Annotated in this window: 60 protein-coding genes (1 of these 60 cut by a window edge); 40 read left to right on the top strand and 20 right to left on the bottom strand. The window is 71.1% G+C overall.

The genetic code is table 11. The features are described 5' to 3' along the window. The 3 genes from ACZ6TB_RS24610 to ACZ6TB_RS24600 all read right to left on the bottom strand — a co-directional run. Positions 1–100 carry the beginning of an alpha/beta hydrolase gene (locus ACZ6TB_RS24610; RefSeq protein ID WP_465557370.1) on the bottom strand. It extends 1,496 nt beyond the left edge of the window, so the window shows 100 of its 1,596 coding nt (coding positions 1–100); it begins with the start codon at positions 98–100; its stop codon lies beyond the left edge, outside the window. A gap of 183 nt (positions 101–283) precedes the next feature. Next, positions 284–1,195 (bottom strand): rhomboid family intramembrane serine protease, encoded by a 912-nt coding sequence (locus tag ACZ6TB_RS24605; RefSeq protein ID WP_465557368.1) that lies wholly within the window; start codon positions 1,193–1,195, stop codon positions 284–286. 15 nt (positions 1,196–1,210) lie between these two features. After that, a complete protein-coding gene (locus tag ACZ6TB_RS24600; RefSeq protein ID WP_465557366.1) occupies positions 1,211–1,744 on the bottom strand; it encodes a peptidylprolyl isomerase in 534 nt (177 codons plus the stop codon). 176 nt (positions 1,745–1,920) lie between these two features. Here ACZ6TB_RS24600 and ACZ6TB_RS24595 point away from each other — a divergent pair, with 176 nt between their 5' ends. Beyond that, complete coding sequence (locus ACZ6TB_RS24595; RefSeq protein ID WP_465557364.1) at positions 1,921–2,508, top strand: hypothetical protein; 588 nt, start codon at positions 1,921–1,923, stop codon at positions 2,506–2,508. Positions 2,509–2,562: 54 nt separating this feature from the next. On the opposite strand, the gene eccB is transcribed toward ACZ6TB_RS24595, so the two are convergent. From eccB to ACZ6TB_RS24580, 3 genes are all read right to left on the bottom strand, one after another. Beyond that, complete coding sequence (eccB, locus tag ACZ6TB_RS24590; RefSeq protein ID WP_465557362.1) at positions 2,563–3,957, bottom strand: type VII secretion protein EccB; 1,395 nt, start codon at positions 3,955–3,957, stop codon at positions 2,563–2,565. Between the two features lie 44 nt (positions 3,958–4,001). Continuing rightward, positions 4,002–5,123, bottom strand: a complete 1,122-nt coding sequence (locus tag ACZ6TB_RS24585; protein WP_465557360.1) for a magnesium and cobalt transport protein CorA — start codon at positions 5,121–5,123, stop codon at positions 4,002–4,004. 113 nt (positions 5,124–5,236) lie between these two features. Next, entirely contained in the window at positions 5,237–6,331 is a 1,095-nt protein-coding gene (locus tag ACZ6TB_RS24580) for an aminotransferase-like domain-containing protein (protein WP_465557358.1), read from the bottom strand. A gap of 112 nt (positions 6,332–6,443) precedes the next feature. On the opposite strand from ACZ6TB_RS24580, the gene ACZ6TB_RS24575 reads away from it, so the two are divergent. The 3 genes from ACZ6TB_RS24575 to ACZ6TB_RS24565 are packed head-to-tail and all read left to right on the top strand — an operon-like array spanning position 6,444 to position 8,957. Next, positions 6,444–7,175 (top strand): phosphocholine cytidylyltransferase family protein, encoded by a 732-nt coding sequence (locus ACZ6TB_RS24575; protein WP_465557356.1) that lies wholly within the window; start codon positions 6,444–6,446, stop codon positions 7,173–7,175. Then, positions 7,163–8,224 carry an iron-containing alcohol dehydrogenase family protein gene (locus ACZ6TB_RS24570; protein WP_465557354.1) on the top strand — a complete coding sequence of 354 codons (1,062 nt, stop codon included), beginning with the start codon at positions 7,163–7,165 and terminating at the stop codon, positions 8,222–8,224. The genes ACZ6TB_RS24575 and ACZ6TB_RS24570 overlap by 13 nt, the downstream gene beginning before the upstream one ends. After that, positions 8,199–8,957 (top strand): CDP-alcohol phosphatidyltransferase family protein, encoded by a 759-nt coding sequence (locus tag ACZ6TB_RS24565; RefSeq protein ID WP_465557352.1) that lies wholly within the window; start codon positions 8,199–8,201, stop codon positions 8,955–8,957. Before ACZ6TB_RS24570 ends, ACZ6TB_RS24565 begins: the two co-directional genes overlap by 26 nt. A gap of 88 nt (positions 8,958–9,045) precedes the next feature. On the opposite strand, the gene ACZ6TB_RS24560 is transcribed toward ACZ6TB_RS24565, so the two are convergent. Together ACZ6TB_RS24560 and ACZ6TB_RS24555 are read right to left on the bottom strand one after the other, a co-directional pair. Next, positions 9,046–10,584, bottom strand: coding sequence for an arylsulfotransferase family protein (locus ACZ6TB_RS24560; protein WP_465557350.1), 1,539 nt, complete (start codon positions 10,582–10,584; stop codon positions 9,046–9,048). 30 nt (positions 10,585–10,614) lie between these two features. Next, positions 10,615–11,790, bottom strand: coding sequence for a glycosyltransferase family 4 protein (locus ACZ6TB_RS24555; RefSeq protein ID WP_465557348.1), 1,176 nt, complete (start codon positions 11,788–11,790; stop codon positions 10,615–10,617). A 25-nt stretch (positions 11,791–11,815) separates the two neighbouring features. On the opposite strand from ACZ6TB_RS24555, the gene ACZ6TB_RS24550 reads away from it, so the two are divergent. Both ACZ6TB_RS24550 and ACZ6TB_RS24545 read left to right on the top strand, forming a co-directional pair. Next, the gene (locus tag ACZ6TB_RS24550; protein ID WP_465557346.1) at positions 11,816–12,676 is read left to right on the top strand and encodes an Fpg/Nei family DNA glycosylase; all 861 of its coding nucleotides are present in this window, start codon (positions 11,816–11,818) and stop codon (positions 12,674–12,676) included. Between the two features lie 132 nt (positions 12,677–12,808). After that, on the top strand, positions 12,809–14,398 hold the full coding sequence (locus ACZ6TB_RS24545; protein WP_465557344.1) for a sugar transferase: 1,590 nt from the start codon (positions 12,809–12,811) through the stop codon (positions 14,396–14,398). 4 nt (positions 14,399–14,402) lie between these two features. Here the strand turns inward: ACZ6TB_RS24545 and ACZ6TB_RS24540 are convergent, their stop codons facing one another. Then, positions 14,403–15,257 (bottom strand): alpha/beta hydrolase family protein, encoded by an 855-nt coding sequence (locus ACZ6TB_RS24540; protein ID WP_465557342.1) that lies wholly within the window; start codon positions 15,255–15,257, stop codon positions 14,403–14,405. A 93-nt stretch (positions 15,258–15,350) separates the two neighbouring features. Between ACZ6TB_RS24540 and ACZ6TB_RS24535 the strand changes: the two genes are divergently transcribed. The 10 genes from ACZ6TB_RS24535 (at position 15,351) to ACZ6TB_RS24490 (ending at position 26,788) form a co-directional block, all read left to right on the top strand. Continuing rightward, positions 15,351–16,544 (top strand): sensor histidine kinase, encoded by a 1,194-nt coding sequence (locus tag ACZ6TB_RS24535; protein WP_465557340.1) that lies wholly within the window; start codon positions 15,351–15,353, stop codon positions 16,542–16,544. Then, complete coding sequence (locus tag ACZ6TB_RS24530) at positions 16,541–17,284, top strand: LytR/AlgR family response regulator transcription factor (RefSeq protein WP_465557338.1); 744 nt, start codon at positions 16,541–16,543, stop codon at positions 17,282–17,284. Before ACZ6TB_RS24535 ends, ACZ6TB_RS24530 begins: the two co-directional genes overlap by 4 nt. 912 nt (positions 17,285–18,196) lie before the next feature. Then, positions 18,197–18,886: a response regulator transcription factor gene (locus ACZ6TB_RS24525; RefSeq protein WP_465557336.1), complete on the top strand. Its 690-nt coding sequence runs from the start codon at positions 18,197–18,199 to the stop codon at positions 18,884–18,886. Beyond that, complete coding sequence (locus ACZ6TB_RS24520; RefSeq protein ID WP_465557334.1) at positions 18,883–19,899, top strand: HAMP domain-containing sensor histidine kinase; 1,017 nt, start codon at positions 18,883–18,885, stop codon at positions 19,897–19,899. Before ACZ6TB_RS24525 ends, ACZ6TB_RS24520 begins: the two co-directional genes overlap by 4 nt. Positions 19,900–19,990: 91 nt before the next feature. Then, positions 19,991–21,541: a DUF4153 domain-containing protein gene (locus ACZ6TB_RS24515; protein ID WP_465557332.1), complete on the top strand. Its 1,551-nt coding sequence runs from the start codon at positions 19,991–19,993 to the stop codon at positions 21,539–21,541. 30 nt (positions 21,542–21,571) lie between these two features. Then, positions 21,572–21,952, top strand: a complete 381-nt coding sequence (locus tag ACZ6TB_RS24510) for a DUF485 domain-containing protein (protein WP_465557331.1) — start codon at positions 21,572–21,574, stop codon at positions 21,950–21,952. Next, positions 21,949–23,571: a sodium/solute symporter gene (locus ACZ6TB_RS24505; protein ID WP_465557329.1), complete on the top strand. Its 1,623-nt coding sequence runs from the start codon at positions 21,949–21,951 to the stop codon at positions 23,569–23,571. Before ACZ6TB_RS24510 ends, ACZ6TB_RS24505 begins: the two co-directional genes overlap by 4 nt. A gap of 81 nt (positions 23,572–23,652) precedes the next feature. Then, entirely contained in the window at positions 23,653–24,339 is a 687-nt protein-coding gene (locus ACZ6TB_RS24500) for a hypothetical protein (protein WP_465557327.1), read from the top strand. Between the two features lie 80 nt (positions 24,340–24,419). Continuing rightward, a complete protein-coding gene (locus ACZ6TB_RS24495) occupies positions 24,420–25,199 on the top strand; it encodes an ABC transporter ATP-binding protein (protein ID WP_465557325.1) in 780 nt (259 codons plus the stop codon). Continuing rightward, positions 25,196–26,788: an ABC transporter permease gene (locus tag ACZ6TB_RS24490; RefSeq protein ID WP_465557323.1), complete on the top strand. Its 1,593-nt coding sequence runs from the start codon at positions 25,196–25,198 to the stop codon at positions 26,786–26,788. The genes ACZ6TB_RS24495 and ACZ6TB_RS24490 overlap by 4 nt, the downstream gene beginning before the upstream one ends. Here the strand turns inward: ACZ6TB_RS24490 and ACZ6TB_RS24485 are convergent. Both ACZ6TB_RS24485 and ACZ6TB_RS24480 read right to left on the bottom strand, forming a co-directional pair. After that, entirely contained in the window at positions 26,785–27,129 is a 345-nt protein-coding gene (locus ACZ6TB_RS24485) for a VOC family protein (RefSeq protein WP_465557321.1), read from the bottom strand. The genes ACZ6TB_RS24490 and ACZ6TB_RS24485 overlap by 4 nt on opposite strands. Before the next feature lie 684 nt (positions 27,130–27,813). Further along, the gene (locus tag ACZ6TB_RS24480) at positions 27,814–28,041 is read right to left on the bottom strand and encodes a hypothetical protein (protein ID WP_465557319.1); all 228 of its coding nucleotides are present in this window, start codon (positions 28,039–28,041) and stop codon (positions 27,814–27,816) included. Between the two features lie 132 nt (positions 28,042–28,173). On the opposite strand from ACZ6TB_RS24480, the gene ACZ6TB_RS24475 reads away from it, so the two are divergent. The 12 genes from ACZ6TB_RS24475 (at position 28,174) to ACZ6TB_RS24420 (ending at position 37,785) form a co-directional block, all read left to right on the top strand. Further along, entirely contained in the window at positions 28,174–28,698 is a 525-nt protein-coding gene (locus ACZ6TB_RS24475; protein ID WP_465557317.1) for a UTRA domain-containing protein, read from the top strand. Next, positions 28,695–29,432 (top strand): GntR family transcriptional regulator, encoded by a 738-nt coding sequence (locus ACZ6TB_RS24470; protein ID WP_465557315.1) that lies wholly within the window; start codon positions 28,695–28,697, stop codon positions 29,430–29,432. Before ACZ6TB_RS24475 ends, ACZ6TB_RS24470 begins: the two co-directional genes overlap by 4 nt. Next, a complete protein-coding gene (locus tag ACZ6TB_RS24465) occupies positions 29,413–29,949 on the top strand; it encodes a flavin reductase family protein (protein WP_465557313.1) in 537 nt (178 codons plus the stop codon). Before ACZ6TB_RS24470 ends, ACZ6TB_RS24465 begins: the two co-directional genes overlap by 20 nt. Before the next feature lie 127 nt (positions 29,950–30,076). Next, the gene (locus tag ACZ6TB_RS24460; RefSeq protein WP_465557311.1) at positions 30,077–30,415 is read left to right on the top strand and encodes a DUF485 domain-containing protein; all 339 of its coding nucleotides are present in this window, start codon (positions 30,077–30,079) and stop codon (positions 30,413–30,415) included. After that, positions 30,415–32,088 (top strand): solute symporter family protein, encoded by a 1,674-nt coding sequence (locus ACZ6TB_RS24455; protein WP_465557309.1) that lies wholly within the window; start codon positions 30,415–30,417, stop codon positions 32,086–32,088. Before ACZ6TB_RS24460 ends, ACZ6TB_RS24455 begins: the two co-directional genes overlap by 1 nt. Positions 32,089–32,190: 102 nt before the next feature. After that, positions 32,191–33,273: an LCP family protein gene (locus tag ACZ6TB_RS24450; protein ID WP_465557307.1), complete on the top strand. Its 1,083-nt coding sequence runs from the start codon at positions 32,191–32,193 to the stop codon at positions 33,271–33,273. A gap of 19 nt (positions 33,274–33,292) precedes the next feature. Next, positions 33,293–33,628 carry a rhodanese-like domain-containing protein gene (locus ACZ6TB_RS24445; protein ID WP_465557305.1) on the top strand — a complete coding sequence of 112 codons (336 nt, stop codon included), beginning with the start codon at positions 33,293–33,295 and terminating at the stop codon, positions 33,626–33,628. After that, complete coding sequence (locus ACZ6TB_RS24440) at positions 33,625–34,401, top strand: glycerophosphodiester phosphodiesterase (protein WP_465557303.1); 777 nt, start codon at positions 33,625–33,627, stop codon at positions 34,399–34,401. Before ACZ6TB_RS24445 ends, ACZ6TB_RS24440 begins: the two co-directional genes overlap by 4 nt. Positions 34,402–34,485: 84 nt before the next feature. Then, positions 34,486–35,634 (top strand): sensor histidine kinase, encoded by a 1,149-nt coding sequence (locus ACZ6TB_RS24435; protein ID WP_465557301.1) that lies wholly within the window; start codon positions 34,486–34,488, stop codon positions 35,632–35,634. 39 nt (positions 35,635–35,673) lie between these two features. After that, positions 35,674–36,552 carry a DUF5926 family protein gene (locus ACZ6TB_RS24430; RefSeq protein WP_465557299.1) on the top strand — a complete coding sequence of 293 codons (879 nt, stop codon included), beginning with the start codon at positions 35,674–35,676 and terminating at the stop codon, positions 36,550–36,552. Then, positions 36,552–37,286 carry a glycoside hydrolase family 16 protein gene (locus ACZ6TB_RS24425; protein ID WP_465557297.1) on the top strand — a complete coding sequence of 245 codons (735 nt, stop codon included), beginning with the start codon at positions 36,552–36,554 and terminating at the stop codon, positions 37,284–37,286. The genes ACZ6TB_RS24430 and ACZ6TB_RS24425 overlap by 1 nt, the downstream gene beginning before the upstream one ends. A gap of 37 nt (positions 37,287–37,323) precedes the next feature. Beyond that, positions 37,324–37,785, top strand: a complete 462-nt coding sequence (locus ACZ6TB_RS24420; protein WP_465557295.1) for a hypothetical protein — start codon at positions 37,324–37,326, stop codon at positions 37,783–37,785. Here the strand turns inward: ACZ6TB_RS24420 and ACZ6TB_RS24415 are convergent. Further along, positions 37,766–38,974, bottom strand: coding sequence for an arginine deiminase (locus ACZ6TB_RS24415; protein ID WP_465557293.1), 1,209 nt, complete (start codon positions 38,972–38,974; stop codon positions 37,766–37,768). The genes ACZ6TB_RS24420 and ACZ6TB_RS24415 overlap by 20 nt on opposite strands. 277 nt (positions 38,975–39,251) lie before the next feature. Here ACZ6TB_RS24415 and ACZ6TB_RS24410 point away from each other — a divergent pair, with 277 nt between their 5' ends. The 5 genes from ACZ6TB_RS24410 (at position 39,252) to pheA (ending at position 42,611) form a co-directional block, all read left to right on the top strand. Continuing rightward, a complete protein-coding gene (locus ACZ6TB_RS24410; RefSeq protein ID WP_465557291.1) occupies positions 39,252–39,992 on the top strand; it encodes a hypothetical protein in 741 nt (246 codons plus the stop codon). Positions 39,993–40,071: 79 nt separating this feature from the next. Then, positions 40,072–40,530 (top strand): PAS domain-containing protein, encoded by a 459-nt coding sequence (locus ACZ6TB_RS24405; RefSeq protein ID WP_465557289.1) that lies wholly within the window; start codon positions 40,072–40,074, stop codon positions 40,528–40,530. Between the two features lie 75 nt (positions 40,531–40,605). Next, positions 40,606–40,995 carry an ACT domain-containing protein gene (locus ACZ6TB_RS24400; RefSeq protein ID WP_465557287.1) on the top strand — a complete coding sequence of 130 codons (390 nt, stop codon included), beginning with the start codon at positions 40,606–40,608 and terminating at the stop codon, positions 40,993–40,995. A gap of 24 nt (positions 40,996–41,019) precedes the next feature. After that, positions 41,020–41,643, top strand: coding sequence for a hypothetical protein (locus tag ACZ6TB_RS24395; protein WP_465557285.1), 624 nt, complete (start codon positions 41,020–41,022; stop codon positions 41,641–41,643). Between the two features lie 20 nt (positions 41,644–41,663). Next, on the top strand, positions 41,664–42,611 hold the full coding sequence (gene pheA / locus ACZ6TB_RS24390; RefSeq protein ID WP_465557283.1) for a prephenate dehydratase: 948 nt from the start codon (positions 41,664–41,666) through the stop codon (positions 42,609–42,611). A gap of 36 nt (positions 42,612–42,647) precedes the next feature. Here the strand turns inward: pheA and ACZ6TB_RS24385 are convergent, their stop codons facing one another. The 3 genes from ACZ6TB_RS24385 to ACZ6TB_RS24375 form a co-directional block, all read right to left on the bottom strand. Beyond that, on the bottom strand, positions 42,648–43,388 hold the full coding sequence (locus ACZ6TB_RS24385) for an AIM24 family protein (RefSeq protein ID WP_465557281.1): 741 nt from the start codon (positions 43,386–43,388) through the stop codon (positions 42,648–42,650). A gap of 55 nt (positions 43,389–43,443) precedes the next feature. After that, complete coding sequence (locus tag ACZ6TB_RS24380; RefSeq protein ID WP_465557279.1) at positions 43,444–43,815, bottom strand: metallopeptidase family protein; 372 nt, start codon at positions 43,813–43,815, stop codon at positions 43,444–43,446. A gap of 91 nt (positions 43,816–43,906) precedes the next feature. After that, positions 43,907–44,335 (bottom strand): OsmC family protein, encoded by a 429-nt coding sequence (locus tag ACZ6TB_RS24375; protein ID WP_465557278.1) that lies wholly within the window; start codon positions 44,333–44,335, stop codon positions 43,907–43,909. 65 nt (positions 44,336–44,400) lie between these two features. Between ACZ6TB_RS24375 and ACZ6TB_RS24370 the strand changes: the two genes are divergently transcribed. The 4 genes from ACZ6TB_RS24370 (at position 44,401) to ACZ6TB_RS24355 (ending at position 48,248) form a co-directional block, all read left to right on the top strand. Next, on the top strand, positions 44,401–45,168 hold the full coding sequence (locus tag ACZ6TB_RS24370) for a hypothetical protein (RefSeq protein WP_465557276.1): 768 nt from the start codon (positions 44,401–44,403) through the stop codon (positions 45,166–45,168). A gap of 55 nt (positions 45,169–45,223) precedes the next feature. Further along, positions 45,224–46,516: a serine--tRNA ligase gene (serS, locus tag ACZ6TB_RS24365; RefSeq protein WP_465557274.1), complete on the top strand. Its 1,293-nt coding sequence runs from the start codon at positions 45,224–45,226 to the stop codon at positions 46,514–46,516. Positions 46,517–46,638: 122 nt separating this feature from the next. Next, positions 46,639–47,451 (top strand): HAD-IIB family hydrolase, encoded by an 813-nt coding sequence (locus ACZ6TB_RS24360; RefSeq protein ID WP_465557272.1) that lies wholly within the window; start codon positions 46,639–46,641, stop codon positions 47,449–47,451. Then, positions 47,451–48,248: an HAD family hydrolase gene (locus ACZ6TB_RS24355; protein ID WP_465557270.1), complete on the top strand. Its 798-nt coding sequence runs from the start codon at positions 47,451–47,453 to the stop codon at positions 48,246–48,248. Before ACZ6TB_RS24360 ends, ACZ6TB_RS24355 begins: the two co-directional genes overlap by 1 nt. On the opposite strand, the gene ACZ6TB_RS24350 is transcribed toward ACZ6TB_RS24355, so the two are convergent. Next, positions 48,245–48,823 (bottom strand): bacterial proteasome activator family protein, encoded by a 579-nt coding sequence (locus ACZ6TB_RS24350; protein ID WP_465557268.1) that lies wholly within the window; start codon positions 48,821–48,823, stop codon positions 48,245–48,247. The genes ACZ6TB_RS24355 and ACZ6TB_RS24350 overlap by 4 nt on opposite strands. Before the next feature lie 25 nt (positions 48,824–48,848). Then, positions 48,849–49,670 (bottom strand): dimethylargininase, encoded by an 822-nt coding sequence (ddaH, locus tag ACZ6TB_RS24345; protein ID WP_465557266.1) that lies wholly within the window; start codon positions 49,668–49,670, stop codon positions 48,849–48,851. A gap of 67 nt (positions 49,671–49,737) precedes the next feature. Here ddaH and ACZ6TB_RS24340 point away from each other — a divergent pair, with 67 nt between their 5' ends. Both ACZ6TB_RS24340 and ACZ6TB_RS24335 read left to right on the top strand, forming a co-directional pair. Beyond that, a complete protein-coding gene (locus tag ACZ6TB_RS24340) occupies positions 49,738–50,196 on the top strand; it encodes an Lrp/AsnC family transcriptional regulator (protein WP_465557264.1) in 459 nt (152 codons plus the stop codon). A 33-nt stretch (positions 50,197–50,229) separates the two neighbouring features. Continuing rightward, on the top strand, positions 50,230–51,966 hold the full coding sequence (locus ACZ6TB_RS24335; RefSeq protein ID WP_465557262.1) for a beta-propeller domain-containing protein: 1,737 nt from the start codon (positions 50,230–50,232) through the stop codon (positions 51,964–51,966). Here the strand turns inward: ACZ6TB_RS24335 and ACZ6TB_RS24330 are convergent. The 3 genes from ACZ6TB_RS24330 to mobA form a co-directional block, all read right to left on the bottom strand. Further along, a complete protein-coding gene (locus ACZ6TB_RS24330; RefSeq protein WP_465557260.1) occupies positions 51,963–53,051 on the bottom strand; it encodes a T3SS (YopN, CesT) and YbjN peptide-binding chaperone 1 in 1,089 nt (362 codons plus the stop codon). The genes ACZ6TB_RS24335 and ACZ6TB_RS24330 overlap by 4 nt on opposite strands. 25 nt (positions 53,052–53,076) lie before the next feature. Next, entirely contained in the window at positions 53,077–53,328 is a 252-nt protein-coding gene (locus ACZ6TB_RS24325; RefSeq protein ID WP_465557258.1) for a DUF6457 domain-containing protein, read from the bottom strand. A 118-nt stretch (positions 53,329–53,446) separates the two neighbouring features. Continuing rightward, the gene (mobA, locus tag ACZ6TB_RS24320; protein WP_465557256.1) at positions 53,447–54,046 is read right to left on the bottom strand and encodes a molybdenum cofactor guanylyltransferase; all 600 of its coding nucleotides are present in this window, start codon (positions 54,044–54,046) and stop codon (positions 53,447–53,449) included. Between the two features lie 90 nt (positions 54,047–54,136). Between mobA and fdhD the strand changes: the two genes are divergently transcribed. After that, on the top strand, positions 54,137–54,958 hold the full coding sequence (gene fdhD / locus ACZ6TB_RS24315; RefSeq protein ID WP_465557254.1) for a formate dehydrogenase accessory sulfurtransferase FdhD: 822 nt from the start codon (positions 54,137–54,139) through the stop codon (positions 54,956–54,958). Positions 54,959–55,207: the final 249 nt, after the last annotated feature.

The raw sequence follows: 55,207 nt of genomic DNA, 5'->3' as shown, positions 1-55,207 counted from the left end.
CCACGGCCAGCAGACGCCGGCCGTCGCGGCCCCAGCGGTGCGGCGGCGACTCCGGATCGGAGGTGAGCAGGATCGGCGCCGGTTGCAGATGTGCGGACATGAGGATCCTCCTCGATTCGGCCCGCCGCTCCCATCGTGTTACTGGACCGACCGACGAGTTTCGCCCGCACGAGATCCCGAAGCGCGAGCGCCACCGGGGGCCAGGGTGACGAATTGACCGTACGCTCCTGTGACCCGGAGTTGAACCAGGCGTGACGCTCGTGCGGCTCTACGTTGGAACGGTCTAGGCGAGGATCGCCTGGGTGCGGATGACGGCCGCGGCGACCAGCAGGAGGAAGACGGCCCCGCAGCCGACCGCCTGGACCAGAGTTCGGCGCGACGCCGGCGCGTACGCCAGGATCAGCGCGACCACCGAGCCGACCACCAGGCCGCCCAGATGGCCCGCCACCGAGATGTTCGGCACCGCGAAGGTGAAGACCAGGTTCACGACCACGAGCGGGATCAGCGCGGTGATGTCGAGCTTGAGCCGGCGATTGATGATGAACATGGCGCCGACCAGGCCGAAGATGGCCGTCGACGCGCCCGCGGCGGGCTGGTTCTGGGCCGTGAAGACGTAGGCCGCCACGTTGCCGCCGAGGCCGGCCAGCAGGTAGAGGGCGACGAACCGGATCGGGCCGAGGTGGCCCTCGAGATAGCGCCCCAGCTGCCAGAGAAGCACCATGTTGAGCAGCAGGTGCAGCACGCCGTAGTGCAGGAACATGGCGGTGCCGAGGCGCCACCACTCGCCGGCCGCGATGCCGTGCACCGGGCCGCCGGCCGTGTAGGACGCGTAGCCGAGCACCTCGCCCCATGAGGTGACCGAGGTTCCGGAGCCGAGCGCGCCGAACCAGCCACCCGCGCCGGCGATCGCCCGGCTGCCACCGACGATGGCGGAGAGGACGAAGACGGCGACGTTGATGGCGATGAGGGCGCGGGTCGCGTACGCGGCCCGGCCGACGCGGCTGCCACCGAAGGCGGTCCGCGCCGGCCGCTGGCTGCGCTTGCCCTCCGACACGCACTCCGGGCACTGGTGGCCGACGGACGCCTCGGTCATGCAATCGGGGCAGATCGACCGGCCACATCGCGTGCAGCGGACGTAAGTCTCCCGCGACGGATGGCGGTAACAGACCGGAACCGTCGAGGGAGCCTCACTCATGCCATCAAAGGTACGTCAGCCCTCCACGCGCTCGATTTCCACGCGCTCGACGACGACGTCCTCGACCGGACGGTCGCCCGGGCCGGTCTTGGTGGTGGCGATCGAGTCCACGACCTTGGCCGACGCCTCGTCGGCCACCTGGCCGAAGATGGTGTGCCGCCGGTTGAGGTGCGGGGTCGGCGCGACCGTGATGAAGAACTGCGAGCCGTTGGTGCCCGGCCCGGCGTTCGCCATCGCGAGCAGGTACGGCCGGTCGAACTGGAGCTGCGGGTGGAACTCGTCGGCGAACTTGTAGCCGGGGCCGCCGCGACCGGTGCCGGTCGGGTCGCCCAGCTGGATCATGAAGCCGGCGATCACCCGGTGCGAGATCGTGCCGTCAAAGTACGGCGTGCCCTTGCCCTGCTGACCGGTGCGCGGGTCGACGTAGTCCTTGCTGCCCTCCGCGAGCTCCACGAAGTTGCGCACGGTCGCCGGGGCGTGGTCCGGGAACAGCTGCAGCCGGATCGGGCCATGGTTGGTGTGCAGGGTGGCGTAAAGAGTCTCGGCCACGGGTACTCCTGTCTGTGTCGCGGTCGCCCCTTGGCGTACCTCGATGGGGCGATGGGACAGTTCTCTTGCAATTCGGATCCTCCCCCATGTGTCTGATCCGGCAGCGCCGGGGTACCCATAGAGGGCACCATGACGTGGGAGAGAACCTCAGGAGGTGGGCACTGGTGTTCGCAACGATGCGCCGCAAGAGCCGTAACCGGCGAATGAAGAACGAGCTCGGACAGAGCGTTGACCACTTCAAGCGCGCGGCGTCGCTCGCGGCGCAGGAGACCAGCGCGACCGTGGGGCCGAAGCTGCAGACAGCCGTCGACCGAGTGCAACCGGCCGCTGTCAAGGCCAAGGACGCCGCGTCGACCGGCTGGGACAGCGCTCTCGCGACGATCACCCCGCTGGTCGCCGCCGCCACGGACAACGTGCGGCAGGCCGGCAAGGTGAGCAAGCGACAGGCGAAGAAGACCGCGAAGCAGAACAAGAAGAACGCGAAGAAGCTGCAGAAGCGGGCCGGCTCGGCAATGAGCCGCGACCGTGGCAAGTCGCGCAAGTCGCGGCTGCTGGGCTTCGCGCTGATCGGCACGGCCGTGGGCGTGGGCGCCGCATATGTGGCCAAGCGCCGTAAGGCCGCACAGTGGGACGAGTACGACCCGGCGACGCCGGCGGCTCAGGTCGGCGGCGCCGACGATGCCGCCTTCGAGCCGACGGAGCCCTCGATCCACACCACGCCGAACGGCACGGTGCCGGACACGGCGCCGCAAACCCCTCGGTAGAGCGACAAGACACGTCAGGGCGGGCGCCATCGCGGCACCCGCCCGAACGTGTTCCTACTGAACGTCGGTCTGACGCGCCCGGGCCGGATCGAGGGACGGGCCCCGCGGCAGCATCGCGACCAGCTCGGACGGGATCTGGACGGGCTTGACCCCGCCGTACCCCAGCTTGGCGACGATCGCGCGGCTGGCCAGCGGGAAGCTGCGCCCGGTGTCGGTGACGATGCTCACCGTGCCGCTGTCGGCGGGCGCGGTCGGCGAGGACGCCAGCACGGCGAGGACGCCCTTGCCGCGCGGGATGTGCACGTAGTCGGCGAGCGCCGCGCCGTTGTCGGCCGCGGTGGACGTGACCTCGACGCCGGCCGGCACGGTCGGGTCGATGCGGACGCCGTCACCGGCCTTGTCGTCGATCGGCAGCGTCACGCAGACCCGGCCGGGCGCGGTGTCGTGCAGCTTCGGCACGGTGACCGGCAGGCCGTCGGGGGCGCCGGCGTCGCTGATCCGGGTCTTCGAGGGCGGCAGCTGGATGAACTCGTTGCCGATCGCCTTGGGCGCCTCGACCCCGGGCACCGCCTGCATCAGCTTGACCTGCACCTCGGTGAGGTCGGCCGCCCCGTCCGGCATGATCACCGCGAAGCCCTTGCCCGAGTCGGTGACCAGGTCGCCGACCCGGAACCCGGTGACCTGCGAGGGAGTGCCGACCTGCGGGATCTTGGGCGCGGTCAGGTTGCGGGCGAGCGGCACGGCGTTGGCCCAGGCGGTGGAGACCGGCCATGGGTCCTTGCCCGCCCAGCCGAGCACGCGCAACGTCGCGGTGAGCCGGTCGCCGGGGATGCTGAACCGGCGGTTGTTGTAGACCACCGCGGTGCGGCCTTCGGGCTCACGGATCAAGAGCGCCTCGCCCGTACGGGCGGCCACCGCCCCGTCGGTGAGCTTGTCACCGACCAGCAGCGTGCTGCGCGGTGTGTCCTCCTCGCCCTGGTTGTCGGTGCAGACCGACCAGCGGTCGGTGATCAGGGCGTCCTTCGCCGGCAGCGAGTCGGGCGCGTCCGGGATGCCGAGCGTCGCGCCCTCCGGCACGGTGGCCAGCTTGTCGGCCGAGATGCTCTTCAGCTCGGGCGCCTCGGCATTGGCCAGCAGCAGGCCGGACGTGTAGTTCAGCACCGGATGCAGCTTGGCGTCCGATTCGAGGTAGACGTAGCGGGCGCCGGTGCCCTTCTCCTGGAAAACGACCTTCGCGTCCTTGGGATCCACATTGCTGTGTCCGGTGAGGAGGCCGTAGATCGCCGCGCCGCCCACCGCGAGGCTCGCGATCAGCAGGCTGACCAGGGCCGTCGTGCCGGCCCGGCGCAGCGGCGAGCGGGCCGGGTCGGGATCGTGCGAAACCAGCGCGGCCACCACCCGCTGGAGCGAGTACTGGTACGAGTGGAGCTGGTCCTGACGCGACGGCACCCTGTCACTTTAGGGGTCGGCGTCGATGCTCAGGGGGCAGCCCCTCACAACCAGCCGTTGCGGCGGAACGCGCGGTAGAGCAAAACGGAGACCAGGACGATCAGCGCCCACCAGGCCGGATAGCTGTACATCCATTTGAACTCGGGCATGTTGGGGAAGTTCATCCCGTAGATGCCGGCCCCGGCCGCCCACACGGTCGCGATGCCCGCCCACGCGGCGATCTTCCGCATGTCGTTGTTCTGGTCGACGGTCACCTGGGCGAGCCGCGCCTGGAGGATCGAGTTCAGCAGATCGTCAAAGGACGAGACCTGCTCGACCGTACGTGTGAGGTGGTCCTGAACGTCGCGGAAGTACTTGCCGATCCGCTTGGGCACGATCGCCACGATCATGGCGAGCGGGCGCTGGAGGGGCACCACCGCCCGGCGGAACTCCACCAGTTCCCGCTTCATCTGGTAGATGGCCTGAATCGGGCTGCCGGCGCCGCGGGAGAAGACGCCCTCCTCGATGATGTCGAGGTCGGCCTCGACCTGGTCGGCGACCAGCACGTAGTGGTCGACCACCCGGTCGGTCACCGCGTACGCCACCGCCCAGGGGCCCTGCTCGAGCAGCCCGGCCCGCTCGGTCTCCAGGTCGAGGCGCACCGAGCCCAGCTCGGAGGCGTCGCCGTGGCGAACGGTGATGACGAACTGCTCGCCCACGAAGATCATCATCTGCCCGGTCTCGACGACCTGGGACGTCTCGGTGATCTCGTGGTGCGGCACGTACCGGGCCGTGCGCATGACGAGGAAGTGCACCGAGCCGAAGTTCTCCAGCTTGGGGCGCTGCTCGGCCTTGACCGCGTCCTCGACGGCGAGCTCGTGCAGCCCGTACGTCTGCGCGATCGCCGTCATCTCCTCCTCGCCGGGCTCGTGCAGGCCCAGCCAGACGAAGCCGTCCTCGTGCGAGCAGGCCACCCGCAGGGCCTCGTCCGGGGTGAACTCGCCGGCCAGGCGCTTGCCGGCCACGTACACCCCGCAATCGACCACCGAGCTGGCGACGCTCCGCGTGCCCGCGCCGTCGGGATGCTCGCCGGCCGTGCCGAGGAAGCGGTTCATGGCCCGCACCGGGACGGCGAAGGCTCGCGACAGCGGTTTGTTCCGGCTGGTGCCGTTCTCACGCTCGCTCATGAATGACCTCCCCACAACCGCACGACGGGCCCGCAGCAGGCTAGCTCACGGCCGGGCGGGCACCGGACGGGATACGCATACCCCGTCCGGCGCCCGGAGACGAGCGGCGGGGATCAGGCACGTACCTCGTCGATGGCCGCGGCGAGTCGCCGGACACCCTCGTCGATCTGGTCGACCGTGACCGCGGAGAACGCCAGGCGCACCGAGCTCTTCCCGCCGTCGAGCAGGAAGTCCGTCCCCTTGACGATAGCCACGCCCTTCTTCATCGCGGCCGGGAAGAGCTTGTCCACGTCCACGTCCGTGGGCAGGTCGACCCAGAGGAAGTAACCGCCGTCGGGCTCGGTGAAGGTCGCGCCCGGGATGTGCTTGCGCAGCGAGTCGGCCAGAACCGAGGCCCGCTCGGCCAGCGCGGCGCTGACCGTCGCGACGGACCGCTCGATGTCGCCGGACACGCAGAACTGGTGGACGATCGCCTCGGACACCATGCCGGGCGAGATGTAGAGGTTGGTGGCCTTCTTCGCGATCGCGTCGATCAGCGCGGCCGGGCCGACCAGGTAGCCGACCCGGACGCCGGGGCACACCGTCTTGGTGAAGCTCGAGGCGTGCACGACGACGTTGTCCGAGTCGAGGGAGAGCATCGAGGGCAGGGCGTCGCCGCGGAACCGGATGTCCACGTACGGGTCGTCCTCGAAGATGGTGAAGCCGAACTCGACGGCCAGCGCCAGCAGGGCGCGCCGCTTCTCCGCCGACAGCGTGATGCCGGCCGGGTTCTGGTAGTTCGGGATGATGTGCGCGAGCTTCGGGCGGACGCCGCCCTGGAGCAGGGCGCGCAACTCGTCGACGTCGATGCCGTCCTCGCGCAGCGTGACCTGGTGCACCTTGGCGCCGAGGTTCTGCAGGCTGAGGAGGGTGCGGTCGTAGGTCGGCTTCTCGACGATCACGTCGTCGCCGGGCTGGACCAGGTGGTTGAACAGGAACGCGTCGGCCTGGAGCGACCCGTTCGTCACGATGACCTGGTCAGCGGAGACGCCGTGCTTCTTCGCGATCCACGCACGCAACGGGACGTAACCGACGGACGTGCCGTAAGCGGTCACACCGGCCGGGTCGGCGTCGAAGGCGCGCGCGGCGGCGGCCTTCAGGCCCTCGACGTCGATGATGTCCAGCGACGGAGCGCCACGGGCGAAGGAGATCAGCTGCTCAGCGGTCATGCCCAACAGCTTACGAGCAGCCTCTATAGAATTTTTCGGTGCCTCGGGCGGTCGGGGATGCGCGACACCGACCGTTATCCTGCCGTGGCCGCACCAAGACAGGAGCTATCGCATGATCGGACTCGTACTCGCCGCAGGCGCCGGTCGCAGGCTGCGTCCGTACACGGACACCCTGCCCAAGGCGCTCGTCCCGGTGGACGGCGATATCACGATCATGGATATCTCGTTGCGCAACCTCGCGGCGGCCGGACTCACGGACGTCACGATCGTGGTCGGCTACTGCGCCGGCGCCGTCGAGGATCGGGTGCCCGCGTTTCAGGACAAGTACGGCGTCAAGATCAGCCTCGTCCACAACGACAAGGCCGAGGAATGGAACAACGCCTACTCGCTCTGGCTTGCCCGTGACCACTTCGCGCAGGGCGCGTTGATGGTCAATGGCGACACCGTGCATCCCGTCAGCGTCGAGCAGACCCTCCTCGCGAGTCGTGGTCCGAGCATCCTGCTCGCCATCGACAATCTGAAGAAGCTGGCTGACGAGGAGATGAAGACCGTCTTCAACGCAGATGGACAGCTGACCAAGATTACGAAGCTGATGGATCCCGCCGACGCGTTCGGCGAGTACATCGGCGCCAACGTCATCGAGGCGTCCGCGGCCGCCGATCTGGCCGACGCGTTGCGAGCGACCTGGGAACGCGACCCGAACCTGTATTACGAGGACGGCTTCCAGGAGTACGCGAACCGCGGCGGTCAGGTGCGCGCGGCCACGATCGGGCAGGTCAGCTGGGTCGAGGTGGACAACCACGAAGACCTCACCAAGGCCCGGGAGATCGCATGCCGCTACTAGCCCGCTCGATCCAGACGCCGCTGCACATCGACGTACGTCGCGGTGCGGTGGCCGACCTCGGCCGCATCCTGGCCGACGGCCGGATCTCCGCGGGCGGCGACGTGGCGGTGGTGGTCGGACCGGGCCTGGGTGAACGGGTGGTCAACCTGATCCGCCCGACGCTCGGCTCGGCCGACATCTACACGACCGGCGGCGGCACCCTCGACGCCGCGCTCGAGCTCTCCGGAAAGCTGCGCGCCCGCAGCTACGACGCGGTGGTCGGGATCGGCGGCGGGCAGACCATCGACACGGCGAAGTACGCGGCCACCCGCTGGGCCATGCCGATGATCTCGGTGGCCACCAGCCTCGCCAACGACGGCATCGCCTCCCCGGTCGCGAGCCTGGTCAACGACGGCATCAAGGGCTCGTACGGGGTGCACATCCCGTTCGGCGTGATCGTCGACCTGGACTTCGTGGAGAACGGGCCGGACCGGGTCAACCGGGGCGGCATCGGCGACGTGCTCAGCAACATCAGCGCGCTGGCCGACTGGGACCTGGCCCGCGAGGTGCGCGGCGAGCCGGTCGACGGCCTGGCCGCGTCGCTGGCCCGGATGGGCGCCGAGGCGATCCTGACGATGCCGGGCGACATGAACGACGACGCGTTCGTCACGGTCCTCGCCGAGGCGCTGATCTCCAGCGGCCTGGCCATGGCGGTCTGCGGCAGCAGCCGGCCCGCCAGCGGCGGCTGCCACGAGATCATGCACGCCATCGACTCGCTCTTCCCCGGCACCGGCTCGCACGGCGAGCTCGCCGGCCTCGGCGCGTTGTTCTGCACCTTCCTGCGCGGCGACGAGCGCCGCTTCACCCAGATGTCCGCGTGCCTGGCCCGGCACCAGCTGCCGCGGCTGCCGGCCGACGTCGCCCTCACCGGCGAGCAGTTCGTCGAGGCCGTGCTGTTCGCGCCGCGCACCCGTCCGGACCGCTACACGATCCTGGAACACCTCGCCATGAGCCATGACGAGATCAGTCGAAAGCTGGCCGAGTATGTCGAAGCCGTCGAGGACCACTGAATCGGGGCAGACACCCCCTGACCCGTCGGTTGCGCGCACGCCCACGGCGGCCGACTATTACGCGGTGAATCGCGGGGGCGGTCTGTTCAGCGAGGCGATCAGCCAGCGGATCGGCGCCCGGATCGCGGTCGGCGCGCAGAAGCGCGGCCTGGCCCCGTCGGTGCTGACCGTCTTCAATCTCGGGCTCGGCTGCCTGGTGTCGTTCGTCGTGATCGCGACGGCCGGGCCGGTCGCCGACGGCAAGATCTGGGCCTGGCCGATCGGCCTGGTCGCGCTGATCGGCTGGCAGTTGGCGTACGCGTTCGACTGCTCCGACGGTCAGCTGGCCCGCGTGACCCACCAGGCCAGCATCGCGGGCGGCCGGCTCGACGTGCTCTGCGACGTGGCCGTGCAGATCTCCCTGGTCGCGGCCCTGTCGGCGACGGCCGAGGCCCAGGTCAGCGACACGCCCGCGTGGCTGCTGGCGGCGTTCGCCGGCACCTGGATGGTCAACCTGGTCACCTCGGTGATGCAGGGCGGCGAGCAGGCCGCCAGCATGGTGACCAGCCGGTCGCTGCCGGTCCGGCTGGTCAAGCTGGTCCGCGACTACGGCGCCGTGATCACCCTGGCCGGCATCGTGCTGATCGTGGCCCCACAGTGGACGATCTGGTTCGTCGGCCTGTTCACGCTGGTGAACGCCGCGTTCCTGGCCGCCAGCGTGGTCTTCTCGGCCCGCGCCGCCCTCCGCGGCTGAATCCCCGGCTTGTGGACGACGCGACAAAAGTGTCGTACCGCGGCCCTAAAGTCGCCCCACCCAGTTCGGGGTGGGGCGGCCCCGAGCGCTACACGCGCACCGGGATGGCCGACGAGGCGCCGAGCACCTTGCCGGTCGCGTCCAGGGCCTCGGCCACCACGTACTGCGGAGTGCCCTGCACCGTGAGCGTGGTCTCGAAGCCGGACCGTTCGCCCTCGACCGGCGCGCCCTCCAGGGCCCCCGGCTGGGTGCCGGACCGGGCTCGCCACTTGCTCACCTTGGTCGTGCCGTTCCAGCTCGCACTGACGATCACGTTGCCGCCGTCGACGTGCAGGCCGAGCGCGGGCTGATCGAGCGGCTGCCCGGTCCAGTCGGCCTTGTAGGCGCGGTACGACTGGTTGTCCAGGGGCAGGTGCCCGGCGAGCCGTACCGTGCCGTCCGCGTTGTGCTCGGTGAAGTACGGCATCTGGCCCCACCCGATGAACGAGCCGCCGTCGCCCAGCTCGCGGAAGCTGCCCTGGGTCGGCGCCGAGAGCTTGTCGGGGTGCACGAACTCGGCGACGAAGGTGGCCCGCCGGGCGGCCTCGTCGACCTTCATCACCAGGCCGCGCGAGTAGTCGTGCACCTTGGTGACGCCGGCCCCGTTGTCGAAGACGCTGTACGTGCCGTCCCGCCGCTGCCGGAAGTCGTGCTGCCAGGCGAACCTCGCCTTCTCCTCGATGACGAAGTCGGACTTCTTGCCGCCCAGGCGCCAGATCACCTTGCCGCTGGTCTTATCGATCTTGTACGTGGTCCAGGTGTGCCGGGACGAGATGATGATGTTGCCGTCGGCCGCCAGCCCCACCGAGTTCGCGTGGAAGTAGTCGTACGGCAGGTGGGCCGAGTCGCCCTGCGGCAGCGGCGCGTAGGACTCGTCCAGGCCGACATGGTCGCGCGCCCGCCACTCGAACAGCTTCTTGCCGGTCGCGATGTCGATCTCCTGGATCACGCCGTCGTGCAGGACGCCGTCCTTCGGGCCGCCCAGCGCCGTCAGGTCGTACGGCACCGGGTCGTACACCCAGAAGATCGCCGTGTCCCGCGGGGTGATCACGAAGTCGTGCTGGTCGGCCTGCTCGGATCCGGCCGCGCGCACCCGGGTGACCTCCCGGTACGTCCGGTCGGCGATCACGAACTCGCCCTGGCCCACGCCCTGCCCGCCGGTGCCCCCGATGGTCCCCTCCCACCAGGTCAGGACGGGCTGGTCGCGGTACTGCTGGACCTTGAAGTCGATCGCCACGGTGGCCGGGTCGGGCACCTTCTTGAACCAGACCGGCGAGCCCTTCTCGTCGACCATGAGCGGGCCCCAGAGGCCGGCGCCGGAGGCCGGGGTGAGGCAGATGAAACCGCCGACGGTCCCGTTCGCGGCGGTGGTGATCGTGACGTCGGGCAGCGTGCGCAGGTCGGGGCGGGAGCGGAACTTGGGCGGCCCGGCTTCTGCGGCCTCGGTCGCGCCGACCGGCTTGTCCGTCTTGCCGTCCTTGTCGTGGCCGAGGGCGTAGCCGACGCCACCGCCGGCCACGCCGACCAGGGCGGCGCCGCCGACACCGAACAGCAACGTCCGCCGTGAGACACGCGAAGATTCCGTCACGGGCCAACCTTTCCCCGACGGCAGTGCTTTCTACCTGGGGGTTGGGTCAGAGTTCCCTGAGATTTCGCGGTAAACCGCCAGGAGTCGACCGGTAAGAACGTCGGGGTGGAAATCGCGCAGATAGCGATTTCGGGCACCCTTGGCCCGGGCGCCGGCCTCGTCCTGGGCGACCGGCAGCGCGGCCGCGAGCGAGGCCGCGTCGGGCGGCACCACCCAGCCGGCCTCGTCGCCCACCAGGTAGGGAATGCCGCCCACGTCGGTGCCGAGCACGGGCCGGCCGTCCGCCATCGCCTCGAGGATCACCGTGGGCAGCACGTCGTTCCAGGTCGGCGACGCGATCACGACGGCCGACGCGCGCCGGGCCGCGGCCATCTCGTCGCGGCTGATCCCGCCCAGGTAGGTCACGTCCGACCGCTCGGCGGCCGCCTTCTCGGCCAGCGGACGCAGCTCGCCGTCCCCGGCGATCCGCAGCGGGCCGAGCGTGCCCTCGGGGTGCCGCCGCCAGGCGTCCAGCAGCAGCGCCAGGCCCTTCTCGGGGGACAGCCGGGCGCCGTACAGGAAACCCTCGCCGAGCGGCGCCGGATCGCCCGGGTCCGGCAGGCCGTTGGCCTTGAGCACGATCCGCTCGTCCGGGATGCCGTAGTCCCTCAGGTGGGCCGCGATCCGGTCGGTCAGCGCGATGAACTTGTCGACCGAGCGCCAGGTCGGCCGGTGCACGGCGAGCGTGGTGGCCATCAGCGCGCTCTGCGCCGCCGAGCCGCGGTAGCAGCGGTGCTTCACGGCCGGCCAGCCGACCAGCTTGCCCCGGCAGTCCTGGCAGTTGTGCCCGTCGCGGAAGTAGAGCCCCGAGGAGCAGACCTGGCGGTAGTTGTGCACGGTCTGGATCACCGGGACGCCGTGCGCGTGGGCGGTGCGGATGACCCAGGGCGAGAGCAACGGGTACGGGTTGTGCAGGTGCAGCACGTCCGGGCGCTCGTCGTCGAGCAGCCGGGACAGATCCTGCTGGGCCGCCCGGCCGTAGATCGGGGCGATTGGGAGCAGCGCCTTCTGCACGGCCGGGAGCTCGCCGATCGAGTCCGAGCTGCGCTGGAAGGGCAGCACCTCGACGCCGGCCGCGCGAAGCTGCGCGATCTCGGTGTCCACGATGACGTTCTCGCCGGACGGGATCGCTTCCCGATAACGGTTGTGCGCAACGACCACCTTCACGGCAGGAAACGCTACCTTTGAACGCGTGCCCGAACTCCCCGAGGTCGAGGCGCTCGCGGCCTACCTGCGCGAGCGCGCGGTCGGCCACGCCGTGCAGCGCGTCGAGGTCTCCTCGTTCAGCGCCCTGAAGACGTACGATCCGCCCGCTTCCGCCCTGGCCGGCCTGACCGTCACCTCGGCCGGCCGGCACGGGAAGTTCCTGGACATCGGCATCGGCGACGACTTCCACCTGGTCGTGCACCTGGCCCGGGCCGGGTGGCTGCACTACCGCGACGCGTTCAAGTCGCCGGCCCCGCTCAAGCCCGGCAGCGGCCCGATCGCGCTGCGCGTCCGGCTCGACGACGGCTCCGGCTTCGACCTGACCGAGGCCGGCACGCAGAAGTCGCTGGCCGCCTACCTGGTTCGCGACCCGGCCGAGGTGCCGGGCGTGTCGCGGCTCGGTCCCGACGCGCTGGCCCTGAGCGAGGCCGGGTTCGCCGAGCGCATCCGCTCCCGCAACGGGCAGATCAAGGGCGTCCTCACCGATCAGGAGGTCCTGGCCGGCATCGGGAACGCGTACTCGGACGAGATCTTGCATGTGGCGAAGATGTCGCCGTTCGCCTTGACCGGAAAGCTCACCGACGAGCAGCTCGGCACGCTCTACCAGGCGATGCGCGAGGTCGAGACGGACGCGGTCGCCCGCTCGGTGGGGCAGAAGGCGGCCGAGCTCAAGGGCGAGAAGCGGGCCGGCATGCGGGTGCACGCGCGCACCGGGCTGCCGTGTCCGGTCTGCGGCGACACGGTCCGTGAGGTGTCGTTCGCCGACAAGAGCCTGCAGTACTGCGCTACGTGTCAGACCGGTGGCAAACCGTTGGCCGATCGACGGCTGTCGAAGCTGATTCGATAGGCCAATTTATTACTGTCTGTGTGCGTACAACTCGGTCCGGTACAGGGCACGTGACGTACCCTCCCTTCCGCGCCTTCCATCGGTATAGTGGCCCGGTCCCAGGCACTCGTGGCGGTGCGTAATCTTTTCCGGATGCGGGAGGACGTAGGCGACGTGACGACAAGCCTGCATCGCCCGGTTACCGACAGCAGCCGGAGTAAACAGGTGCCGTACGACAGCTTCGAGTGGCAGCAAGAGCAGCCGCCGAGCAACGGCGTACCCCGATCGGCCTGGAATCGGACGCACAAGCGCTTGTCGCGCTGGCACCGGCCGTACACGCTGGCCCTGGTCATTCTCGACATCGTCTCGGTGCTGCTGGCGTCCTACCTGACCACCGCGTCGCTGGAGAAGGCCAAGACCGGCTTCCGCGGCAAGGACTGGCTGTTCCTGCACGACGCGCAGCTCTTCTACTTCTTCGCGTACGTGATTCTGCCGCTCGGCTGGCTGATCCTGCTCTGGGCCAACGGCACCTACGACCGCCGCTACCTGGGCCTGGGCAGCGAAGAGTTCAAGCGCATCGTGCGGTGCTCGGTCACCGTGGTGGCCTGCGTGTCGCTGCTCGCGTTCGCCACCAAGACCCAGCTCTCCCGTGGCACGGTCGCCCTGGTCTCGCTGAGCGCGCTGATCTTCCTGCTGCTCGGCCGCGTGCTGGCCCGGCAGGTGCTGCATTTCGCCCGCCGTCGCACCGGACACGGCGCGCACCGGATGATCCTGGTCGGCACGCTGCCCGAGGCCCTCGAGGTCTACACGGCGGTCACCCGCAGCCCCGCCGCCGGACTGATACCGGTGGCCATCCACCTGACCGACGGCTTCGCGGCCGCCCGCGGCATCGAGACGCCCGTCCCGGTTTACGCGTCCCGCGACGTGCTCTCGCTGGTGCGCGAGGTCGGCGGCGACACGATCGCGGTGTGCGGCTCGGCCAGCGCCGAGCCCGGCGAGCTGCGCCGGCTGGCCTGGCAGCTCGAGGGCACCGGCGTCGACCTGGTGGTCGCGCCGCAGCTCACCGACATCGCCGGCCCGCGCGTGCACATCCGCCCGATCGAGGGCCTGCCGCTGCTGCACGTCGAGGAGCCGACCCTCTCCGGCCCCGGCTGGCTGGCGAAGAACCTGCTCGACCGGGTCGCCGCCGGCCTCGGCCTGCTCGTGCTCAGCCCGTTCCTGCTGTTCATCGCCCTCGGCATCCGCCTGTCCGACCCGGGCCCGGTCTTCTTCCGCCAGCCGCGGGTCGGCCACGAGGGCCGCACGTTCCGGGTGTGGAAGTTCCGCACGATGTACGTGGACGCCGAGGAGCGCAAGGCCACGCTCGAGGAGCTCAACGAGTCCGACGGCATGATGTTCAAGATGAAGGAGGATCCCCGGATCTTCTCCTTCGGCAGCAAGCTGCGCGCCACCTCGATGGACGAGCTCCCCCAGCTGATCAACGTGCTGCGGGGCGAGATGTCGCTGGTCGGCCCCCGCCCGCTGCCCGCCGAGGACGGCGACTACCTGGGCGACGTCCGCCGCCGCCTGCTGGTGCGGCCGGGCATGACCGGTCTGTGGCAGGTCTCCGGCCGGTCCGATCTCTCCTGGGACGAGGCCGTACGCCTGGACCTGTACTACGTCGACAACTGGTCCCTGACGTACGACCTCGGCATCCTGTGGCGCACGATCTGGGTCGTGCTCAAGCGCAAGGGCGCCTACTGATCAGCTAGTACGGGCAATTGCTGCGCCACTCCTGTATCGCGGTACCGGACGGGTTGGGGCAGAGGAACTGGTCGTAGCGGGTGTCGGCGTCGACGAACCGCTTGAGCCACGAGATGCCGTACTTCGCGATGGTCACGTTGGCCGAGGTCGGCGCGCTGTGCGTGGCGTTGTTGAGCAACAGGTAGGCCCGGTCCAGGGTCGACGGCAGGCTGTTGTAGAAGACCGACGCGTGCGACGACGGCGGCGCGACGGTGTCGTTCTCGCCCGCGATGATCAACGCCGGCGTCCGGACGCCCGACCAGCTCTTGGTGCCGTGATAGGGCGCCATCGGCACGATCGCCTTCAGCGTGGTCCGGGTGCGGGCCGCGGACAGGGCGCCGCCACCGCCCATCGAGTAGCCCATCACCCCGAGGCGCGCGGCGTCGATGCGGCTCTTCACGGTGCTCGTCCGGGTCAGGTAGTCGAGCGCGGCCAGCAACTGGGTGCCGCGGGCGTCGGGCTGGTCGTAGACGCTGAGCGTGTCGATGACCATGACGACGAAGCCCTGCGACGCGATGCGCGGGCCGAGCCACGAGACCGCCGACTGCGTGTTGGTGAAGCCGGGCACGATCGCGACCGCGCCGAACGTGCCCTCGGCGGTGCTGGTCGGGTAGTAGATCGTGCCGCCGCCGAAGCCGCTCACGCTCGAGCGGGCGACGGTGACCTGGGCGATCGCGAACGAGCCGCGGGTCGCCTCGATGCTGGCGGTGGTCGGTGCGGGTCCGCGCTCGTACGGGTTGGCGGCGAGCGCGGGTTGGGCCGGCGCACCGATCAGGGCGAGGATCACGGCGAAGGCCGCGACCAGGATCCGTTGACGCATGGGGGTCTCCCAACGTACAGGCCATTGATATTGTTAAATGTTTGATCCAATTGTTACCAGCCGGTAATCCCACTTCGCCCCTACTATCTGCGCATGGCCGGTCAGGTGGGCAGCGCGCTGGCGGTGATCGCCGTGCTCGCGGCCCTGGCCGCCGCCGTCGTCGCGGTCGTCCGGCTGCGCGCCCGCCGCGGCATCGCCACCGCCATGCAGCGGGCCACCTACGACGTGCTGCACACCGCCGCGCTCGCCGCCGAACCGCTGCGGGGCGGGCTCACCACGGCCACCGCCGGCAAGGCCGCCCGGCACCTGCGCTCGCTGGTCGGCGCCGTCGGGCTGACCATCGACGACGGGACGCGCTCGCTGGCCTTCGACGGGCGCGGCGGCCACCACGGCGAGCAGTTCACGGCCGCGGCCAAACGCGCGCTGACCGCGCACCGCTCGGTCGTGCTCACCGCCGCCGACCTGCCCTGCGACCGGGTCGACTGCGTCGTGCGCGGCGCCGTGGTGTCGCCGCTGTCCGGCCCCGACGGCCGGGCCACGGCCGCGCTGGTGGCGGTCGCCGACGACCAGCCCGCCCCCGGCCTCGTGCAGGCGACCGCCGAGGCCGCGCGCTGGGCCGGGTCGCAGATCGCGCTGGCCGAGCTCGACTCGTCCCGCGAGCGGCTGGCCCGGGCCGAGGTGCGAGCCCTGCGGGCGCAGATCAGCCCGCACTTCATCTACAACGCGCTCACCGCGATCGCCTCGTTCGTGCGCACCGACCCCGAGCGGGCGCGCGAGCTGATCCTCGAGTTCGCCGAGTTCACCCGCTACTCGTTCCGGGCCCACGGCGAGTTCACGACGCTCGCCGAGGAGCTGCGCTCGATCGACCGCTACCTGACCATCGAGCGCGCCCGCTTCGGCGACCGCCTCCAGGTGCGCCTCCAGATCGCCCCCGAGGTCCTCCCCGTCGGCCTGCCCTTCCTCTGCCTCCAGCCCCTGGTCGAGAACGCCGTCCGGCACGGTCTTTCGCGCAAGCCGGGCGTGGGTATGGTGAGCATCGAAGCTCGTGACGCCGGGTCCGAGTGCCACATCACGGTCGAGGACGACGGCGTGGGGATGGACCCGGCGGTGTTCGCCCCCGGCCGCCCCGAGACCGACGACGGCCAGCACGTCGGCCTCACCAACGTGGACGAGCGCTTGCGGTCGGTCTTCGGCGACCGCTTCGGGCTGGTGGTGGACACCGCGCCCGGCGCGGGGACGAAGGTGAGCATGCGGGTTCCGAAATTCCATCCCGGGGTACGAGCGTGACCCTGGTCGTGCTGGCGGTGGACGACGAGCCGCCGGCCCTGGACGAGCTGGCCTACCTGCTGAACGCGGACGGGCGAGTGGCACACGTCCACCGCGCCGGCGACGCCACCGAGGCGCTGCGCGTGCTGCGCGACACCGAGGTCGACGCCGTGTTCCTGGACATCCGCATGCCCGGCCTCGACGGCATGGAGCTGGCCCGCATCCTGCGCCGTTTCGCCCGCCCACCCGCCATCGTCTTCGTGACCGCCTACGACGACGGCGCCGTGGACGCCTTCGACCTGGGCGTCACCGACTACGTCCGCAAGCCCGTCCGAGCCGAACGCCTGGGCGAGTCCCTGCGCCGCGTGGCCGGCACCCGCTTCGCGCCCATCGCCGCCCCCACCACCCATTCCGACGAGCCCGCCATCCCCGTGGAACTGGCCGGCACCACCCGCATGCTCCCCCGTTCCTCGGTCCGCTGGGTCGAGGCCCAGGGCGACTACGCCCGCCTGCACACCGCCGACGCTTCACATTTGGTCCGGGTCTCGCTGGCCACACTGGCTGATCGCTGGGCGGATGCCGGTTTTGTGCGCATCCATCGCTCATATCTGGTGCAGATCCGCCTGATCGCCGAGCTGAGGTTGACCGGTTCCGGGTACGTGGTCGCCGTCGACGGGGTCGAGTTGCCGGTTAGCCGGCGCCATACTCGGGAGCTCAAGGACAAGCTGATCAGAGCCGCCAAGCACGATTGGACCCGCTGAGGATCGGCCCTGGGTCGCGACGCCCTCCGCCGCCAGCACTCAGCTTGTGGAGCGCCGCCCAGCTCACCCAGCTCGCGCCGCGCCGCGCCGCCCCGCTCAGCTCAGCGCGCCCGCGCCGCCCCGCTCAGCTCAGCGCGCCCGCGCCGCCCATCTGAGCCCACCGGCGCCGCCCAGCTCAGCCCAGTCGGTGCCCACCCTGCGTCGCCCAGCCTGCGCCGCCCAGCCTGCGCCGCCCAGCCTGCGAGCCCGCGCCGCGCCCACTGCTCAGCCCGCGCCGCCGCCCCCGCAGATGTCACCGCTCAGCCTGTCCCGTCCCACCCCAAGCCCACCGCCTCCCCCACCCCGGCACTGGGTGGGGTGAGATTAGAGCGCGGGTACGACATTCTCCACACGGTTGTCCACAGCCTCAGAGGGTTCTCCACAGGGTTATCCACAGGCTCGGCATCTGCACAGTTTGTTCACAAACTCACCGCCGCCTCTGCACCGCTGATCTTTAGGCTCCTCGCCGGAAGGCTGGGCCGGTGAGCCACGGGGGCGCACCGGCTCGGCTTGCCGCAACCAGGTTGAATGCGATGACCAGGCACGGTGCAGTGCGGCGTCGCAAGCCGGCACGGCGCAGGACGGCACGGCGCACAACGACGCGACGGCGGCACAGCGCGCGGGGCAGCGCAGCGCGGGAGTGGGACGGCACGGCGCGGAGCAGAGCGGGACGGCACAGCGCGGGACGGCACGGCGCGTATAGGTAAGCAGAGCGGGACGGCACAGCGCGGGACGGCACGGCGCGTATAGGTAAGCAGAGCGGGACGGCACAGCAGGGCGGGACGGCACGGCGCGAAGCGGGACGGCACAGCAGGGCGGGCCGGCACGGCGCGTATAGGTAAGCAGAGCAAAGGGCGGCGGGAGGCAGCGGGCGTGGAGACGGCCGAACGGCGGGTGCTCGTCGTCGAGGATGAGCGGACCATCGCGGACGCGGTCGCGGCGCGGCTGCGGGCCGAAGGGTTCAGCGTGGAGACCGCGGGGGACGGGCCGGGTGCGGTGGCGGCGGCTCGGCGTACGCCGCCTGACCTTATTGTCCTTGATGTCATGCTTCCTGGGTTTGACGGGCTCGAAGTTTGCCGGCGGATTCAGGCGGAGCGGCCCGTGCCGATTCTCATGCTCACCGCCCGCGATGATGAGACCGACCTGCTCGTCGGGCTGGCCGTGGGGGCGGACGACTACATGGTCAAGCCGTTCTCGATGCGGGAGCTGGCGGCCCGGGTGCACGCGCTGCTGCGACGGGCGGTGAAGAGCGCGCCGGCGGAGACGGGGCCGCCGACGCTGCGGTTCGGGGATTTGGAGATCAATCAGGCCGAGCGGCGGGTGCTGCGGGACGGGATCGAGGCGCACCTGACGCCGACCGAGTTCGATCTGCTCGTGCATCTCGCCGCGCACCCGCGGACGGTGCTGCCCCGGGAGCGGCTGCTGGCCGACGTGTGGGGGTGGGCCGATGCGTCGGGCACGCGCACGGTGGACAGCCACATCAAGGGCCTGCGGCGCAAGCTTGGCTCGGATCTCATCCGTACGGTGCACGGGGTCGGTTATGCCTTGGAGGTCGAGCGATGATCCGCCTGCCGCTTCCCCGCCCGCTGGACCCCGTGCGGTCGATCAAAATCAAGATCGGGATGATCCTGATCGGGGCGGGCGCGGCCGGTATGGCCTGGTTCACGCTGTGGCTGGGCTGGTTCCCGGTCTGGACCTCGGTCACCGCGATCGTCGTCGCGCTGACCACGCTGCAGTTTCTCGCGCACGGCATGACCTCGCCACTGCGGGAGATGACGGCGGCGGCCAAGGCGATGGCGATGGGCGACTACACCCGCCGGGTGCGCGCGACCTCGCAGGACGAGGTGGGCCAGCTCGCCCAGGCGTTCAACCAGATGGCCGCCGACCTCGCGGCGGCGGATCAGCAGCGGCGCGAGCTGATTGCCAACGTTTCCCATGAGCTCCGCACTCCGATCACGGCGCTCCAGGGCCTGCTGGAAAACCTGGTCGACGGCGTCGCCGAGCCCGACCCCGAGATGCTGCAGACCGCCCTGACCCAGACCGAGCGGCTCGGTCGCCTGGTCACCGAGCTGCTCGACCTATCCCGGGTGGAGGCCGGCGTGATCCCGCTGGCCCGCACCCCGATCGACGTGCCGGCCTTCCTCGACGAGGTGGTTCGGGAGGCCCAGGTGAACGCGGCCGGCGCCGGCCGCAGCGTGCACTTCGAAGTGTCCACACCCCCGGTCGTGATGATGGTCCCCGGCGACCGGGAACGCCTGCACCAGGTCTTCGCCAACCTGCTCGACAACGCGGCCCGGCACAGTCCGCCCGGTGGCACCGTGCTGGTTCGCGCCGAGCGCCGCGACGACCACCTGCTGCTCGCCGTCGCCGATGAGGGCGCCGGCATTCCGCAGGCCGAGCGGGACCGGGTCTTCGAGCGGTTCACCCGGGGCGAGCGCGCCGGCGGCGGCACCGGGCTCGGCCTCGCGATCGCCCGCTGGGTGGTCCAGCTGCACCACGGCACGATCGCCGTGGTCGACCCCGACCGCACGCACCGCGGCTGCCACATCCACGTGACCCTGCCGCTCGGCGCCTGACGAAGAGCCGCAAGGCCGCCCGAAAACACCGCAAGCAAGTCCGACGACCTCGGGCCGACTCACGCTGCCCGAAATATGGAGGTAAATGGTCATGGCGACCACCGCTAGAATACCGGCCTACCCGCCGGTCATCCACGGACCGTGGCCGTCCGACGCCCCCTGGGGACGGCACTGGTCCGGCGCGAGCCGCCCGGCGACCACGGCCACGATCCTGGCCATCGGCGCCGGCGCCGCGATCGCCGGCGTCAGCCTGCCGCTCGACCGGGCCGGAATCGGCTGGCTGGTCACCGCGCTGGCCGGCGTGGTCGCGCTGATCGTGGCCCAAGCATTTCCCGCCCGTACGCCGCCCGGGGCCCCGACGCCGCTGGTGACCGGCCCACCGGCGCTCAAGAGCCTGGACCGTTACGCCTGGTCGGCCGCCACCGTGGCGCTGCTCGCCGTCGGCACGTTCCGCTCGGCCGGCTGGCTGTTCCTGCTCTGCCTCGCCACCGCCGCCCTCACCGGCACCCTGGCGCTGGTCGGCGGCCATTCGATGCGCAGCATCGTGGCCGGCTTCACGATGCCGCCGGTCGCCGCGTTCCGGGCCCTTCCCTGGCTCGCCCGCGGCACGTCCCGGCTGCGCAGGTCGACCGAGGCGGCCGCGAACGTGCGGGTCGCGGCCACCATCGCGGTCTCGATCGCGCTGCTCACCGTCTTCGGCGCGCTGTTCGCCTCGGCCGACGCCGCGTTCGCCGACGCCCTCTCCACGCTCTCGCCGAGCGTCAGCATCGGCGCCACGGCCCGCTGGATCTTCGTCTTCGTGGTGGCGGCCCTCGCCCTCGGCGGCGCCGCGTTCCTGCACGCCGGCCCGCCCGATCTGTCCGGTCTGGACGCCACCGAGGGCCGCAAGGTCGGCCGTTTCGAGTGGGCGATCCCGCTGGGCCTGCTCGTGCTGCTGTTCGCCGGCTTCGTCGCGGTGCAGCTCGCCGTCCTGTTCGGCGGCAACCGGCACGTGCTGGAGACCGACGGCCTCACCTACGCCGAGTACGCCCGCAGCGGCTTCTGGCAGCTCTCCGTCGTCACCGCGCTCACCCTCGTGGTGCTGGCCGGCGCGGCTCGCTGGGCGCCGCGGGTAACGGCCGCCGACCGCACCACGATCCGCCTGGTCCTCGGCGCGCTGGCCGTCCTCACGCTGGTCATCGTCGCCTCGGCGCTGCACCGGATCAACCTGTATGCGGACACCTACGGCCTGACCCGGCTGCGGCTGCTGGTCGCCTGCTGCGAGGCCTGGTTCGGCCTCGTCCTGGTGCTCGTCCTGGTCGCCGGCCTCCGGATCCGGGCCGCCTGGCTGCCGCGCGTCGCGATCGCCGCGGGGGTGCTCGCGCTGCTCGGCCTGGCCGTCGCCAACCCCGACCGGGTGATCGCCGAGCACAACGTCCGGCAGGACCACAACCTCGACCTCGCCTACCTGGGCACGCTCTCGCCGGACGCGGTGCCGGGCCTGACCGGGCTCGACGCCGCCCGCCGCAACTGCGTGCTCGGCCACATCGACCTCTGGCTCGACGAGCACCCGGACGACTGGCGGGGCTGGAACCTGGGCCGCGAGCGGGCCCGGACGATCATTGCTCGTGATCTATCGGGTTCGGGCTGGTTCTGCCCTTGACATCTACGCCCGGACCGTAAGACTCCGGGCATGGAGGAGCAGCCGGCGCGGCGTACGCGAGTGGTGCTGGGCGAGATCGCGGCCCAGCGCCGCCCCACCGACCGCAGCCACGCCGACCTCGCGGAACAGACGCCGCTGGGCGAGGCGCTGGTGAAAGGCCTGGTCCGCGCCCAGCTCGCGCTCGCTCTCCGGCTTGCGCTGGTGGTGGTCACCGGGCTGGGCGCGCTGCCGCTGCTGTTCGTGGCCGCGCCCACGGTCGGCTCGGTCAAGCTCCTCGGGGTCAACCTGCCGTGGCTGCTGCTCGGCGTGGCCGCCTTCCCGTTCCTGGTCGGCGTCGGCTGGGCGTACGTGCGCTGGGCCGAACGCAACGAGCAGGACTTCATCGCGCTGATCCGGAAGCCGGAGCAGTGAATCCGTACCTCGTGCCGGGTTTGATCCTGGTCGTTGTGGTCACCGTCGGGATCGGCGTGTACGGGCTCCGGTTCGCCCGCACGACGTCGGATTTCCTGGTGGCGTCGCGCTCGGTGAGCCCATCGTGGAACGCGGCGGCGATCAGCGGCGAATATCTCTCGGCAGCGTCGTTCCTGGGCGTGGCGGGTCTGATTCTGCGGTACGGGGTCGACGTGCTCTGGTACCCGGTTGGCTTCGCGGCCGGATACCTCGCGCTGTTGCTGTTCGTGGCCGCGCCGCTGCGCCGGTCGGGGGCGTTCACCCTGCCCGACTTCTGTCAGGTGCGGCTGCGATCGACCGCGCTGCGGCGGCTGGCCAGCGTCTTCGTCGTCTTCATCGGCTGCCTCTACCTGGTGCCGCAACTACAGGGCGCGGGGCTGACCTTCACCACGGTCACCGGCGGGTCGTACGTGTGGGGAGCGCTCCTGGTCGGCGTGGTGGTCACCGCGAACGTGGCCCTCGGCGGGATGCGCGCGATCACGTTCGTGCAGGCGTTCCAGTACTGGCTCAAGCTCACGGCCCTCGCCGTACCGGTGATCTTCCTGGCCCTGCAGTGGCAGTCGGACGGGCGCCCGCCGATCACCCCACCCGCCGGCGCCGTCTTCCCGGCCGCCACCGCCGTGGTCATCCAGCAGGACGCGATCATCGACGGCCGGCCCGTCCACAAGGGACAGGAGCTGCACTACGACCAGGGCGATCCGGTGCCCGCGGTCAGCACGGTCGACGCCCACTTCGGGACGGACTGGCTGCTGCCCGGCGGCAACCGCACCCTGTTCGCCACGTACTCGCTGATCCTGGCCACGTTCCTGGGCACCATGGGCTTACCGCACGTGCTCGTGCGCTTCTACACCAATCCCGACGGCGCCTCGGCCCGCCGCACCACCCTGGTCGTGCTCGCCCTGGTCGGCCTGTTCTACCTGCTGCCCACCCTCTACGGCGTGCTCGGCCGCGTCTACACCCCACAGTTGCTGATGACCGGCCGCACCGACGCCGTGGTGCTCACCCTGCCCGAGGCCGCGCTCGGCGGCGGCCACCTCGGCCGCCTGCTCGGCGCCCTGGTCACCGCGGGCGCGCTCGCCGCCTTCCTGTCCACCTCGTCGGGGCTGCTCACCAGCGTCGCCGGGGTGGTCTTCACCGACGTGCTGCACGCCGGCCGCACCGGCTCGGTCCGCGACTTCCGGGTGGCCACGCTGATCGCCGCGATCCTCCCGGTCACGCTGTCGCTCTACGTCTCCGGCATGGACGTGTCGCGGGTGGTCGGGCTCGCCTTCGCCGTCGCCGCGTCGAGCTTCTGCCCGCTGCTCGTGCTCGGCATCTGGTGGCGGCGTCTCACCGCCGTAGGCGCGGCCGCCGGCGTCCTGATCGGCGGCGGCGCGTCGATGGCGGCCGTGCTGATCACCGTGCTCGGGCCGCCGCTGAGCGGATGGCCGGCCCAGTTGATCGGCCAGCCCGCGGCGTGGACGGTGCCGCTCGCCTTCCTCGTGATGATCATCGGGTCGCTGCTGACCAGCCGCCGCGTCCCGCACGACGTCGGCGCGACCATGCTGCGACTGCACGCGCCGGAGTCGTTGCGCATTTAAGGATGTTTAAGGTGCGACCCCCGATCTCCCTCTGCGCCCGCCCACGTATCGAAGGGCAGCCACCGAGCAAAGGAGCGGGCCATGAGGCGGTACCGGCGGAATGCGATGTCCGGGCGTACGAGGAAGCTGGCCATCGGCGGCGTCGCGCTGGCGATCGCCGGCGGGGCGTTCGCGATCAGCACCGGAGTGAGCAGCGCCGGCGAGAACTGTGTCGGGCTCGACCAGGCGCTGCGCCAGAACCTCCAGTTCATCGCCGGTCAGCGGGCCAACCCGGACGCGCTCTCCGACGCCCGCATCCAGAACCGGCAGGCCGTCGTCGATCTGATCAACCAGCGTCGCCAGGTGGCGGGCTGCAATGCGAACGTAGCGGCGGAGGTTCCGGGCGCGGCGGCGCCGGCGGCGCCCGCGGCGCCGCCGAAGCACACCAAGCCGGCCAAGCACACCAAGCCCCCGAAGACCACTCCGCCGACCAAGGCGCCGGCCGCCACCACCGCGCCGCCGGCGACCGGAACGGGGGCCGGCGAGGTCGTCTGCAAGGGGTCCACGGTCACGCTCTCCGGCGAGGCCGGCGCGCCGTTCGCGTCCAGCGGCACGTTCCCGCTCGGCACGGTCCTCAAGGTGACGAACCTGGACAACAACAAGAGCATCACCGTCAAGGTCGAGACCACGTCGGGCAGCTGCGTCCTGCTCAACAACGCGGCCTTCGAGGAGGTCCGCGAGGCGGGCAAGTTCCTGATCCGGCGCGCGGTCATCGAACGGGTGGGGTGAGGGGGGCTCGTCCGATCGGGCCCGGGCCACACCGGTGACGGGGTGGTCCGGGCTGGCCGCGGACCGCTACCTTCGGGTTCATGACGGTGCCGGTGCAACGAACGGATGAGCAGGTCGCGGCCATGTCGCTGCACGGCCTGGTGAAGCACTTCGACACCAAGCTCGCCGTCTCCGGGGTCAGCCTCGAGGTGCCGGCCGGCTCCTTCTACGGACTTCTCGGCCCCAACGGCGCCGGCAAGACCACCACGCTCTCCATGGCCGTCGGCCTCCTGCGCCCCGATCAGGGCAAGGCTTTCCTGCTGGGGTACGACGTCTGGGCCGATCCCGCGGCGGCGAAGGCTCGGCTGGGCGTCCTCCCCGACGGCGTGCGCCTGTTCGACCGGCTCACCGGCCCCGAGCTGCTGGCCTATCACGGCCTGCTGCGCGGCATGGACCAGGCGACCGTCGACCAGCGCGCCCGTGAGCTGCTCGACGTGCTCGAGCTCGGCGCCGGCAACCGCACCCTGGTGGTCGACTACTCGGCCGGCATGAAGAAGAAGATCGGCCTCGCCTGCGCGCTGCTGCACGGCCCGCGGCTGCTCGTGCTCGACGAGCCGTTCGAGGCCGTCGACCCGGTCTCGGCCGCCCTGATCCGCGACATCCTCCAGCGGTTCGTCGCCGGCGGCGGCACCGTGGTCTTCTCCAGTCACGTGATGGAGGTCGTCGAGCGGCTCTGCGACCACGTCGCGATCATGTCGGACGGCGTGCTCCGCCTGAACGGCACTCTCGCCCAGGTGCGCGGCGACCGCTCGCTCGAGGACGTGTTCGTCCAGGTCGTCGGCGGCCGCGTCGCCACCGGCTCCGAGCTGGCCTGGCTGTGACCGCCCAGCCCGGGGTCTGGCCGTTCGTCCGTCTCAAGCTGCGGATCACCGCCAACGGCCTGCGCGGCCGGCCCGCGCGGATCGCGCTCTTCGTCTTCGGCGTGCTCGCGGCCGGCTTCTTCGCCATCTCCGGGTACGCGATCTTCGCGGTCCCCGGGGTGGCCGACAGCCCGCGTGCCGCCGGCCTGCTGCTGCCGCTCGGCGGTGCGGGCCTGGTGGTCGGCTGGTTGTTCCTCCCGCTGATCTTCTTCGGCGTCGACGAGTCGCTCGACCCGGCCCGCTTCGCGCTGCTCCCGCTGCGCCGCCGCACGCTGATCACCGGCCTGTCGATCGCGGCCCTGACCGGCCTGCCCGCGCTGGCCACGCTCGCCGCCACGGCCGGCATGGTCGACACCGCGGCCCGGCTCGGCGGCCCGGCTGCGGCCCTCACCCAGCTCGCCGGCGTGCTGCTCGGCCTGATCCTGTGCGTGGCCGTCAGCCGTTCGGTGACCAGCGGATTCGCGACCGCCCTGCGCTCGCGCCGCTCCCGTGACCTGGCCGCCGTCGCGCTCGCCCTGATCGCGGCCGCCCTCGGCCCGTTGCAGCTCGCCGCCCTGGCCGGCGCCGAGCGCGCCGACTGGGACACGTTCGCCCAGGTCGCCGACGTGATCGGCTGGACCCCGCTGGGCTCGCCGTACTCGATGGGTCTCGACGTCGCCGAGGGTCGCGCCTGGGCGGTGCCGCTGAAGCTGCTGATCACCGCGGCCGCGATCGGCGGCCTGCTCTGGTGGTGGAGCACGTCGCTGGAGAGCGCGATGCTCGGCGCCGCCTCCGAGGGCGGCCGCCGCGGCGGCGCGACCGACCGCAGCCCCGTCGACCTGCTGCTGTTCCGCCGGATGCCGCGCACCCGCTTCGGCGCGCTCGTCGCCCGCGAGGTCCGCTACTGGTGGCGGGAGACCAGGCGCCGGGCCAGCCTCATCACGTTCTCGATGGCCGGCCTGTTCCTGCCGGTCAGCCTCACGATCAGCGCCGGCTCGCCCGGGAGCATGGTCATCTTCGTCGGTTCGCTGGCCGCGATCGCGCTGGCCAACCAGTACGGCTTCGACGGCAGCGCCTACGCCGCGAACATCACGGCCGGCGTGCCCGGCCGGGTCGAGGTGCACTCGCGGGCCGCGGCGCACGCGATCTACACGCTGCCGCTGCTGCTCACGATCGCCGTGCTGGTCGGCGCGCTCTCGGCGAACCCCGGGCGGATTCCCAGCACGTTCGGGCTGCTGGTCGCGGCGTACGGCGTCGGCCTGGGTCTCGTTCTGCCTTTGTCGATCCGCGCCGCCTACGCCTTGCCGAACTCGTCGAACCCGTTCGCCATGTCCTCCGGCGGCGGCCCGGCCAAGGGCTTGCTCGCGCTCGCGGTCCTGCTCGGCGCCGTGATCGTCAGCCTGCCCCTGCAAATCATCGCCCTGGTGGCCAGCACGGTGTGGCTGTGGATCGGCCTGCCGGTCGGCATCGCCTACGCCGCGGCCGCCTACCTGATCGGCTCGGGCGTCGCCGCCGACCTCCTGGATCGCCGCATGCCGGAGCTGCTGGCCGCCGTCACACCAAACCGCTAGCCGCGCGCGCCTTTCGTCATGTCCAAAATGCACACCGAGTTGCCGAACGGATCCCCCAGCACCGCACACCACCCCACCGCAATCTCAAAGGGCGCCTCCAGCACGATGTGCTCGCCACCGGCGACGGCCGCGCGAACGTCGTCGACCAGGTAGCCGACCGCCCGCCCGTCCGGCAGCGCAAACGTGTGCAGCACAATCTCGGCGTCGGTCTCGGGCATGCCAAGCCCCGCCGAGGTTTCGTCGCGCCAGAGCTCACGAAGCCCGAAGGCCCGCGCGTAGAAGGCGATCCCGGCGTCAAGCTCGTCCACGCGAACCATGACGCAGTCAATCTTCCTGAGCACAGATCCCGCCCTCCTGGCTGTCACTTCGCCTGGATTCTGCCGTGGGGGGCCGGCCGCTCGCAGCTCGCAGACCCCCCGGCCCGCTCCTAGAGCCCGCCCGCCCGCAGAGCCCGCCCACCCGCAGAGCCCGCCCACCCAGGGGGTTCCCCCCGCCGACGATTGTGGCGGAAAAGCCCAAGGTCAGGCGGATCTGCCGCGCCCGGCTGTGGATAACCGGCCAATGTGGAAAGCAGGCAGTGATCGCCAAAGTGTGCTGCAGCCCCGCGACGGGAGCGAGCGATCCGCCGCAGTAAGCGATGAAGAGTTCGTGCTCGTAGGACGCAGTAACTCTTCATCGCTTACGAGGCGAGCCGGCCCGAGCGGACAAACTTCCTAAAACGCCGCGACGGGCCGCCCTGAGCGCGACCCACGCGCCACCCATGCCATGGCTGGCCCAGCTCAGCCGCCCACCGAGCCTGCCAGCGGGCCACCCCCGGCTCCCGGATCGGGCCGCGGCGCACCGCCGGGCGGGCGATCCGCAAAACGGCGATCCGGCCATCGCCCGGGCTATCGGGTGGCGACGGCCGAGCCGGGACCACGGCTGCGGCCAGTCTCGCGCCGCGCAGTCCGGCCCGGATGGTGGAGGTGGTGACCGGCCGCGGAATGCGCCCGCGGTCCGAAGACCCACAAAAGACGCCAGCCGGCTTAGCGTCGTATCCGGAGACCGTCCCGGCGTACGAAGATCACACGCCGCTCGATGGCGTCACCGGAAGGGCCCAGCACATAGCCGTCAATCCACAGCCACCCGTCGTACGTGCGGCGCGGGTCGACTCGGATGACGCGGAAAGTCAGCGCGCGCTCGCCCTGGAACTGGACGCTGGCGGCACCTCCCACGTAGAGCACGTCGCCGGGTTGCGGCAACGTCTCACTCATCCGCATGCCTCCCCATATCGCCGAGTACGTGTCCGGCTACGGAACGGGATTACGTTACACAAATTGTGTAATGGCGAGTAGCCGAAAGGTGACGGTCCACATTCGGGGCCGGATGGGGCAGCATGATCGGACATGGGCAACCCGTATGTCGTGGCCGGCGCCGGGGACGCGTGGAAGGCCGAGGCCGCCGCGTCCGGCCGGCGGGGGACGCAGCGACTGCTCGACGTGCGCACGCTGACGCCGGATGACGAGGTGCGGGCGGCCCTGGAGCTGGCCGAGGGCGAGCTCGTGGTGCTGCGCAGCCGGTTGATGCTGCTCGACGACGTGCCGGTCGAGATCGCCGATTCCTATTACCCGGCCTCGTTCGCGGCATCGACACCCCTCGCGACACCGGGCAAGATCCCGGGCGGGGCGGTCGCCGTACTCACATCGCTCGGGAAAAATGCCCGAATTGTCGAGGAGACCATCACCGCGCGCCCCCCCAAGCGGGGTAAAACAGAAGAAACGGAAATTCTGCAAATTTCCGAAACGGACGTAATACTAATTCACCGACGGATAAGTTATGGCGAAGGCGAAATGCCAACGGAGTACGCCGTCAACAGAATCGTCGCAAAACGCAGCGACCCCATCAAATACCGCCTCCGGGTAACCCCGTGACGGTCTCGGACGACGGTAGAAGATCCCGTCAGCAGCAACTCGCCGGCGACCTCCGAGCGCTGATCCTGGCCGGCGACATCGCGGCCGGCGAGCGCCTCCCGAGCACCGCCGAGCTCAAGCAGCGGTACGGCGTCAACAACATGACCGTGACCCGGGCGCTCGCGATCCTCAAGGCGGAGGGCCTGGTCGAGGGCTACCGGGGCAAATCAGTGGTGGCGACCGGCCGGCTGCCGGCCACGATCCGGGCCGCCCACTCGCCGCCGATCCGGGCCGCCGGGCGCAGCTCGTCGACCCGCCTGCTCGAGGTGGCCGAGGGCCCGGCCCCGGCCCGGGTCGCCGAGGTCTTCGGCCTGGCCCCGGGCGACCCGGTGGTGGTGCGCTCGCAGCTGGCCCTGCTCGACGGCGAGCCGGCCGAGCTGGTCTGGAACTACTACCCCGTCGACCTGGCCCGCGGCACCGCGCTGGCCGCGCCGCGCCTCATCCCGGGCGGCTCCCCGGCGGTTCTCCCGGAACTGCATCATGCGATCGATCATGTTTCCGTACGCCCGGCGACCGTCGCCGAGGTCGTGGCGCTCGAGCTGCCCGGGGACGTCCCGGTGCTGCGGCAGTTCCGGGTCGCGTACGCCGCCGGCGGCCGCGCCGTCGAGGCGACCGTGATGATCAAATCGGGTCAGCGGTTCGAGATCCGCTACGACGTGCCGCTGACCGACCAGAATGTTCCTCGTGACAGCTGACGCGGCGGGCGGCCGCATCCACTCGACCGACCCGTTCGCCACCCCCGAGGAGGATCGCTCCCCGGTCCGGCGGCTGCGCGGGCGGCTCGCCGCGCCCGTCACCCTCTGGACGGCCCCCGGACCGCGCGGACTGACCGTGTCGTCGATGCTCGTCGCCGACGGTGATCCGGGCCGGGTGCTCGGCCTGATCGACGAGGAGAGCGACCTCTGGGACGCAGTCGAACAAAGCGGACGTTTCGCCATTACCCCGCTCTCACCACCGGATCGACAGCTCGCCGACCGCTTCGCCGGACTCATGCCCGCGCCCGGCGGCCTCTTCAGCACCGGCGACTGGACCGCTACCGAGTACGGCCCGGTCCTCGCGGACGCCGGCACCTGGGCCGGTTGCCGCCTCGAGAGCAGCCGTGAGTGCGGCTGGGCGCGGCTGGTCGAGGGCGTCATCGAGACGATCACGGTGAATCGCGAGCCGGCGCCGCTCGTGCACTACCGCGGGCGCTACCGCGAGCTGAACGGCTGACCGCCGGCCCACTCGGCGCAGTCAGACCGCCACTCGGCGCAGGGTCCGACCGGGCCTCGTCACCGCGGCTGAGGGCTTCGTACGTTGCCCGAAAGTCCGCCCGCCCCCACGAAGGTGGTGAATCCCGGTGACGACAGAAGTGCCTTCCGAGTCCTCCACCGCGAGATACGAGGCCGTCCAGAAATCCGAGGATTTCCAGCGGCTGCGCACGAAGCTCCGTCGGTTCATCTTCCCGATGACGATCGCTTTCTTCCTCTGGTACCTGCTCTATGTGCTGCTCTCCGCGTACGCCCGCGGCTTCATGAGCACGAAGGTCGTCGGCAACATCAACATTGCCCTGATCTTCGGCCTGTTGCAGTTCGTCTCGACGTTCCTGATCGCCTGGTACTACTCCCGCTACGCGAGCCGGGAGCTCGACCCGACCGCCGACAGCATCCGCAACAAGATGGAAGAGGGTGCTGAGTGATGGAGACGCATCTGATCGCCGCCGAGGCCACCGCCTCCTCGTCCCGCGGCCTGACCATCACGCTGTTCCTGATCTTCGTGGCCATCACGCTGGGCATCACGATCTGGGCGAGCCGGCAGACCAAGACCGCCACCGACTTCTACGCCGGCGGCCGGCAGTTCTCCGGTTTCCAGAACGGCATGGCGATCGGCGGCGACTACATGTCGGCGGCGTCCTTCCTCGGCATCGCCGGACTGATCGCGCTCTTCGGCTACGACGGCTTCCTCTACTCGATCGGCTTCCTGGTGGCCTGGCTGGTGGCGCTGCTGCTGGTCGCCGAGTTCCTGCGCAACTCGGGCCGGTACACGATGGCCGACGTGCTGGCGTTCCGGATGCGCCAGCGTCCGGTGCGGTCGGCCGCGAGCATCTCCACCGTCGTCGTGTCGATCTTCTACCTGATCGCGCAGATGGTCGGCGCGGGCGCGCTGGTCTCGCTGCTGCTCGGGATCAAGCCGGGCCAGACGTTCCTCGGCATGGACGCCGACACCGCCAAGGTCGCCACGATCATCCTGGTCGGCGCCCTGATGATCGTCTACGTGGTGGTCGGCGGCATGAAGGGCACCACCTACGTGCAGATCGTCAAGGCGTTCATGCTGATGATCGGCGCACTGGTGATGACGTTCCTGGTGCTGGTGCACTACAAGTTCAACCTGTCGACGCTGCTCGGTGACGCCGCGGCGCAATCCGGCAAGGGCTCGGCCTTCCTCGAACCGGGCCTGCGGTACGGCGTGGAGAAGGCGACCGCGGCGGAGACCTTCTACAGCAAGATGGACCTGGTCTCGCTCGGCATCGCGCTGGTGCTCGGCACGGCCGGCCTGCCGCACATCCTGACCCGGTTCTACACGGTCCCGACCAGCCGGGTCGCCCGCAAGAGCGTGCTCTGGGCGATCGGCATCATCGGCGTCTTCTACCTGTTCACCCTGGCCCTCGGCTTCGGCGCGGCGGCCCTGGTCGGCGGCAAGGCGATCACCGCGCAGGACAAGGCCGGCAACACGGCGGCGCCGCAGCTCGCGCAGGAGCTCGGCATCCGCTACTTCGGCGGGGACACCGGCGGCTCGGTGCTGCTGGCGATCATCGCGGCGGTCGCGTTCGCCACGATCCTCGCGGTGGTGGCCGGCCTGACGCTGGCGTCGTCGTCGAGCGTGGCGCACGACTTCTACGCCAACGTGATCAAGCGGGGCACCGCGTCCGAGCGGGACGAGGTCCGGGTCGCCCGGATCTCCGCCCTGGTCATCGGCGCCGTCGCGATCGCGCTGTCGATCTTCGCGCAGAGCCTGAACGTGGCGTTCCTGGTGGCGCTGGCGTTCGCCGTGGCCGCCTCGGGCAACCTGCCGGCGATCCTGTACAGCCTGTTCTGGAAGCGGTTCAACACCTCCGGCGCGGTCTGGGCCATCTACGGCGGTCTGATCAGCGCCGTGGCGCTGGTCTTCTTCTCCCCGGTGGTCTCGGGCAGCCCGACGGCGATGTTCCCGGACCACGACTGGCACTGGTTCCCGCTCTCCAACCCCGGCATCATCTCGATCCCGCTCGGCTTCCTCTGCGGCTGGATCGGCACGGTGATCTCGAAGGAGGACGACACCCAGAAGTACGCCGAGCTCGAGGTCCGCTCGCTGACCGGGTACGGCGCGCACTGACGGATCCGGGGGCCGCCCGCCGCGGCCCCCGGACTCCCCCCTTTGTGCCGAAGGGGTGTCGATAACCGGGCGTGACGGCCCCGGATACGTAACCTGGGTTCCATGTCTACGACCGTCGGACGAGCCTCGGTTCACCAGCCCAACCACGATGACCGGCCCGGACACGATGGTCGGCCGGGGAAGACCTACAAGCCCCGGCTGAAGCCGCGGTGGGGCCGCATCGCGCTGCTGGCCGGCCTGGCTGTGCTGATCATCGCGACGATCGTCGGCATCTCGCTCTACGGGTACGCGAGCAACCTCGACCAGGACCTCAAGCGGACCGACGCGTTCTCCAAGCTCACCGGCGACCGGCCGGCCGCCGCCACCGGCGGCGCGCAGAACATCCTGCTGGTCGGCAGCGACTCCCGCGACCCGGATGCCAAGGAGGACCAGGCCAACGCCTGGCGGGCGGACACGCTGATCCTCATGCACATCCCGGCCGACCACAAAACGGCCCAGCTGGTGTCGATCCCGCGGGACCTGTGGGTGATCGTGCCCAAGAGCGACAACGCCGCGTGCGGCGACGGCAGCCGGGCCAAGATCAACGCGTCGTTCGCGTTCGGCGGCCTCCCGCGCGCCGTGCACACCGTCGAGTGCCTCACCGACGTACGCGTCGACCACGTCATGGCGATCGACTTCGGCGGCTTCAAGGAGGTCACCGACGCGATCGGCGGCGTCGACCTCAACGTGGACCAGACCATCACGTCGATCCACAAGCCGCACCGGGTCTTCACCAAGGGCATGATGCACATGAACGGCGAGCAGGCCCTGGACTGGGTGCGCCAGCGCAAGCAGTTCGCGCGCGGCGACTTCGCCCGCATGCAGCACCAGCAGGAGTTCCTCAAGGCCGTGATGGACAAGGCGGCGAGCGGCGGCGTGCTGGCCAACCCCGGCAAGCTCAACAGCTTCCTCAAGTCGGTCACCGCCGCGGTCACCGTCGACCAGGACTTCTCGCTCAGCGACATGATGAAGTTCAAGAGCATCCGCGGTAAGGACCTCACCTTCATCACCAGCCCCAACAAGGGCAGCGAGACCATCTCCGGGCAGTCGGTCGTGGTCTCCGACCGGGACAAGGCGATCGCGCTCTACCAGGCCGTCGCCGCCGACAAGATGTCGGCCTGGATGTCCGCGAACCTCAAGAAGTAGCCCAAGTAGGCTGTACGCCGTGTTCGGACCACAAGTTCCCAGCGTGACCCCCGCCGAGGTCGAAGCCGATGCCTACCTGCTGGACGTGCGCGAGCCCGACGAGTGGGAGGCCGGCCACGCCCCCGGCGCCCACCACCTGCCGATGATGGAGATCCCGGCGCGGATGGCCGAGGTGCCGACCGACGTCGAGGTCGTCGTGGTCTGCCGGTCCGGCGGCCGCTCGGGCCAGGTCGTCTCCTACCTGATGGGCAACGGGTGGGACAACGTGCGCAACCTGGACGGCGGCATGCGGTCCTGGGCGGCCGCGGGGCGCGACATGGCCAGCGAGAACGGTCAGCAAGCGCAGGTGCTGTGAACGACTATCGCCCGCTGGTCTTCGCCCATCGCGGGGGCGCGGACGCTCTTCCCGAGCACACGCTCGGCGCCTATCTGCGTGCCCTCGAGGAGGGCGCGGACGGCCTCGAGTGCGACGTGCGGCTCACCCGCGACGGTCACCTGGTCTGCGTGCACGACCGCAACCTCAACCGTACGACCAATGGCCGTGGCCTGGTCAGCAGCAAGACGCTGGCCCAGCTCGACACGCTGAACTACGGCTCCTGGCACCCCGGCTACCCGGCCGACGAGGAGCTGCCCGAGCTCGCCCGGCTGCTCACGCTCGACCGCCTGCTCGAGGCGCTGCGTGACAGCGGGCGGCCGGTGCGGCTACTCATCGAGACGAAGCACCCGTCACGCTACGGCGCCGAGGTCGAGCGCAAGCTGGTCGAGACACTGCGCCGGCACAACCTGCCGAACGAGTGCGTGCGCGTCACCGTGATGTCGTTCGCGGCGCTCGCCCTGCGCCGCGTCCGCGCCCAGGCGCCCACCGTGCCCACGGTCTACCTGCTGGAGATCCTCCCGCCGGGGGTCGGCCGCGGCCGGCTGCCGTTCGGCGCGCGCATCGCCGGGCCCGGCGTCGGCCTGGTACGCGCCCGGCCCGGCCTGGTTCCGTCGATCAAGCAGGCCGGCCATCAGGTGTACGTGTGGACGGTCAACGAGCCCGCCGACCTGGAAATAGTGCTGGACCACCGGGTCGACGGCGTGATCACCGACCGGCCGAAGTTCGTGCTGGACCGCCTGGCCGAGATGTGACGTCCGACACGGTACGGTGAATCGCGCCAAGATCCGCAGGCAACCATCTGCCGAAAACTCCAGAAGCGAGGCAGACTCGCAGTCATGCCGGAGCGTCCCGACTACGCCGCGCTGACCCGGGGTCAGATCGCGGTCCTCGATCGGCTCAACGCCGGCGAGGCGGGACTGCCTGTCGTGCAGCAGATCGTCCGCCTCGCCCAGGACGTGCTGGGCGGCGACGGCGCGGGCTTCGTCGAGTACGCGGCTGCGCACGGCCGGGTGGTGGCCGCCAGCGGCGCCTGCGCCCGGGCCATCGGCCGCCGGGTCGACCGCGCCGGGGCCACGGCGATCCCGCTCAGCTCGCTCAACGAGATCTTCGCGAAGCAGGTGGAGGGCGGCGATCTGCACCGGGTGATCGGGGCCCGCTGCGAGATCGGCGACACGATCATCGGCTCGCTGCACGTCTACCTCGGCGACGATCCCGGCCCCGGCTACGACTCCGTGCTGGAGCTGCTCGCGGCGTACCTGGGACGGCTGTACGCGACCCAGCCGCGCGATCCCGACCAGGCCCGCCGCCAGGAGAACCGCGACCTCTGGGTGGCCGTCACGAGCCACGAGCTGCGCACGCCGGTCACCGTCATCAAGGGTTACGCCGACACGCTGACGAACCACTGGGACTCGCTGGGCGAGGCCGGGCGGCAGGAGGCGGTACGGGTGATCGGCACCCGCGCCGGCGAGCTGGCCCGGCTGGTCGACCGGCTGCTGTCGGCGGTCAGCGAGGACGGCGAGGTCGGCGTCTCCCCGGCCGGCCCGTACGACCTGCCCGAGACGCTGCGGGCGGCCGTCGAGGAGCTGCCCGAGGATCTGCGGCGGCGGATCCGCGAGGGGCAGCTGCCGGCCGAGCTGCCGAAGGCGTACGGGGAAAAGGATTCGATCGCGACCATCCTCACCGAGCTCGCCACCAACGCCGAGAAGAACTCCCCGCCCGGGACGCCGATCGAGCTGTGCGCCGCCTCCGACGGCGAGACCCTGCGCTTCCGCGTCTCCGACCGCGGCATCGGCATCCGGCCCGAGCACGTCGAGCGCGCCTTCGAGCGCTACTGGCAGGCCGAGGCCGGCGATCGGCGGCACCCGGGCGCGGGCCTCGGGCTCTACCTGGTGCGCCGGCTGGTCGAGCGGCAGCAGGGCTGGGTCTCGCTGCGCCCGCGCGACGGCGGCGGAACCACGGCCGAGGTGCGCCTTCCGCGCGCCTGACTGGCCCCGATCGAAGAGCAGCGCCTAGGCTGTCTCGCCGTGAGCAAGCGCCGCAACCAACGCCAAAACGCACCGAAGCGCGAAAAGGTGCGCGACATCTTCGTCGCCCGGCCGTTCGAGGGACTGGCCGACGAGCCGGAGTGGATCGCCCTGCGCGAGCTGGTCCCGGCGGCCTCGGCCCCGCTGACCCTCAAGCCCGAGATCATCGAGGAGTACGGCGACCGGCCGATCACGCTGTCGACCGTGCTGCCGATGGCCTGGCCGGCGATGACGCGTACGGACGGCCGGGTGTTCATCGGCCTCCAGCGGCACGTGCAGTCCGGCGACGTCTCCCGCGACCTGGCGGTGGCGATCATCAGCGCGCTGGGCACCGAGCCCGGCGACACGGTCTCCGTCCCGGCGCTGCCCGGCGAGGGCCTCCGCCTGCAGGACGTGCTGGACGACGGCCCGCTCGAGATCACCATGCACGACGGCTTCGAGTACTGGCTGGACGCCGAGCAGGCCGAGGACCCGAACGTGAAGGCGTCGCTCGAGCGGGCGAACTCGTCGATCTACCCGACCGTGCGTCTGGCGGCGGGCCGGGCCGCGTACTGGTGCCGCGTCGCGCCGGACAAGGGCCACGTGCGCTGGGTGCTGGCCGAGCCCGAGGACCGGGCGCTGGACGCGCTGGCCCGGCTCTCCGCCGCCGGCGAGCTGCTGCTCGGCGAGAACACCAAGTTCGCCGGCATGTTCCGCGCCCACGGCCTGCTGGTGCCGGTGTGGGACATCCCGGGCGAGCCGGAGGCGGCCGACTGGGAGGCGCCGCTCGCCGACTTCGCCAAGCGCTACGCCGACATCCTCGCCGAGACCGGGCCGCTGGACGCCGACGCCCGGCGGGCCAAGCAGGGCCTGATCGGCCGGCAGCTGACCCTCCGCTGATGGTCACGGAGCGGTTCGACTCCCCGGAGCTGGACCGCTCCCGCTGGGTGCCCTGGTATCTGCCGCACTGGAGCTCGCGCGCGCAGTCCGCGGCGACGTACGAGGTGGGCGGGGGCGAGCTGCGGCTCAGCATCCCGCCCGGCCAGCCGCTGTGGGCCGAGGGCGTGCACGAGACGCCGCTGCGGGTCTCCGGCGTCCAGAGCGCCAACTACTCCGGCGCGGTCGGCAGCACGGACGGCGGCCAGCCGTTCCTCGACGACCAGCGGGTACGCGAGGAGCAGCCCGAGTTCTGGGGAATCACCCCGGTCTCCGGGCACATCGAGATCCGGATGCGGGCGGTCATCACGCCACGGTCGATGGCGGCGTTCTGGCTCTCCGGCATCGAGACCGCGCCCGAGCTGTCCGGCGAGATCTGCGTCATGGAGGTCTTCGGCAGCGCGCCGCACGGCTTCGGGATGGGGCTGCACCGCTTCCGCGACCCGCGGCTGACCGAGGACTGGTCGGTGGTCGAGCTGCCGATCGACGTCGCGGAGTTTCATACGTACGCGGTGGACTGGCGCCGGGACGAGCTGGTGTTCACGGTCGACGGCTCGGTGGCCAAGCGGGTCGGTCAGGCGCCCGATTACCCCGTACAGCTGCAGATCGCGGTTTTCGATTTTCCGGAGAAGGCGCACCTGGTGCCGGGCGAGGTTCCGACGCCCGAGTTGATCGTCACGCACGTCGCGGTTAGCTGACAAAGGATGTCAGTCACCCCCGCCTAGCGTTCCCGGCATGGCGAACAACTTCGATTTCCTGGTCGGCAACTGGACCTCCAAGCAGCGCCGGCTGCGCGAGATATTGGCCGACTGCGACGAGTGGTACGAGTTCAGCGGCAACACCCGCTGCTGGAGCGTCTTCGGCGGCGGCGGCAACATCGACGAGGTCGACTTCCCGGAGCAGGGCTACACGGGACTGACCCTGCGCCTGTTCGACCCGGCCACCGAGCTGTGGTCGATCTACTGGGCGCGCAACGACACCGGGCTGGGGCTGCCGCCGACCGTGGGGCGCTTCGACGACGACGGCGTCGGCCGCTTCTACGACGACGAGGAGTGGCACGGGCGGCAGATCCGGGTCCGCTACCAGTGGACCGTGTTCACCGCCGACTCGTGCCGCTGGGAGCAGGCGTTCTCCACCGACCAGGGCGAGACCTGGGAGACGAACTGGACCGCCGACTTCACCCGGGCTGCCGACTGAGCGGCGCGCGCTCGACCGGGCAGCTCATGCACCGCGGGCCGCCCCGGCCGCTGCCGAGCTCCGACCCGCTGATCCGGACCACCTCGATCCCGGCCCGTTCGAGCTGCGCGTTCGTCTCGACGTTCCGCTCGTAGGCCACGCAGAGCCGGGGGGCGATGGCGAGCGTGTTGTTGCCGTCGTCCCACTGCTCGCGCTCGGCCGTCACCGGGTCGAGGCCGGTCTCGATCGTGCGCAGCCGCTCGATGCCCATCGCCTCGGCGGCGGCCTCGAGGAACGGGCGCGGGGCCCGGGCGTGCGGCTCGCCGTCGTCGCCCGCGGTCACCGTGTACGCCCTCATGCTGTCGGCGGCGTTCGGATACATCACCACGGCGTCGACGTCGACCATCGTGCACACCGTGTCGAGATGCATGGTGGCCCGCTCCTGGGCGATCGGCACCACCAGGATCGTGTGGGCGAGGCCCTCGGTGAAGATCCGCCGGGCCAGCCGCTCGGCGCCGGCCGGGGTGGTGCGCTCGCCGACCCCGATCGCCACCACCTCCGGCGCCAGCACCAGCACGTCCCCGCCCTCGACGTGCTCCAGCGCGGGGTCGTAGAGCAGGTCGGTCCCGGCGAAGCGCGGGTGGTAGCGGTAGATGGCCCGGGTCAGCGTCGTCTCCCGGCGGCGGGCCGGCATGGCCAGGCTGGTGACCGCCACCCGGTCCCGGATCCACACGCTCGAGTCGCGAGTGAACAGCAGGTTGGGCAGCGGGTCGATGACGAAGTCGTGCGGGCTCATGAGCTCGTAGACGAGCCCGGCCGGCCCCGGCTTCAGCTCGCGGTGGGCGAGGCCGGCCATCAGCACGTCGGCGAGGCGGCGCGGGTCCTGATCGGCCAGGTAGCGGCCGACGCTGGCGCGCAGCGCGTCGCCCAGCCGCCGATCCTCGAGCACGGCCTCGGTCAGCTCGTCGCGCGCCTGCTCGACGGCGAGCGTCTCGGCCAGCAGGTCGCCGAGGTAGAGCACCTCGACGCCGCGCTCGCGCAGGGCGCCGGCGAAGGCGTCGTGCTCCTCCTGGGCGCGGCCCACCCACGGGATGCCGTCGAAGAGAAGGCTGTCGTTGTTCCGGGGGGTCAGCCGGGCGAGCTCGAGGCCCGGGCGGTGCAGCAGCACGGTGCGGAGCGGGCTCACTTCACTGTCGACGTAGTGAACCATCTCGGTACTCCTCGCGTTCGACCGATGACGTTCTGACTAGATCATGGGACAGCGGTGCACGCGAGCCAAGGTGAGGCTAACTTTGTGCGTGAAGCTGCCGAACCGGGGAGACAGACGTCAAGATGCACCATCCGCAAGAAGTAGTGGTGCGTGAATGTCGGATTCATCCCCACTCACTCCCGCCTCTTTCACTCTGATGTCTTGCTTCCGTGTGGGGGCGAGCACGTACGGTAGTGACTAGAGAGCCCTAACAGACCTTTTGCCGGAGGTCGAAAAAGTGACTGTCTTCCCGCGCCCTGCTCTGCCCGCAAAGGCGCTCACGCCCGTCGACCGTCGTCCCGCGGACCGCCGTACGGCCCCGCCGACCGCGATCGAACCCACTCGCCCCAATCCCGCCGACTGGGCCCGCCGTCGTCGCGCCGAGCGTGACGCACGTCGCGTCGAGGCCGCCGGTAGCCGCGCCCTGTCCCGGCTCGACCGCCTCGGCCCCAACTGGCACATCGTCGCGTGGCCGCACGCCGACTCGCAGGCCTACTACGAGCCCGACCTCGCCGACGACCGCGCCGGATTCCTGGCCATCGGCCCCGGAGGCGTCTACGCGGTGACCGTGGCCGACCACGGCCGCGCCCGCGTGCTGATCGCCGGGGACGTCGTGCAGATCAACGGTAAGCGCCCGCAGTACGTGGCCGAGGCGCGCCGCGAGGCCCGCCGGGCCAGCAAGGCGCTCTCCGCCGCGGTCGGCCTGGCGGTGCCGGTCACCCCCGTGCTCACGTTCGTGGGCTCCGGCGTGATCAGCGTCCACGGGCTGCCCAAGGAGGTCCTCGTCGCGACCGACAAGGAGCTCGACCGCCTGCTGATCGCCGGCGGCGCGCGCATCTCGCCGGCCACCGCCAGCAAGCTCTCAGCTGTCGCCAACCACCCCGGGACCTGGGCGAACGCGCCCTATCGTCCGACTGGGGACTACCGGTGGCACGCTGACGGACAAACGGCCGCTGACAAGCGTCCAGCACGCCGGTAACGTTCCTCCCGGTGTAGTCGACGGGTCGCCGCCGCTGTTTGTGGCGGCCCGTCGCCGGCGAAGGAACGAGGAGGACCGGGTGGCACACGTCGAGCTCTCCCTCTCGGGAGCGTTCGTGCCCCAGGCGCGGACACCGGCCGAGGCCGAGTTCGTCCCGAGCGTCGACCGCTGGACGTCCACGGTGGCCGCGGCCGCCGAGCCCTGCCTGGTGATCGACACGTCCACCACCATCCTGGCCGTCTCGGCCGCCTGCTGCGAGCTGTTCGGCCTGGGAAAGCCGGTCGAGGTGGTCGGCCAGTCGCTCGGCGAGGCCATGCGCCTCATCGACTTCACGGCCGGCGCCGCCGAGCTCGACGGGTCCGACGCGGAGAAGATCCCGCCGCTGCTGGCGATCCGCAGCGAGCGCCTGGCCCGCGGCCTCATGCGGGTGGTGCCGAGCCCGGGCGAGCCGCCGCTGACCGTCGACGCGATCACCACGCCGCTGCTGAACGGCGAGCGGGTGGCCGGTTCGCTGACGTTTTTCTCCCCGGTGCGCTGAAAATTCCGCACCTGTGGCGTTTGCCGCACCCTCAGGGGTTGGGCAAGGGCTGATCTCGAACCGTAGTCTGCCCTCATGCTCGATCTAGATCTGCTACCGGAGGAGTACGCGGTGTGCCGGCTGCCGGCCGGCTCGCCGATTCCGGCTTCGCTGGCCGCGGGTCCGGACGAGAAGAGCGTCATCGCGCTGAGCTGGGCCCCCGACGAGCTGTCGATCATCTGCCCGGCCGACCGGGTGCCGGACGGCGCCGTCGCCGACACCGCCTGGCGCTGCCTGCGCGTGGTCGGCCCGCTCGATCTGGCGCTGACCGGCGTGCTGGCCTCGCTGATCGGCCCGCTGGCCGAAGCACGCGTAAATATCGTGACATTTTCGACTTATACGACTGATTACCTGCTCGTGCCGGCCGTGCGGCTGAACGAGGCGGTCGACACCCTGCACGCCGCCGGGCACCGCATCGCCTCCTGACGCCGACACGCCTACCATGTCCGCGTGTCCCCCCGCACACGCCTCATCCCCCTGGGCGCCCTGGCCGGCGCCCTGACGCTGCTGCTCGCGGCGTGCGGCGAGCCGCCGAAGGCGCTGCCCAGTTCGCCACCACTGGCCGGCCCCAGCGCGGCGCCGCTCTCCCTGCCCCCGTCGCTGCCCGGCATGCCCGCCGCCGGCGCGACCACGCCGACCGTGCCCCCGCTCGGCATCACGCCGCCGACGCTGCCCGGCTACCCCAACGGTTATCCGGCCTACCCGGCCTATCCGACGACCACGCCGACGTACGGGACCGGGCCGGCCACGATCTCCCCCACGCCGACCCCGTCGCACGCCGCCAAGTGCACCGGCTCCCCGACCGCCGCCCAGATCATCACGCTGATCAAGGGCGAGGACGGCATTCCGAACAAGCCGCTCCGGGTCGCCGACGGCCCCTTCTGCCAGACCGGCTGGTCGTTCGCCACGGTCGAGGTCGTCGGCGAGAGCGCGGACCAGACCGAGCCGCTGATGGTGGTGGCCACCGGCGCGGACGCAACGCTCAAGAAGGTCGCGGCCGGCTCCGAGGTCTGCCTCAACAAGGTGGTGGCCAACGCGCCGGCCGGCATCCGGGTGCTGGCCTGCGGGTCCTGAGGGGCGCATAGACTTCCGGCATGCCGGGAACCCCGCCGACTCGCTTCGTCTACCTCGGTCCCGAGGGCACCTTCACCGAGGCCGCCCTGCGCACCCTGCCCGCGGCCGAGCGCGGGGTGCGCACGCCCGCGCGCAGCGTGCCCGAGGCGCTCGAGGCGGTGCGCTCGGGCGACGCCGACGCCGCGCTCGTCCCGCTGGAGAACTCGGTCGGCGGCGCCATCCCGGTGACCCTCGACGAGCTGGTCACCGGTGGCCCACTGGTGATCACCCGCGAGGTCGTGCTGCCGGTCGAGTTCGTGCTGGCCGCCCGGGGCCCGATCCCGCTCGCCGCCATCCGCACGATCGCGGCCCACCCGCAGGCGTCGGCCCAGTGCCGCAACTGGCTGCTCGCCCACGTGCCCGACGCGGCCGTGGTCGACGTGCTGTCCAACGCGACGGCCGCGATCGACGCCGCCGCCGGCGACTACGACGCGGCGCTCTGCGCGCCGATCGGCGTGGGGCGCAACCGGCTGACCGTGCTGGCCGACAAGGTGGCCGACCACGCCGACGCGGTGACCCGCTTCGCGCTGCTCACCCGGCCCGGCCCGCCGGCCGAGCCGACCGGCGACGACGTCACCTCGCTGGCCGTCTCGATCCGGCACGACCAGGTGGGCGCGCTGCTCGCGGTGCTCACCGAGCTCATGGTGCGCGGGGTCAACCTGTCCCGCATCGAGTCCCGGCCGACCGGCGAGCAGCTGGGGACGTACTTCTTCTTCCTCGACTGCACCGGCCACGTGGCCGAGACCCGGATGGGCGAGGCGCTCAAGGGCCTGCGCCGCATCTGCGCCGAGGTGCGCTTCCTCGGCAGCTACCCGCGGCACCGCCTGACGAAGGAAGACCCGGTGGCGTCGCCCCCGGGCCTCTCCGACACCGACTTCGCCGACTCGGCCGCGTGGCTGGCACGCCTCCGCGAAGGCGACATCACCTAGCGGGGGCGCGATGCCGCCGAGCCGGCCCCGCTCAGCTCAGTTGCCGAGCAGGTTGCCGAGCAGGCCGCCGCCCTGGCCCGCCTGCTGGCCGCCACCGGCGCCGGCCAGACCGCCCGGCGGCTCCTCGGACGGCTGCACGACCACGAAACCCTGGCCGGCGAAGCTCATCGTGAACCGCTCGCCGGTGGTGCGGCCCATCAGCGTGCCCAGGCCCATCTGCTCGGCCCGGTGGTAGCCGGTCTGCAGGTTGGCCGACCAGCAGATGGCGGCCTGCGGGTCGACATAGGTGGGCTGGTCGACGGACAGCACGACCGGGCTGCCCTTCGTGGTGACGGCGATCCGCCCGTACCCGCTGAAGACGCAGTTGAAGAGCCCGGCGTTGGACATCATCCCGGCCCCGCCGACCATCTTGATGTCGTACGACAGGGTCGAGTCGAAGGCCAGCACGTTCGCCCCGTTGATCGAGAGGGCGTCACCCTGCTCGAGGTCGATCAGGTGGATGTCGGCGGCGCGGTCGGCGAGGAAGACGTCGCCCTGCCCGCGGACCCGCATCAGCGGCACGCCCTCACCGGTCAGCTTCTGCTTGAGAAACTTGCCGATGCCGCCGGAGCCGAGCGCCTCGAACTGCACGTTGCCCTGGTACGCGACCATCGAGCCGACCCGGGCCATGAAGTCGCCGTTCAGCTCGGCCTTGAGCAGCTTCGAATTCTGCAACCGCAAACCGGGCTGGGCCGACTCCTTCTCGAGGTTCTCGGCCGAAAAGAGCTCGCTGCGCATGAACGCTGTCCTCCTGATTGAGATGTGCCACCAGGGTAGGGGCCGCCGCCAACAATCAACCCCAACCGAGCTCGTGCAGGCGGTGGTCGTCGATCCCGAAATGGTGGGCGATCTCGTGGACGACGGTGATCGCGACCTCGTCGATCACGTCCGTCTCGGAGTCGCAGACGAGCAGCGTGGGCAGGCGGTAGATGGTGATGCGGTCGGGCAGCACGCCGGCGTAGTCCCACCCGCGGTCGGTCAGCGCCGTGCCCTCATAGAGCCCGAGCAGGTCGTCGCTGCCGTCGGGCGGACGGTCCTCGACCATGAAGACGACGTTGTTCATCATCGACAGCAGCTCGACCGGAACCTCGTCGAGCGCCTCACCGACTAGTTCCTCGAAGCGTTCGCGACCCATCTCGACCGGCACGCGACCATTGTGCGCCATGCCGCCGGGCACGCCGGTGCGTCAGGGATCCGACAACGGACCCTGACGCATCGGCGTTTCGCGGGTCAGGCCAGCGGGTCAGGCCAGCGGGTCAGGCCAGCGTGGCCGTCAAAGTGATCTCGGCGCCGGGCGAGAGCAGCCGGGAGATCGGGCAGTTCTCCTTGGCGCCCTGGGCGATCTTCTGGAACGTGCCCTCGTCGATGCCGGGGACGTTGCCCACGGTCTCGAGGTCGATGCGGGTCACGCCGAAGCCGGCGTCGCCCTTGTCGAGGTGGACCTTGGCGACGGTCTCGACCGAGGTCGGCGTGAAGCCGGCGTCGGCGAGGCCCTTCGAGAACGCCATCGAGAAGCAGCCGGAGTGGGCGGCCGCGATCAGCTCCTCCGGGTTCGTCCCCTCGCCCTCCTCGAAGCGCGACTTGAACGAGTAGTTCCCCTGGTAACCGCCCTTACCGGTCTTCATCGTGCCGGAACCCTCGGTGAGGTTCCCTTCCCAGCGGGCCGTGGCAGTGCGAATAGGCATATCCGAACGCTAGTCCATGGGACGGCCGCTGGCCGGGCGACCGGGCAGGGGTCATCATGGGTCACATGCCCCCCGAGCGTGATCCGATCGATCTCGGCCTGCCGCCCGCCGGCGAGGTCGTCGAGTTCGGCGGCGACAAGCCCGCGCCCCGGCGACGGTGGAACGTGTCCGGCCTCGGCCGGTCCCTCGCCACCGACCGGCGCATGGTCCCGCTGGCCGCGGTGCTGGCCGCGGTCGCCGGCCTCGCCTCGCTGATCTCCGAGTGGCAGGTGACCACGGTCGACCCCGTGGTGTTCGGCGGCAACGTCGCCGCCAAGCCCATCGCCACCGACATCACCGACCTCGGCGCGCTCGGCACCGGCTATCTGGTCGGGTTGTTCCCGCTGGTGGCCGCCGTCGTGCTGACCCTCTTCGGTCCGCCGGCCGGGCGGCGGTGGGTGCGGCTGATCGGCCTGAGCATCGGCGGCACCGTGCTCGCGATCCTCTTCGCGACGGCGGCCTCGCTCGGTGACCAGAGCCGGCCGGTGCCCGATCTCTACACCCTTCAGTTCGATCAAGACCAGGTCAAATGGTCGTACGGGCGGGGGCTGTGGTGCGCCGTGGTGGCGGTGGCCCTGGCCATGGTCGCCCTCTACCTCGCCGACCGGCACCGGCCCCGGCCCCGGCCCGCGCGACCGGTGGTCGCGACCGACGACGAGGCCGCGTGGTCGTGGCGGCGTCCGCCGGCCCCGCGCGAGGAACCCCCGGCCGACCAGCCCCTGGAGCTGACCGTCGGCCCGGCCAAGCCGTTCACCTCGCTCGGCGACGACCGGGACAAGCCCACCCGGTCGTGACGACAGGGCATATCCGGGTGCTGATCGGATGTCCGCGCCGGTAGGCTCGGCAATCGTGATTGACCTGCGCCTGCTCCGCGAGGACCCCGAGCCGATCCGCGCCAGCCAGCGACTGCGCGGCGAGCCCACCGAGTTGGTGGACGCGCTGCTGCGCGCCGACGAGGAGCGCCGGGCCGCGACCCAGCGGTTCGAGTCCCTCCGGGCCGAGCAGAACTCGTTGAGCAAGCGCATCCCCAAGGCCTCGCCCGACGAGCGCGCGGGGCTGCTGGTCCGCACCAAGGAGCTGGCGGCCGAGGTCAAGGCGGCCGAGGCGGAGGCCGGCGCGGCCAACGAGGCGCTGCGCGCCGCCCATCTCGCGGTGCCCAACGTCGTGCAGGACGGCGTGCCGGCCGGCGGCGAGGACGACTTCGTCGTGCTGCGCGAGGTCGGCGACCGCCCCGAGATCGACAACCCGAAGGACCACCTCGAGATCGGCGAGGGGCTGCGGGCGATCGACACCGAGCGCGGCGCCAAGGTGTCGGGCTCGCGCTTCTACTTCCTGACCGGCGTCGGCGCGCTGCTGCAGCTCGGCCTGCTCCAGATGGCCATCGCCCAGGCGGTCGAGCACGGCTTCACCCCGTCGATCACGCCGAGCCTGGTCAAGCCCGAGTCGATGGAGGGCACCGGCTTCCTCGGCGCCCATGCCAGCGAGGTCTACCGTCTCGAGGCCGATGACCTCTATCTGGTCGGCACCTCGGAGGTCCCGCTCGCGGCCTACCACTCGAACGAGATCATCGATCTCGAGGGCGGTCCGGAGCGCTTCGCCGGTTGGTCGTCGTGCTATCGGCGCGAGGCCGGGTCGTACGGCAAGGACGTGCGCGGCATCCTGCGGGTGCACCAGTTCGACAAGGTCGAGATGTTCTCGTTCTGCCGGCCGGACCAGGCCGCCGACGAGCACCGTCGCCTCCTCGCCATGGAGGAGGAGATGCTGGCCAAGGTCGAGATCCCGTACCGGGTGATCGACGTGGCGGCCGGCGACCTCGGGTCGAGCGCGTCGCGGAAGTACGACTGCGAGGCCTGGGTGCCGTCGCAGGGCCGCTACCGCGAGGTCACCTCGACGTCGAACTGCACCACGTTCCAGGCCCGCCGGCTCAACATCCGCTACCGGGACGCGGACGGCAAGCCGCAGACCGCCGCGACGCTGAACGGCACGCTCGCCACCACCCGCTGGCTGATTCCGATCCTGGAGAACCACCAGCAGCCGGACGGCTCGGTGCGCGTGCCGAAGGCTCTTCAGCCATACCTCGGCGGCCGCGACGTCCTCGAGCCCCCATCCAACCGCCCCGCCCGCCACCCAAAAACGGACTGAAGGCGTCCCGCTACGGGCAATACATCTGCCCGCTACCAAAAGTCATAGCCGCAGGTAGTGGGGCAGGTGTACCGTTTTCCTTCCGCCCTCCGCGGGGGTAAGCCCCACCCTCGGAGGTATCGATGGTCAAGCCTGGACTGCCCAAGCTGATCGCGACGGATCTCGACGGCACACTGGTGCACAGCGATGACACCGTGTCCGCGTACACCCACGAGGTTCTCGATCGCGTCCGGGCCGCCGGCATCCGGATCGTGGGGGCGACCGGGCGCGGACCGCGCCTCACGTCGCTCACCCGCAACGACATCCGGGCCGCCGACTTCCTGGTTCTGGCGCACGGCGGCTGGGTTCTCGACCAGGCGGAGTCGGCCTATCTGCAGCGCCTGCGGCTGGCCGGTCCGGTCGTCGCCGACGTGCTGGCGCGGATCGAGGCCGAGGTGGGCCGGCTGTCGGTGATGATCGAGGCCCTCGAGCACGACGAGTCACCGCTGTGGGGCGACTACGACCCGACCTGGCGCTACCCGGTGGTGGTCGAGGAGCGGCCGCGCGCCGACTGCCTCACCGGCGACGTGATCAAGGCGTTCGTCCGCTCGTTCGACCATCACGTCGACGAGCTGCTCGACGTGGCCCGGCGGATCGTGCCGACCGACGTGGCATCGGTCACCCAGGCCGGCCTGGACTACGTGGAGATCACTCCGGCGAATGCCAACAAAGGCGCCGGCCTCGCGGTGGTCGCCGAGGCGGTCGGCGTCGACCCGCAGGACGTGCTGGTCTTCGGCGACATGCCCAATGACCTGCCGATGTTCGCCTGGGCCGGGTGGAGCCGGGTGGCCGTCGCGAACGCGCATCCGGCGCTCATGGCGGTCGCCGACGAGGTGACCCTCTCCAACGACGAGGACGGGGTGGCGGTCTATCTGGACAAGTTACTGTCGAGGTGATGCACCCCTATCGCCTCGTCGCCTCCGACATCGACGGCACCCTGATCCGTGACGACGGGACGCTGAGCAGGCGCACCCTCGACGTCATCCACGCCCTGCCGGTCCCGCTGGTGCTGGTGACCGGGCGGCCGCTGCGCTGGCTGCGGCAGCTCTACGACCAGATGCCCGAGCCGATGCCGGCGGTGTGCGCGAACGGCGCCGTGGTGTACGACCCCGCCACCGATCAGATCCTGCGCGCCGAGCCGCTCGCGGTCGACATCCTGCTCGACGTGAGCAAGCGGCTGCGCGAGGCCATCCCGGACATTGCTCTCGCCGTCGAGGTCGAGGGCGGGCGGAGGTTCTGGTACGAGGAGGCGTGGCCGGTGCGCTGGGCGGAGGAGCACGACAACGTACGCGTGCTCGCCACCCCGGAGGAGCTGCTCTCAGCGCCGGCCGTCAAGCTGCTGGCCCGCTCGGCGTCGCACGAGCCGGACGCGTTCTGCGAGCTGGTGAGCGGCATGCTGGCCGGGGTGGCCGAGACGACGCACTCGTCGCGCAGCGCGCTCGTGGAGATCTCCGCGAGCGGCGTGACCAAGGCGGCCGGGCTCGCCTGGCTGTGCGAGCAGGAGGGCATCCGGGCGAGCGAGGTCATCGCCTTCGGTGACATGCCGAACGACCTGCCGCTGCTCGTCTGGGCCGGCCACTCGGTGGCGATGGGCAACGCCCACCCCGCCGTCCGCGACGTGGCCGATGAGGTCGGGCGGACGAACGAGGAGGACGGCGTCGCGGTCTATCTGGAAGGCGTCTTCGGCCTCTAGAGGTACTGGCCGGTGCGGCCCTCGGGCCCGCCCTGCGGGCCGGGCGGGGTGCCGGGCATGCCCGGCATGCCGCCGGGACCCATCGGCAGGGCCGGCCGGCTGCCGCCGCCGCGCATCTGCTCGAGCTGGAGCCGGGCCGCCATCTGCTGCGCGACCAGCGCGGCCTGGATGCCGTGGAAGAGGCCCTCGAGCCACCCGACCAGCTGAGCCTGCGCGATGCGCAGCTCGGACTCGCTCGGCGGGGTGTCGCCCTCGAACGGCAGCGACAGGCGCTCGAGCTCCTCACGCAGCTCGGGGGCGAGGCCGTCCTCGAGCTCGGTGATCGACCGCTGGTGGATCTCCCGCAGCCGGCCGCGGCTCGCCTCGTCGAGCGGGGCGGCCCGGACCTCCTCGAGGAGCTGCTTGATCATGCTGCCGATCCGCATGACCTTGGCCGGCTGCTCGATCAGGTTGCCGGGCTCCTCGGGACTGAGCGTGCCGTCGGGCTCGACCGTGCCCATCGGACGCCCGTCGGGCCCGACCACGATGACGGAGCCGTCCTGCTGCTTCTCATCGGTGCGGTTGTCGTCGGTCATGCGGTCCATCTTCGCGCACCGGCGCTCACCGGCGTAGCTCGGCCACCGCGCATTTGACGCTGCCGCCGCCGCGCTTGAGCTCGGTGAGCTCCACATGCACCGGGACATAGCCCGCGGCCCGCACCTTTTCGCCCATGGCGGTGGCCTCGGTGTTGAGAATCACGTAGCGGCCGTCGCTGACCAGGTTGAGCCCGAAGGCCTCGGCGTCGGCCCGGTCGGCGATGACCGCCTCCGGGAAGAGCTGGGCCAGCACCCGCCGCGAGGACGGCGAGAACGCCTCCGGGTAGTAGGTGACGTTGTGGTCGTCGAGCACGGCCAGGGCGGTGTCGAGGTGGTAGAAGGCCGGGTCGACGAGGCGGAGCGAAACGACCGGGCGGCCGAGCACCTCCTGCGCCTCGGCGTGCGCGGCCGGCTCGGTGCGGAAGCCGTAGCCGGCGAGGATCACGCCACCGTGCGCGCCCGGCAGGTACGTGAAATCGCCCTCGCCCTCGTTGACGTGCTCGGGGTCGACGAACGACCAGTCCGCGTAGAAGCCGCGATGGGCCACGGCCTCGGCCGCCCGCTGCGGGTAGCGGAAGCGCGCGCCGTAGACGGTGCCGTCGACCGAGAAGGCGCCGTTGGCCGCGTAGACCATGTCGGGCAGGCCGGCGACCGGGTCGAGCAGGTGCACGGTGTGGCCGAGGTCGACCAGCGTGGTGCGCAGCAGGTCCCACTGCTTGCCGGCGAGCGCCGCGTCGACCGGGACGGTGGTGTCCATCCAGGGGTTGATCGCGTACTCGACGGTGAAGTGCGCCGGGGGACACATCAGATATGTCCTGACTCGCGGCATGCGCTCCGTGTGGTTCATGAGGTAGAGCGTAGGTAGGCTTCGGTGCACGAAACAGCGAGAAATCTTGTGTGTTGGAGGCGAATCGTTGCAGATGGACGCCGTTGACCAGCGAATCATTGCGTTGCTGGTGGCCGATGCGCGGGCGTCGTACGCGGAGATCGGATCGAAGGTCTCGCTGTCCGCCCCGGCGGTGAAGCGGCGCGTCGACCGGCTTCGATCGAGCGGGGTGATCAAGGGATTCACCGCGGTGATCGATCCGGCCGCCGTCGGCTGGACCACCGAGGCGTTCGTCGAGCTCTACTGCACCGGCCGCACCACCCCGGCCCAGATCACGGTGGCCACCCGGCGGCACCCCGAGGTGGTCGGCGCCTACACGGTCTCGGGCGAGGCGGACGCGATCGTGCACCTGCGGGCGGCCGACATCGGGCACCTCGAGCAGGCCCTCGAGCGGCTGCGCGCCGAGTCGTTCATCACCTCGACGCGCAGCATGATCGTGCTGTCCCGGTTGGTCGAGACCCCGACCGTGGTCCCTGCGCCGCAGTAGGAACCGCGCCCGCCGCCGGGCCGTCCAACCGGCATGCGCCCTCGACTGTGGCTCTGCGCCGTGTTCGCCGTGCTGCCGCTCGCCGGCTGCACCTCCACCGACCCCGGGCCCGATCCGGTCCCGGCCCCCAGCCGTACGACCGCTCCGAAGTTCGATCTGGTCGCGTTCGACTCCTGCGCCCAGCTGCTCAAGGAGCTGAAGGCGGCCGCCCGCAAGTCCTACGCATTGCCCGTTCCCGAGGCGGGCATCGCCGCCGACAAGGCCGACCGGGCGCTCGCCGCCCCGGCGCCGGCCGCCACGCCGTTCTCCGGCACCAACGTCCACGAGCAGGGCGTCGACGAGCCGGACATCGTGAAGACCGACGGTCGGCGGATCGTCACCGTCGCCAACGGCGTCCTGCACGTGATCGACCCGGCCGCCCGCCGCGAGACCGGGCGGCTGTCGCTCGGCAACCCGGGCCAGGCCGACCTGCTGCTCTCCGGCGACCGGGCCCTGGTGTTGATCTCCGGGTACGGCACGATGATCGAGCGGCGCACCCTGATCCCGGCGCAGACCGATGCCGAGGCGGTCCTCGTCGATCTGACCGGCCGGCCTCGGGTGATCAGCCGCTACCGCGCGCCGGGCCGGGTCGTCGACGCCCGCCAGACCGGCAGCGTGGCCCGGGTCGTGCTGAGCAGCCGGCCGCGGTTCACCGCCTCGCCGGACGACTCCTCGCTGGACGCCTGGCTGCCGTCGTGGGCGGTCACCACCGGCGGTGTGACGACCAAGGGCCGTGCCGCCTGCGGTGATGTGAGCCGGCCCGGGTCGTACTCCGGCATGTCGATGCTGAACGTGCTCACCTTCGACCTGAGCGGGCCGGCGCTGACCGACGGCAGCCCGGTGACGGTGGTGGCCGACGGCGACATCGTCTACGGAACGCCGACCAGCCTCTACATCGCCAACGACCAGCGCTGGCGGATCGACTCCTTCCGCGACGGCGAGGCCGGCGGCTCGGGCTCCGAGATCTTCAAGTTCGCGCTGCCGCCGGCCGGCAAGCCGATCCTGGCGGCGACCGGCACCGTGCCCGGCGTGCTGCTCAACCAGTACTCGATGTCCGAATGGGACGGTTGGCTGCGGGTGGCCACGACCGACTTCGCGCAACGATCGTCGGCGGTACGGATCTTCGGGCAGCAGGGCGGCAAGCTCGTCCAGCGGGGCGTCGTGGACGGGCTCGGGAAGGGCGAGCAGATCTACGCCGTCCGCTTCCTCGGCCCGCGCGGCTACGTCGTCACGTTCCGCCAGACCGATCCGCTCTACAGCCTCGACCTCAGCGACCCGGCCCGGCCGCGCGTCACCGGCGATCTGAAGATCAACGGCTATTCCGCGCATCTGCAACAGATCGGGGAAGACCAGGTGGTCGGCATCGGCGAGGAAGCCGACGCGCACGGCGTACGGGAAGGGCTGCAGGTGTCGCTTTTTGATGTTGCCGATCCGGCGCGCCCGACGCGGCTCGCGCAACACGTCGTGCCCGGCGCCGGCTCGGAGGCCGAGTTCGATCCGCACGCCCTGTTGTGGTGGCCGGCGACGCATCTGCTCGTCCTGCCCACCTTCGACCGGGCGCTCGCTCTGCGGATCGAGGGCGGCACCGTGAAGGAGGCCGGTTACCTGCCGGGCGACAACATCCACCGGTCCCTGGTGATCGGGGACCGGCTGTGGACGCTGAGCGACAACGAGCTCGCCGCGGCCGATCTGTCCACGCTGGAACCGATCGGCCGGGTCGCGCTCTCCTAGAGGTACATGCCCGTTCGGTGATCGTCGCCGGGCTGCTTCGCCGGCGTCGGCTTGTCGCCCTCGCCGAAGAAGCGCTTGCCGCCGAACTCGCCGTGCAGCCGGTCGTCGAGCTCGTCGGCGAGGCCGGTCATCACCTGCACGGCCAGCATGAGGTGGGTGGCCTGGAAGTTCCGGCCGAAGACCGGGATCGACGCCCACACCGTGTCCTGCGCGCAGTAGAGGCGGCCGATCGGCATCCGGTTGGTCAGCTCCGAGAGCTTCACGTAGAGCTCCTCGGTCGGCTCGACCTCGGTGAGGATCGGCGAGAAAACATCGACCAAGGGCGGGTTATCCCGTACGCGGACGAAGACCATCGCCGATCCGGCCCGGATGCCGATATCGCCGTCGGTGTCGACCTGCAGCTGGTCGACGGCCGTCTTGGACATCGTGGCGACGACCGTGCGCACCCGCTCCTCGAGCGGCACCGCCGACTCGGCCGCGGTGGCCAGCGCCGCCGTGAGCTCGCCGTCGGCGTCGAGGTCGTCGAGGTCGATGCCGCCCTCGAGGCCCGGCTCGTGCCGGGCGGTGGCCAGCGGCGCCGCCTCGATCGGCTCGTCCTCCTCGTCGTGCACGAGGTAGACCAGGAACGCCGGGTGCGGCGCGCCGTAGACGTCGCGCAGCGTGCGGGAGACGACGGTGGCCAGCTGGTTGGCCCGGTCCTGGCTCGACCGCAGGCCGAACGAGTCGCCGGAGCCGGCCAGCACGCCGGGCGGCGACCAGCCGAGCGCGACCAGCCCCGCGACCGCGGCGCGATCCATCCGGTAGCCCTCCGGCAGCCCCGCGTTGCCGACGGCGAGCGCCTCGACGACGCCGTCGGGCAGCACCCGCAGGCTCACCGAGTAGACCGCGAGGCCGGTGCCCGACGCCGTGGGGTCGAGCGTGATGTCGACGTGCGAACCCGTCGCCAGGCCGGTGAGCAGCGAGGCCAGCGCGCCGGCGAACTCGCGCCAGGCCTCGGTCACCTTGGCCTTCAGATCGGCCGTCGTCGGCTCGTCGAGCAGGATGCTGTTGTCGTTCGACTCGCCTGCGGCGCTGTCTGCCGTCATGATCCGCACCTCCGTTACCGTCACCCTATCGAGAGGGCTCGGGCCAGGAGAGGGCGAGTTCGCTGAGACGATCGGCGACCTCGGCCGGGTCCGCTCCCCGACCCACGGCGAGCCCCATGAGGTACGCCGTGACCGGCGCCGCCGGCCGCACCACGCCACGCGCGACGTCCCGGGCGAGGTCGAGCACCGCGTTGGTCGGCACCTCGGCCGGAGTCAGTCCGAGCTCAGCCCCCGCCGCCGCGACCCAGGCCTCGAGATCGCCCATCTCGCCCGTCATCGCGCCCCGTTCCCGCCGTCTTTCATCGCGCCCGTTCCTCGGCCCTGCGGTGAGTCGCCCGGCTGACCGCTCAGCGCGCCCGTTCGCCGGCCGCGCGGTGAGTCGCCCGGCTGATCGATCATCGCGCCCATTCCTCGGCGGTGCGCAGGTCGTCGTCGGTGTCGCAGTCGAACCACGGCGGCGGGCCCGGGCGTCGCCAGGACACCTCGGCCACCCGCAGGAACTCCATCAGCTCGCGAACCGACGCGCCGTGCAGGTCGCCGCGCTTCTCCTCGAGCCGGCCGACCGCCTCCCGCAACGCCGAGGTGCGCCACACGCCGCAGAGCATCTGCCGGCGGCCTTCCGCGTCCCGGTAGACCGCACCCTGCATCGGGGCGGACTCGGCGGTCAGCCGCAGCACGTCGATCGCCTCACCGGTGAGCAGCGGCAGATCGGCGGCGAGCAGCGCCGTGTAGGTCACGTCGTCGGGGACCAGCGCGAGACCGGCCGAGGTGGCCGCGACCGGGCCACCGCCGGGCGGATCCTCCCGGGTGGAGTGCACCGGAACCGGCAGGTCGGGCGGCACCGGGCCGACCACGATCCGCGGGTCCGCGTCGTGCACCGCGGCCAGCACACGGGTCAGCATGGACTGACCGGCAACGGGCAGCGTCGGCTTGTCCGCGCCGCCCATCCGCCGTGCCGCACCACCGGCCAGCACCACCGCCGCAAATCCCCCCACGTACGTACCGTATCCCGAGCGCGTGTCGAGCGTGACCGCGCGCTCACTTCACGGTCGTGGATCACTATCGGGCGGGCATAGGCTCGCGTCATGGCGCGCACCACCACCCGGCGACCGGTAGTGAAGATCAACCTCGCCGGATCCACGTCCCGGCGGCCCGACGACCTGGCCGCCGAGGAGCCGCTGGAGATCCGCGTGCGCAAGCGTCCGCTGGCCGTGACCATGCGAACCCCCGGCAACGACATCGACCTGGCCATGGGTTTCCTGCTGACCGAGGGCATCATCGCCACGGCCGCCGACGTGGTGACCGCCCAGCTGTGCGCCGGCACCGACACGCCGAACACGTACAACGTGGTCGACGTCGTGCTCGGCCCCGACGTGCCACCGCCCGTGACCGACCCGAGCCGCAACTTCTACACGACGAGCTCCTGCGGGGTATGCGGAAAAGCAAGCATCGACGCCGTACGCACCCGGTCGGCCTACGACGTGTCGGCCGACCCGCTGACCGTCCCCGCCCGCACCCTGGCCGACCTGCCCGACCGCCTGCGCGCCGCCCAGCGCACCTTCGACCGCACCGGCGGCCTGCACGCGGCCGGCTTGTTCACCCCCACCGGCGACCTGCTGGTGCTGCGCGAGGACGTCGGCCGGCACAACGCGGTGGACAAGGTGATCGGCTGGGCCGTCCGCGAGGGTCGCCTCCCGCTGACCGGCCACCTGCTGCTGGTCTCGGGCCGAGCCAGCTTCGAGCTGACCCAGAAGGCATGGATGGCCGGCATCCCCCTGCTGGCCGCCGTCTCGGCCCCCAGCACCCTCGCCGTGGAGCTGGCCGACGAGGCCGGCATGACCGTGGTCGGCTTCCTCCGAGGCGAAACGATGAACGTCTACACCGCCGCCTCCCGAGTAACCGTCTAATCACCTCCATTCCGGCCGCCTCACGCAGCGCGAAGCCGGGCGGCGCCGCGGGGGTCGAGCGACGTCGCAAGGCCGAGCAGCGTCGCGGGGCGGCGTCGCGGGGCGGCGTCGCGGGGCGGCGTCGCGGGGCGGCGTCGCGGGGCCGAGCGGGGGGGGGTGGCGCGGTGGGGGTGGGGGGGGGGGGGGGGGGGGGGGGCCCACAGGGCGGGGCGAAAGGGGAGGAGGGGACCGTGGGGGAGGCTGCCCTCT

Source organism: Actinoplanes sp. NPDC051537 (genome assembly GCF_055586105.1).
The sequence above is the reverse complement of the archived record's forward strand: the minus strand, read 5'-3'. Positions and strand labels throughout refer to the sequence as shown.

Bases quoted from the DNA above. Each gene is read 5' to 3' on its own strand.
- ACZ6TB_RS24605 (WP_465557368.1), bottom strand. From the start codon at position 1,195: ATGAGTGAGGCTCCCTCGACGGTTCCGGTCTGTTACCGCCATCCGTCG.
- ACZ6TB_RS24595 (WP_465557364.1), top strand. From the start codon at position 1,921: ATGCGCCGCAAGAGCCGTAACCGGCGAATGAAGAACGAGCTCGGACAG.
- ACZ6TB_RS24585 (WP_465557360.1), bottom strand. From the start codon at position 5,123: ATGAGCGAGCGTGAGAACGGCACCAGCCGGAACAAACCGCTGTCGCGA.
- ACZ6TB_RS24580 (WP_465557358.1), bottom strand. From the start codon at position 6,331: ATGACCGCTGAGCAGCTGATCTCCTTCGCCCGTGGCGCTCCGTCGCTG.
- ACZ6TB_RS24575 (WP_465557356.1), top strand. From the start codon at position 6,444: ATGATCGGACTCGTACTCGCCGCAGGCGCCGGTCGCAGGCTGCGTCCG.
- ACZ6TB_RS24570 (WP_465557354.1), top strand. From the start codon at position 7,163: ATGCCGCTACTAGCCCGCTCGATCCAGACGCCGCTGCACATCGACGTA.
- ACZ6TB_RS24565 (WP_465557352.1), top strand. From the start codon at position 8,199: ATGTCGAAGCCGTCGAGGACCACTGAATCGGGGCAGACACCCCCTGAC.
- ACZ6TB_RS24545 (WP_465557344.1), top strand. From the start codon at position 12,809: ATGCGGGAGGACGTAGGCGACGTGACGACAAGCCTGCATCGCCCGGTT.
- ACZ6TB_RS24540 (WP_465557342.1), bottom strand. From the start codon at position 15,257: ATGCGTCAACGGATCCTGGTCGCGGCCTTCGCCGTGATCCTCGCCCTG.
- ACZ6TB_RS24535 (WP_465557340.1), top strand. From the start codon at position 15,351: ATGGCCGGTCAGGTGGGCAGCGCGCTGGCGGTGATCGCCGTGCTCGCG.
- ACZ6TB_RS24520 (WP_465557334.1), top strand. From the start codon at position 18,883: ATGATCCGCCTGCCGCTTCCCCGCCCGCTGGACCCCGTGCGGTCGATC.
- ACZ6TB_RS24515 (WP_465557332.1), top strand. From the start codon at position 19,991: ATGGCGACCACCGCTAGAATACCGGCCTACCCGCCGGTCATCCACGGA.
- ACZ6TB_RS24510 (WP_465557331.1), top strand. From the start codon at position 21,572: ATGGAGGAGCAGCCGGCGCGGCGTACGCGAGTGGTGCTGGGCGAGATC.
- ACZ6TB_RS24500 (WP_465557327.1), top strand. From the start codon at position 23,653: ATGAGGCGGTACCGGCGGAATGCGATGTCCGGGCGTACGAGGAAGCTG.
- ACZ6TB_RS24495 (WP_465557325.1), top strand. From the start codon at position 24,420: ATGACGGTGCCGGTGCAACGAACGGATGAGCAGGTCGCGGCCATGTCG.
- ACZ6TB_RS24480 (WP_465557319.1), bottom strand. From the start codon at position 28,041: ATGAGTGAGACGTTGCCGCAACCCGGCGACGTGCTCTACGTGGGAGGT.
- ACZ6TB_RS24475 (WP_465557317.1), top strand. From the start codon at position 28,174: ATGGGCAACCCGTATGTCGTGGCCGGCGCCGGGGACGCGTGGAAGGCC.
- ACZ6TB_RS24465 (WP_465557313.1), top strand. From the start codon at position 29,413: ATGTTCCTCGTGACAGCTGACGCGGCGGGCGGCCGCATCCACTCGACC.
- ACZ6TB_RS24455 (WP_465557309.1), top strand. From the start codon at position 30,415: ATGGAGACGCATCTGATCGCCGCCGAGGCCACCGCCTCCTCGTCCCGC.
- ACZ6TB_RS24450 (WP_465557307.1), top strand. From the start codon at position 32,191: ATGTCTACGACCGTCGGACGAGCCTCGGTTCACCAGCCCAACCACGAT.
- ACZ6TB_RS24435 (WP_465557301.1), top strand. From the start codon at position 34,486: ATGCCGGAGCGTCCCGACTACGCCGCGCTGACCCGGGGTCAGATCGCG.
- ACZ6TB_RS24425 (WP_465557297.1), top strand. From the start codon at position 36,552: ATGGTCACGGAGCGGTTCGACTCCCCGGAGCTGGACCGCTCCCGCTGG.
- ACZ6TB_RS24420 (WP_465557295.1), top strand. From the start codon at position 37,324: ATGGCGAACAACTTCGATTTCCTGGTCGGCAACTGGACCTCCAAGCAG.
- ACZ6TB_RS24415 (WP_465557293.1), bottom strand. From the start codon at position 38,974: ATGGTTCACTACGTCGACAGTGAAGTGAGCCCGCTCCGCACCGTGCTG.
- ACZ6TB_RS24400 (WP_465557287.1), top strand. From the start codon at position 40,606: ATGCTCGATCTAGATCTGCTACCGGAGGAGTACGCGGTGTGCCGGCTG.
- pheA (WP_465557283.1), top strand. From the start codon at position 41,664: ATGCCGGGAACCCCGCCGACTCGCTTCGTCTACCTCGGTCCCGAGGGC.
- ACZ6TB_RS24385 (WP_465557281.1), bottom strand. From the start codon at position 43,388: ATGCGCAGCGAGCTCTTTTCGGCCGAGAACCTCGAGAAGGAGTCGGCC.
- ACZ6TB_RS24380 (WP_465557279.1), bottom strand. From the start codon at position 43,815: ATGGCGCACAATGGTCGCGTGCCGGTCGAGATGGGTCGCGAACGCTTC.
- ACZ6TB_RS24375 (WP_465557278.1), bottom strand. From the start codon at position 44,335: ATGCCTATTCGCACTGCCACGGCCCGCTGGGAAGGGAACCTCACCGAG.
- ACZ6TB_RS24370 (WP_465557276.1), top strand. From the start codon at position 44,401: ATGCCCCCCGAGCGTGATCCGATCGATCTCGGCCTGCCGCCCGCCGGC.
- ACZ6TB_RS24360 (WP_465557272.1), top strand. From the start codon at position 46,639: ATGGTCAAGCCTGGACTGCCCAAGCTGATCGCGACGGATCTCGACGGC.
- ACZ6TB_RS24355 (WP_465557270.1), top strand. From the start codon at position 47,451: ATGCACCCCTATCGCCTCGTCGCCTCCGACATCGACGGCACCCTGATC.
- ACZ6TB_RS24350 (WP_465557268.1), bottom strand. From the start codon at position 48,823: ATGACCGACGACAACCGCACCGATGAGAAGCAGCAGGACGGCTCCGTC.
- ddaH (WP_465557266.1), bottom strand. From the start codon at position 49,670: ATGAACCACACGGAGCGCATGCCGCGAGTCAGGACATATCTGATGTGT.
- ACZ6TB_RS24335 (WP_465557262.1), top strand. From the start codon at position 50,230: ATGCGCCCTCGACTGTGGCTCTGCGCCGTGTTCGCCGTGCTGCCGCTC.
- ACZ6TB_RS24330 (WP_465557260.1), bottom strand. From the start codon at position 53,051: ATGACGGCAGACAGCGCCGCAGGCGAGTCGAACGACAACAGCATCCTG.
- ACZ6TB_RS24325 (WP_465557258.1), bottom strand. From the start codon at position 53,328: ATGACGGGCGAGATGGGCGATCTCGAGGCCTGGGTCGCGGCGGCGGGG.
- fdhD (WP_465557254.1), top strand. From the start codon at position 54,137: ATGGCGCGCACCACCACCCGGCGACCGGTAGTGAAGATCAACCTCGCC.